The following is a 57,671-nucleotide window of genomic DNA, read 5'->3' as shown; positions in this document are numbered from 1 at the left end:
TAATAAGAAAAGCTTGATCCTTCTATGTTTGCTGTCATCCTCTGTGATGGAACTACTTGAAAGATGTCACCCTCTAAAATATACTCTTTTGCTTTCTTCACTCTCTGTTCAAATTCTTCTTTTGAGATATTTGGTGTAAATGCTGAGATTGAAACTTCTGGTAGCTCTTCACGAACGGGAGCACTTATTTCAAGTTTCCTTATTTGTAAACGATGCTTTAGTTGCTCTATTGTTGTAGTTTCTAATAACGGATAAGCTACCAAATAGACTTTTAATTCCAAATGATCAAAAACTACTAAATCTTCAAAAAACATAAGATGCACATCTGGTACACCAATCTCATCCTTTGACTCTGGACCAATATTCTCGTATGCTCGGATATTATCGTATCCAACATATCCAAAAGCTCCTGCATGGATAGGAAGATCAAATGGAAGTGATAAGGTCTTCTGTGGCATTAACTCTTTTATTAAATCTAAGGCTCTTGTACTTCTTAGTTCCTTTTCCTCTCCTCGAACAATGGAAGAGTTCATCCCATTACCAATCAGTTCATAAGATGGATCGCATCCAATGATAGAAAATCTTCCTGCATCCTCATGCTTCATGGAGCTCTCTAATAAGAATTTCTTCTTTCCTGTTAATCGCTGATAGATACTGATTGGTGTTAAAGTATCTCCTTCCATTTCTTCTAGTAAAAATGGCAAATTAGTTGATTTCGTCATTTTATTTATCCTCCTTGTCATACAGTGCTTGTTTGAAAAAAAAAAAAATCGTCCTCTATTTGTATATTTCTATACAAATAGAGGACGATTATAAAACCGCGGTACCACCTCAGGCTTAGAGTGTATAACACTCTCTCTTTTTAGAGTACTTAAAAGTACTCTGTCCCGTTAACGGAGGATACCGTTAAGCCCTACTACGATGTTCAGGCTTTCACTCTGAAGTCCATTCCGTGAATAGCTGTATCGGTTTGCACCAACCACCGACTCTCTATAACAGCGTACACTCACTTACTACTCTTCATCTATGCTTTAAGTTATAATATTTAAAAAAAGAATACAAAAAGGGCTCTCTCCTATAAAAAGGACGAGAAACCCGTGGTGCCACCTTCATTAGCTTTTGTAAAAAAAGCTCACTTTAAGAAATCTGTATAGTCATACAAATTTCTGTCTCTTATAACGATGAGACGTTCGCTAAAGCCTACTACATAACGGTTCGGTTTAGTGGCTCAGAAGTCCATTCCCTTTATTCTTTACACTGGTTTACACCAACCACCAGCTCTCTTTGGTATCAACTAAAGGTACTACTCTTCATCACTGCCAATTAATATGTTAATTACATAATATTTGTATCTGAAGAAAAAGTCAATGCTTTTTACTCAGAAATTTTTTCTAGCTTGCTCATTGCTTTTTGGTATCTATTTCTCCAATCCTCTGCTAACGATGGAATCAATAAAAGCTTCTCCATTGCAGCATAGTTCTTTTTATCAAGTAGCATTATCTTTGTTGCTTCCAAAACGTTGTATTCTTCTTGCATTCGTTCAATTAACTGAAGTTCTGAATCTTCCCGAACGATTCCTTCTTCTAGAACTCGAAGGAAATAACCAGTTAAACATGTTTCCACTATTTTTGGTAAGAAAGTATTAATGCCGTTAAATTGAGAAATAGTAGAGCACGGAATTCTTCCTTGTGTTATTTGTACAACAGCAGTTCCTAAAGAAAATATATCTCCAATATATGTATCCTTCTCTATAAAACCCGTCCCACATACATTTTCACCAAAAACAGGTGGTTTTAACTTCGTATTAAATTCTTTTTCCCATTTTGCATAGTGTTCGAAGGGATAATAACAAACGGCACGATCAGGTCCACCATGAAAAGAAGGATTTGCTACACCATCCCCAACAAAACCATCTACTGTTAGCTTCACTTCTTTCACCTGAGTTTTTCCAATAGCTGACACAATTGCTTTTTCTCTCCATAAAAATTCCTTTTCCTTACCAACACTTAATGCCACTATATTAGTCAAATATTGTCACCGCCACTCTCTTTTATTTCAATATCATAACATAAAATGTGATAGCAAAGAATGAAAATCCCCTACATTGTCCATTTTTTGGATATTGTAAAAAGAAGTAAATTATCTCTGAATGGAACATATTAAATATAGTTATTACTTCAAAGGCAGGGAGAAATTCATGGACTATGTGAATGAGGATAAAAAACTTAAAGATATCTCGCAGAAAGTACAAAAAACAGCTAAGAAAAAGAATGTTAAAGTTTCAAAAATGGCTGTATTTTCCCTTTCATCCATACCATTAGTTATGACACTTGGTAATAGTATGTTAATACCTGTGCTACCTTCTATGGAGAAACAACTAAATGTATCTTCCTTTCAAGTAAGCATGATTATTACGGTATATTCTTTTTTAGCTATTCTACTGATACCAGTAGCAGGATATTTATCAGATCATATAGGTAGAAAAAAAGTAATCATACCTAGTTTAATCATAGCTGGTATAGGTGGGGCTATTGCAGGTATTGCCGCATGGATGTTAGATAACAGTTATTGGGTTATAATAATCGGACGAGCTCTACAAGGAATAGGAGCTGCTGGTGCATTTCCAATAGTACTCCCACTAGTAGGAGATTTGTTTAAGAATGAAGAAGAAGTAAGTAGCACTCTAGGCATTATTGAAACGGCCAATACATTTGGAAAAGTATTAAGCCCCATATTAGGAGCTGTACTAGCAGGATTTATCTGGTATATTCCTTTCTTGTCTATTCCAGTGTTTTGTTTGCTATCCATCATTCTCATTCTTATTTTTGTTAAATCTCCTAAAAATAAAGATAAACCATTGCCTTTTAAAGAATTTATTAAACATACAAAAGAAGTAATCCAACAAGATAAAAAATGGCTGTATGCCATTTTCTTAATTGGAGCCATTGTCATGTTTGTTTTATTTGCAGAAATGTTTTACTTATCAAATATTCTAGAGAAAACATACCATATTAAAAATATTAAAAAAGGCTTATACTTAGCTATCCCATTAGGCGCATTGTGCATCACTTCCTTTATTACAGGAAAAAAGATAAAGAAAGATAAAAATCTAATGAGATGGATAACCGTAATAGGGTTAATATTGATTATAATTGGAACGATTGCTTTAAATTTTTCTGATAATATGTGGTTCATCATTATTTTCTTAACTATAGCTGGAATCGGAATTGGTGGAAGCTTACCTCCACTGGATGCTCTGATAACAGAAGGAATTGAGAAAGAAGAAAGAGGAACGTTAACAAGCTTATATAGCTCGATGCGTTTTATTGGAGTAGCTGCAGGTCCTCCTTTAATGGCCCTATTTATGAAGCATATCAGTCATATACAGTTTTATATATTATGTGGAGTAACTTTGCTTGCAGCACTCGCGGCGTTCTTTCGGTTAAAAGATATTGATGATGGCAGTGAGACAGAGTAAGTAATAAATAAGAAAATTATTATGAGGTAGAGCAGTAGGAATGATTTGAATTCCTTCTGCTCTTTATTCTTTATTTTGCAAAATTAGATTGACTTTCTATATAAATTCCGGGGTCATTCGTACATGTGGTTTATTTATGTTACTTAAAATAGGATTTACTTGTATACAAATAAACACGGTTAAAAGAAATAACCGTGTTAAAAAAATTAACAATCACTATGTTTATTTATGTGCAGTGGTGGTGGGATAAGCCATCCTTTTTCTTTATTCAATCGGAGTACTTTTGCACCAAGAGAAGCCTTTTCGTTATGAAATTGACCGTACATCATCGCAACGTCTTCTCTAATAGATTTACCCATTACTTGACTGCAAGTAACTAATCCTGCAGCTATATCAGCAGAAAGTGTTGCAGCAATTGCTGGATCTGGTAATCTCGCACCTACTGGGATATCTTCTAAACAAGCTTCCGGAGGCTCTGGAGCAGCAGGTGGTAATCCAATGCCATTTTCTTTTAATAGCTCTTCGATCTGCTTTTTTTCTTGCTGGCAAGTTTCAATTGCTTCTAATAATAATTTCTTTAAATCCTCATCTCCTGCATGGTTCAGCATTGTTTGGTAACCTGCAATCATGCTATTTCCAACTTGTTGAGATGCCCAAATATCAAATACTTCTCCATAATGTAAAGGTTCTTTTTTTGGATTTCCAGATAAAATTCCCATCATTATCCTCCTAGATGAATCTAAAAGATTCACTGCTATTTAAGTGCCAATAGCCTTTAAGCACTTTTATAGCTTGTCTGCATTCGAAAGAATTATGTAATTTCCATATTAATATTTATGATTTTTTTGTAACTTATAGTTAAAATACCCCTTTATAATTGCTTGATGTAAAAAACTATCATTTCTTATCTCAGACGTATCAAGTTTCCTTGTTAATCTTACCTACAATAGCTAATAGTAGAAGAGATAAGCGAAAGACCCTTGATCCCTTTTAGAATCAAGGTTCCACATGTAAGTTTTTTCTTTATCAATGAAATTTCCAAAGTGTACCTCTTATTTAATAGGCTAAACTACCCTCTGGGAAATATCTAAATTCAAGTAGATTATTCGATGGATCCGTTAAGAAAAAATTGATATGCTCTCCTTGTTTACCTTGGTGATGTACCATAGCATCTTTAAAAAACAGTAAATTACGTTCTTCTGCATTTGCTAAAACTTGATTAAAATCTTCTCTGTCTAAAAATGTCAGTCCATAATGACGTGAATACATTTTGGGCTCAAAATCAATCTTATCTGGATTTAAGTGGCAAACCAATTGATCACCAAAAAAGTTGAAAGCTACCTTATCATGAGACTTCCTGACTAGCTTACACCCAAGCTTTTCGTAAAAATCTATTGTTGCTTCTAAGTCCTGGCAGGGAATTGCTAGATGAAAAATCTTATTTGTCTCCCACATTCACTTCCATCCTCTCGTTAGTTTAATACTTTTTTTCAATAAGAATGATACACTCATGCTACTTCAATCAGTATATAGAACAGATTGTTAAGAAGTGCCTATCCTCTTTTTTTTAGAACGTCCCTCCTATATTTGGACTTTATAAATAGCATAATTTATTACATTTTTTTGACATGTATTTAATTACTTTTTCATAAGATGTACAAGTTGTTACTAAGAAAAGTGGTGTTTGATTCTTGAATATTAGTATTTTAGTTGGTTACATATTCTTGGGGTTTACTTTAGCAGCACCAATTGGACCAGTAAATTCCGCGCGACTAGACAAAGGAATAAAAAATGGTTTTTGGCATGCTTGGATTGTTGGGGTAGGCTCTATGATTGCAGATGGAATTTTTATGATGATGGTTTATTTTGGGATGGTTCATTTTCTTGAAATTCATGTGGTGCAAATTTTCCTTTGGCTTTTTGGTGGATTCATTCTTATATACACAGGGATTGAAAGCATCAAAAATGCAAATCAAATTACATTGATTCATAGCAGAGAAAAGGAATCCTTGTTTAAATGTTTTCTTACAGGTTTTATTATGTCCATAACCAGTCCTCTTTCCATCCTGTTTTGGCTAGGAATATATGGTTCAGTGTTGGCAAAAACAGCTCAGATGAATGGAACGGATATACTTATTATTTATAGTAGTATGATTTTTCTTGGTCTCACTCTATGGGATGTTCTTATTGCTGCATTAACTTCAGGTTTTCGCAAATTACTGACTATTAAAAGCTTAATTCTTATTTCCATTATTTCTGGCATCTCATTAATTGGATTTGGTTTATATTTTGGATATCAAGGTATAATAGCTTTATAGCTCTTTCTTTTATATCAATACAATAGAAAACGAAGTAATTAAAGTTATTATTCAGAAAAAGATATTAATATACTAGGCTACGGAGACTCTATTTTTGCATAAAAAAGGACCGCTCTTTTTGAATGAGCAGTCCCCAAAAGACTTATTTCTGTTCTACTGGTTTCTTTAATATTCCTAGTAATACTGCTGCAACAACTGCACCAATTACTACTGCCAGTAGATATAACCATGCACTACCGTCAACTAATCCGAATACGAAGATACCACCATGTGGAGCACGTAGTCCGATTTCGAAGAGCATTGTTAAACCACCAGTGATTGCTGCACCGATTGCAACTGAAGGGATAACACGTAATGGATCTGCTGCTGCAAATGGAATTGCTCCTTCTGTAATGAAAGATAATCCCATAATGAAGTTTGTTAAACCTGCATCTTTATCACGTTTTGAGAATTTGTTTTTGAATAATAATGTTGCTAATGCAATTGCTAATGGTGGAACCATACCTCCAGCCATAATAGCTGCCATAGGCTCATAAACGCCGTTAGCAATTAATCCTGTACCAAATACATAAGCTGCTTTATTGATTGGGCCACCCATATCAATTGCCATCATCGCACCAAGAACAATCCCTAATATAACAGCGTTTGCTGTTCCAAGACCTGTTAACCATTCTGTTAAGCCAGTATTAATAGCTGCAACAGGGTCCATAATCACATAATTCATAATCATTCCAGTTAAGAAAATACCTAATAATGGATATAATAGTATCGTTTTAATTCCTTCTAAAGATCTAGGTAACACTTCTAATAACTTTTTCAGACCTACAACTAAATAACCTGCTAAGAAACCACCAATTAATCCACCAAGGAAACCTGCTCCACCTTGTGCTGCCATAAAACCTGCAACCATACCAGGTGCAAAACCAGGACGATCAGCTATACTCATCGCAATAAATCCAGCTAATACTGGTACAAGTAAAGCAAATGCATTATCTCCACCGATGTACTTAATTACTGCTGCAAATGCATTGTAAGTAGGATCACTTTCAACAGAAGAGTTGTAACCAAACATGAACGAGATTGCAATTAAGATACCGCCACCTACAACAAATGGTAGCATATTAGATACACCGTTCATTAAATGTTTGTAGATTTGGCTTCCAATACCTTTTTTCTCCCCTGCATGATCAGAATTTGAGCTAGAAGATCCACCTTGGTATACTGGTGCTTGTTGCTTAAGAGCACGATCAATTAATTCTGCTGGCTTTCTAATACCATCTGCTACTGGCGTTTCAATTACATGCTTACCATTGAAACGATCCATTTGAACTTTTGTATCTGCTGCAACAATAACTGCAGTTGCATTTTTAATTTCTTCGTCTGTTAATACATTTTTCGCTCCGCCTGATCCATTTGTTTCAACTTTAATGTCTACTCCTAGTTCAGCAGCTTTTGCTTTTAATGAATCTGCAGCCATGTAAGTGTGAGCGATTCCTGTTGGACATGCTGTAACCGCTACAATAAAGTTCTTTTTATCTGCAATATTTTGTTCTTCTTCTTTTTCTTCTACATCGTAACTATCAATAACTGAAATAATTGCCTCTTTTGAAGTTGCTTCTAATAGCTTAGCTCTCACTTCTTCTTTTAAAAGTAATGTAGATAATCTAGATAATGCTTCTAGATGTGTATTATTAGCCCCATCTGGTGCAGCAATCATGAAGAATAAGTTAGCTGGTTGACCATCTAACGATTCATAATCAACACCACTTACGGAACGACCGAATGCGATAGCAGGTGTTTTTACTGCTTTTGTTTTAGCATGAGGTATTGCGATTCCTTCTCCAATTCCAGTTGTGCTTTGCTCTTCTCTTTTTAGTATAGCTGCTTTATATTCTTCTTTATCTGTTAATTTACCAGCTGTGTATAATGTATCAACTAATTGGTTGATCGCTTCTAGCTTTCCATTTCCTTCTATATTTAAAAGGATAGTATCTTGCGTTAATAGTTCTGTAATTCTCATAAAATAACGCTCCCTTAAATTAATCATTTACTCACTTTGTTCTATTTTTTTTACAAAGTGATTTCCGTTTATTGTATAACTACTTGTGGTAATAAAGCTTCGACTTTTTCTTTCGTGCATAATCCAATAGAAAATGCAGTTGCACTTCCAGATGCAATACTATATCTGAATGCTTCCTTCATATCTTGAGTTTCTTGATATTTAGCTAAAAAGCCTGCAACCATACTATCTCCCGCTCCAACAGAACTTTGTACTTGCCCTTTTGGTACGGTACTAATAAATACATCATGCTGGTTAATGAACATTGCTCCATTTCCAGCAAGAGAGACTATCACATTTTGAGCACCCATTTCCAGAAGTTTTTTCCCATAAGGTACAGCTTCATCTGGTGTGTTTATCGTTACTCCGAATAACTCTCCAAGTTCATGATGATTTGGTTTAATTAAGAATGGTTGATAAGGAAGAACAGCTTTCAATAATTCTCCTTCAGCATCTACTACAAAAGAAACATTATTACTCTGACATATTTTAACTAGTTCTTCATAAGTAGTTTTCGGCAGAGTTGATGGTACACTTCCTGCCAAAACTAGTAAGTCTTCAGAAGTAAGTGCTGATATCTTATTCTTCAATTCTTGAAACTTTTCTTCTGAAATAAAAGGACCACTAGCATTTAGTTCTGTTTCCGTATCTGTTTTCATCTTTACGTTAATTCTCGTATCTTCTTCTACGGCAACAAAATCTGTCTCGATACTTTCTTCTAACAATTGATTATTGATGTAGTTACCTGTAAAACCTCCTATGAAACCAAGAGCTTTACTAGTAACACCCATTCTTTTTAATACTCTTGAAACATTAATACCTTTACCACCAGCAAATTTGCTTGTTGTTTCAATACGATTTAGTGCTCCTAAATCTACTTCCTGTAGCTCTATAATATAATCTACAGAAGGATTTAGAGTTAGGGTATAGATCATTCCTTCACAACCTTTATAGTAGTTTTGCTTGAATAGATCTCGCTCACTTCTTCATCAAGGACGTTTGTAATAATAGAAGCTTCATGCAAATCAGCAATTTTGGCAAAAAAGACTTCTGAAAACTTGCTGTCATCTGTAATAAAAAACGCTTCTCTTGATAATTCTAAAGCTCTTCTTTTAACCATAGCTTCCTCTTGATCTGGTGTAGTATACCCAAACTCTGCATGTATACCATTAACCCCCAGAAAACATTTATCAAAACGATAATTATCTAAACTTAACATTGCGCCACGACCAACAAGTGCATTTGTTCTTTCTTTTACATATCCACCTAACAGGTATGTTCTCACACCATTTTCTAATAGATGGGACAAATGCATTAGTCCATTCGTTACAACCACTATATCTTTCTCTTTTAAATAAGGAATTAGTTCTGTTACTGTAGACCCAGCATCTAGGTATAAACAGTCCCCTTCATCTACCAAACCAGCAGCATATTCTGCTACTAATTTTTTCTCATGAAGGTTTTTGAATGCTTTCTCACTCATGCTCGGTTCACTAATTTTCCCTTGTAACCTAGCAGCTCCTCCATGAATTCTTTTTAGAAATCCTTCTTCTTCTAACTGAGTAAGATCTCTTCTAATGGTTGATTCAGATGTATTGGTTAAGTCAATTAGTTCTTGAATTTTTATAACGCTTTGTTCTTTTAAAAGCCTTAGTATAAGTTCATGCCTTTCAGGTGTTAACATTTTTTCACATCCTCCCTTTCTTTCTGAGTATGTGTTGTCTTTGTATCCTTAGAATACTGTAAACGATTTCAAATAGCAAGCATTTTCTTTCAAAAACAACCAAATAATATCATACTTTTAGTAGTTTGTGAATGTTTTTGATTATATCTAAATATTCAAACTAAAAAATCAAACTATTTTTCTTTTATTTTATCCGTAAAGCTTGAATTTATTTAACAAATTTACTACTTTATGTTATCCTTTTCACTATGACATATGATTGCTAAATTTGGGTATCTTCACTAGATTTGAATATATAACTCTAACCCTATTAAAAATAGAATAGGACATGATAGATATACCATGGCAGTTACCAATCAAAATCATTCAAACTTAAGAAAAGGAACTCAACAGCATGAAAAATATTTCTTCCTATTACCTTACATTTATTAAAATTCTAATTACAGTTGTCGTCTTGTTTGCTATTTTCGGAACTTTAAATGACGCCATTATTCAACTAATAACAGGATCCTCGTTTCCTGATGCCAGTTTCTTAAACAATCAAAAATATTTAACAGGATTATATATACTTCAACACATTGGTTTTGCATTTATCTACTTTGTACTATATAAGAATCATTTACAATTTCTTGGCTTTGGTAAGAATAAGAAAGCAAAAAAATTGTCGCCTCTATGGTCTAAATATTTATCTATATTTGGTATTGCTTTTATACTATTGTTTTATATGGCACTATTATTTTAATAAAGCTATAAAGTACATGGTATTAAAACACTTAGGGATCAGAATAATTATTCTGATCCCTGTTTTTGTGAATTTTTTGTTATGATATTCCATTATAAAAAAGGATTATCCAAATATTTCGTGTATAGTATATTAAGCGGTGATTAAATGAACTGGTTGATTGTCTTATTTTTACTTTTTGCACTAACTGGATTGGTATTGACTGTTTATGGATGGAATAAACCATCTGTTCTTGCCATGTTCTTTGGAATATCATTGTTAATGATACCTATTTTCTATGCTGTTAAGTGGTTAATATCTTTTATTCGAATGATTTTTATCTTTATACGACGTTGATTCAATAATTCAATTTATGCTATATTTTAAATTCGCATAAACAAATATTTAGACATAGTTTACATAATTATATTATTGATAATAATTAAAAGTTTAGTTTAATAGATAAGTATTGCATCTAATTCCAGTGATTTTGTCATTATAACCTAATAATTGCTGTATCATGTATTCGGATATTGAAGCATAACTCTCAAATCCCTTATAGATAAGTCTGTATATTCGAAACTTACTAATGTAAATTCATTTGACTACTTGTACGTAAATGTTATAGTTAATTTTAAATTTATGATATTACTTTCTCCGCTACCGATATTGTAGAGCTGGTAATATACGTCCAAGAATAGCTTTCCCCTGCTACCGTTTTGGCAGGGCTGAGCTATTTTTTATTATCATAGTATTTATACCAATCATATGTTTTATTCACTTCTACACTATACTACTTGACGATATGTAATTCTTTTGATTTCACACAAAAACTCACTATTAATTAGAATCATTTTCTTCTAAAAAGTGAGTTAGGTAATTGGTATTTAGTGCATATGAATAATAAGATTCTTTTGGACGTATATAAATAAAATCAAATTTTTCGTAAAATGAACATGCCTTTTCAGTTGATTCAACAGTTACTAATGCACAACCACTCATTTCAGATATCTTAGCACTATGATATAAGGCAGCTGTTAATATATAAACTCCATAGTATCTTTTTCTATATCTACTATCTACTCCTATATAATGTAATCTAATTGCCGGAGTCTCTTTGACTCTATCTGGTAACGCTATGTCCATTTGCTTATTCATTTTTATAGTATCATTAAACAATGAATAAAACCCGATTAGATTCTTATCCTGATCGAAGAATAACCGGGTTCTAACTAAATTTCTTTCCATTATAAGCTTCTTCTTTGAGAAAATTCTCAACTTGAATTTCATCTTTACATTGAAAATCCTGCAAGTTCTCAACGTTGTTAATATTTAGATATTCCTCAGATATATTATCGAACATAAATACCTATTATTTATCTTTTTTTTCTTTATAATGTTTAAACATATTCTCAACGAATTTACTAGGTTTTGCAGGGTTAATTATCATGTCTGTAAATTTCGCATATTCTTTTTCTGATACAATTGTTGATTCAATTGGTTTTGTCATCATATCTTCTTCCTCCTCACAACACACAATCATCACTCCTTAAATAGTTCATCTTTATCTAACATATTAAACGGAGTTAATATTTGTACCTCTATAAAAATTATAGACATTTTCTCAATGTAATGGAATGTTTCGTCTAAAAATAACATATAATTTATATCTCACTTATAATTTCGACAATTACTTCCTAAGCTTCTTATAAACTTGCAATAGTTTTAAAAATAACCCCGATATACTTTCTTTATTTCCCTTTAAACGATCACCACGAAACTATAAATATATATACATCTTCATCTACTGCTAAATCCCAATATGTAACTCCTCCATTTTCAATTCTACTCATTTTTCTTTCGTCATATTGGCCATATCATGATTTTATTCTATTGTGACATTACTCACTACACTCTGCTTTTATTAGATTCCATACAGTTAAAATGAAAGACTTCCAATATTTAAATGGTACTGTAGACTTTGGTCCAGGAAAAACAGGAAACCCTTGAGAATTGAACGGAATCGTGGTAACTGAGTGGACCTTACCAGCTAAAGCTCCATTTTTAACTGCTAAGTATACCTTAGCGTTATTTGGTTTAAAGACCTGAACCTCAATTCTTCCTGTTTTAACATTTTTTCTTGTTGTAGGTCTCTGCAAATAGCTCCTCCATATGGGGGGTTATTATTTTTAGTTGCATATTGAATTTCGTCTTTTGAAGCAGGTATATCAATAATTTCTTCATGTGGTTCATTAATACTGTCTATATCGCTATCTTCTAACAACTCAGGCGGTATAGTTTCTAATTCATCTATATTAATTTCTTCGTAACTTTTTGTGTCAGAAGGTTCCTGAAGTATATATTCCGATTCAGTTATATCAGGATTTTGTAGATGGATTTGTGGTTCACTTGAGCTAGCTGCATTAGTGTAATTCACATTTAAAAAACTTAAAATTAATAAAAACGGTAATGAAAACGCTGTAATTTTTGTTAAGAATTTTTTCACAGACTCTTCCCTTTAATAGAAATTGATATATTATTGTAATAAGTAAGTATATTACATTTAAATACATAATATAACATTTTTAGTAAAAATAAATACTTTTTTGGATAAAGGAGATATAACTTTATGAATATTTGGAAAGAAAAAGAAAGTAGCTATACTTTAAATAAGCTAACTAGTAAAGAAATTGATCTTGCAGAAAATCATTTTAAAGTAAAACTTCCCAAAGCATATATTGATTTATTAAAGAAAAAGAATGGAGGATACTTACTTTATAACACTCTACCTATTTCTCTTAATCGCTGGGAAGATGATAATTTTATTTTAATAGATCACTTATTAGGGATTAATAAGAATGAAGGAATCATGGAAACAGATTATTTCGTTAAGGAATGGGAAATCAAAAGGAAAAATATAATTTTATTAAGTGGAGATGGACATGAATGGCTAGCTCTTGATTATAATAGTTCAGAAGAGCCTAAGATTATATTTATACGAACAGATGAAGATCTGGTAATACCACTTTATGATTCCTTTGAAAAAATGTTAGAAAACTTATATATTCAAGAAGTGGAAGAAGATGACGAAGAAGATGGTTTTATTACAATTACCTTGGAAGAAGCTAGAGATTTAATTGGAAGTGGAAATACTGACAATATTATAACTGGGTTAGCAGCATATCATGATAAGATTTTTGAGGAAGAAGTTTTGTTTGAGTACCTTAATAATATTAACAGCTTACTTGAACATAATGATTCTATAGTAGTTGAATATGCGGGAGAAAAAATTTATAGTGTAATAACTGATGGATATAACGTTCCTAAAGAATTTATAGATAAAATCCAGGTAATATTTGAAGAAAGTGACAAGCAAAGCTTTAAAACATATTTGATGTTAATTAACAATTATCTAAATGAGTAATTATAAATTTTTGTACCTTACCCTACAAATAGGGCAGTTTATGTTTGTACTTCCTCTAATTCTTCCTATTTATAAATAGTATTTCTAGAAACTCCTTCTTTTCTTTGAATATCTTGAACACTCTCTTTTACTTGTGTAAACGTACTATTTAAGCTTCTTTGTTGTTCCCAACTAGATTTTTCACTATTTCAATTGCATTTGTTATATTACTTATATCTTGTTGATTTATTTGTATTCGGTTTTCAGCTACCTCATCTGTGGGTTCAAGGCTTTGTTCATTACCCTCAGCTCTTCTAAATATAAGAGCTAATAATTGTCCTTTTAGTTTCAAGCGGTCACACTAATATTTTATTTATTAAAAACATAATTTTAGTTAATGTTTGATTTTATCAACTATTAATTAATAATCGTTTTTAGATTATCTGCAGAGAGAGTAACCTCTTCAAACGCTTCCCCTATATCGTTTACTTCCTTTACAATCTTAACAATCTTATTTTGAATCTTATTGTTTTGCAACATTGTTTCGCTCATTGCATGTAATATTTGATTGAAAAGGTTTTCTGTCGTTTGCATATTAATATTGCCATTCTCTACTTCCTTACCAATTTTTGAGATAATATTTGTGAACTTTTCTACATGGGAATTAATATTTGAAATTAAGGAAGAAACATCTGATACTGAATCCTTGGTTTCCTTTGACAACTTACGTATGCGTCCGCTACAACTGTGAAGCCCCTTCCATATTCCCCTGCCTTCGCAGCTTCTATTCCTGCATTAAGAGAGAGTAAATTTGTTTCGTCAGAAATACTAGTATTCATCACAACCACATAACTAATTTGGACAGAAGAAAGGTGAGCCAACATTTCCTGTAAGTCCACCCTGTCAACTTCCAATGCTTCTTCATTTAGTTTGGCACCGCTAATTCCTTCATCTCTAAAAATATGTATCAAGCTCATGCCTTGTTCTTACAATATGCTTTGATTTCATCTTCTTGATATTTCAAACTATATCCATCTCTCGCTTGCCCTTGAGTGGAGACTCGTATATACCCAACAACATTCATCTTTTCACCCTCCCGTTACATAAACTTTAATTTTCGTAACGCTTTTTAACGAATAGCGAGTATTATACGACCGTCTCTTGTAAAAATACAACCCAAAATTTATATGCCAAAGGCAGTAAAAGAACGTCCTTTAACGTTACCTGTTGTTTATCGCCACGAGCTTTGTCAATCTCGTTAGTTTGTTAGACAATCCATGTCATAGGCTACACCTGCCATGTAAAATGTCATCTCTCCTAATTTTCGCACTTTTTTTACTATCCAAGTATTAAACCGATACTCCATGATGGTACAACCATCATGAGCTTTCGATTCTCAAACAAATTATTTTCTTATTTTCTCACTCATATATCAGCTAATTTAATATGAATTAAAATAAAAAACCTTGAAAGACATTTAGCCATTCAAGGTGATTGAATTCGTTTAAACTATTTATATTTTAACTGTGCTCTTTATCAAGACCTCTGTAATAAAAAATCCAATTAGCTGTTACTATCTCTTGCTTCTATGAATTCTAAAAACGAATCTTGCAGTTCTCCGTCCGTATCAATAGAATCGAGCAGTAATTTAGGTTCTAACGAACAATCTTTTAAAGTCGAACTTCCATCAATTACACCTAGCATGTTTGAAATTGTATCAATCATGGTTTGTTCAATTATTCTCATTAAAGTATCTTTATTTTCGTCAGTTAAACTATTGTAAAAACCAATAGCTTTTTTCCAATAATCATCTGTTTTAGAAGTAACATTCGTTGTTTCATACAAGTTCTTGTATAGTTGAAGGTTCTCTTTAACGATAGTCTCATAAAGTGATTTAACAAAAATATCATTCATTTTACTTCCTCATTTCTGGATACATTTTTTTGTTTAATTCTATAAGTTCTTTTAAAGTAGAATTCGGTATGTCATCATAGACTCTTCTAAGTTCCCTAATATCTCTTGCCAATAACTGTCTAGGATCATCTATTCCTTTTGTACTTCTAGAAACTATTCCATTAGGTCCTTTAATGGTGTGACCCACCTTTGGAACATTAATTGCAGGTGCCGTATTTAAGTCATAATTATCTACTAATTTTTTCATTGCTGCCTTCTGTCCTGCATGATGGGCATCAAGTCCTTCTACTCCTTTAATATCTATATATGCTCCAACTTGATATTTACCCGTACCCTATGTTGTAATCTTAAAAGCTGCTAATAAAAAAGCAACCTATCTAAAACTTTATAAAACTATTTCTTTCTCTTTTATTATCGGTAATTCATAGGCTGTTTTATGCTTCATCATGCCATATAATAATATTCACAAGCCTTCTCATAATGCACACCAATGCTTGCCCCTTTGTTTTTCCTTCTTTTAGTTTCTTTTGGTAGTAAGCATAAAACACTGCGTTACGTGGCAGTTTACTTCCTTTTGCTACTTGCACTTGTTGGACTGCGAGGTTGTAAAATATAGCGTGATGCCTGGCATGGAGTCTAGCTGAAAGTCTAGTAAACTCATTAACTCTTTTAATTCTCTTTCCACCTTGCCTATTTCCTGCTTTCCAAATAAAATATGGCGCACAGTACTTTCTACCAAAAAGTTTCTTGTCTTCTGATGTTCTTTTGTTGTATTCCCATCCTCTTTCATTAGCTTCAGTATTTCATTGGCTTTTTTCACCGAACACGTATTATTGCTCACTTCTAATAAGAAGGTGGTTAATTGTTTTATACTCACACCTTCTAAACAAGACGGTGAAGGATAACGTTCCCAAAAAGCCAATGCTGTTTTTCCATCCACTTCTGAAAAAAACTTTTTATAGCTAGGATAATGGTGGTTCAATTGAATATGTAGTTGGTTCTTTAAAGCACCTTGTGCTTTCACCAATGCATTTCTTCTAGTGACCAATTGTTGTATTGACCAAAATAAATCATTCGGTTTCGCGTCAGGTAAATGGTTCAGTTGGTTCAACAAAATGCGTGCCACACATTCTGCATCCCAGCTATCACTTTTTTGTGTGGTCATATGGCTTTTTCGTTCAGCGTATGAAAGAGCTGGGTTTACTTCTTTAACAACCTGTCCTTGATCGGTTAAAAATTGTGCTAACGATCGTCCATAGCCACCTACATCTTCTAAACCAAATACAGGTGTCATTCCTTCTTCTATTAGTTTATCAATATCCAATAAAAAAGTTGGGAAGGCAGACGGTTTATTTTCAAATTTTATTTCCTTTAGCTTCTCTTGCCAACAATTAATGACCACTGCCACATGGTGTTGCTTATGCAAGTCTACACCCACATAAATGTGTTTCTGTTTTTCATGCATGGTTCATCCTCCTATTCAGTTGTCAATTATTGAATGAAAATGCCGGCAACCTTAGTTCGAACGTTCACTATCCGGTACGCATTGGTACGAAAGCCTATCCATTTTCATCTTTACATAGGAATATATAAGAAAATGAGTCCCTTTTTTAAGTAACTTCTAAATTATTGCTTCATGTTTTCCATTTGCTTGTATTTGCCCGTATGTATATATCCCTTGATAAAAACTTTCTCGGTCTAATATTCGCTTCACTTGTACTTTCGTAAATGCTTTCCCTTGGGTTGTTTGATACCCTTCTTCATTCAATGCTTCTGCCAACCTAGACAGTGACCAATTCTTATATTTTTGTTTAAGTTGAAATAATCTTTTTACTACTTCTGCATGCCCGTTATGTATTTTTAGTTCTTTATCACCCTTTTGTTTGATATAGCCAAATGTCGCTCTTCCTCCTGCATATCCACCTTCCTTCGCTTTCTTGTTTCTGCCTTTCGTTAGTTTTAGGGCAATTTCAAGCCGTTGGTATTGGTCTAATAACTCCATTAATCCGTTGACCAAAAAGTCGTTCGGGTCTTTCTTATGGATACTGTAAAATGGTTGTTCAATACTCTTAATATCACAACCAAATTTCTTCAACTCTCCTTGTATCAACACTTTTACAATATCTGACCGCCATAATCGGCTTGTGTTCAGCACCACCACATAATCAATTTGGACAGACGAAAGGTGAGTCAACATCTCCTGTAAGCCCACCCTGTCTATTTCGAATGCTTCTTCATTTAGTTTTGCGCCACTAATTCCTTCATCTCTAAAAATATGTATCAAGTTTAAGCCTTGTTCCTTACAATATGCTTTAATTTCCTCTTCTTGATATTTCAAGCTATATCCATCTCTTGCCTGCCCTTGAGTTGAGACTCGTATATACCCAACAACGTTCAACTTTTCACCCTCCCGTTACATAAATTGTAATTTTCGTAACGCTTTTTAACGAATAGCGAGTATTATACGACCTTCTCTTGTAAAAATACAACCCAAAACTTTAAGCCAAGGTAGCACAAGCAAACACTTTCACGTTATCCATTGTTTATCGCCACGAGCTTTGTCAATCTCGTTAGTTTTTTACCCACTCCATATAATAACTACCCCTGCCTTGTAAAATGTCATCTCGCCTATTTATCGTACTTGTCACTTTATCCGAGTATTAAAACCAAACTCCATGATGGTACTACCATCATGAGCTCTCGATTCTCAAGCAAAACATTTTCTTATTGTCTCACTCAATTATCAACTGTTTTAATATAAATTAAAGTAAAAAACCTTGAGAGGCATTTAGCCAATCAAGGTCCTTATATTGTGCTATATCTCTTAAATACCTATATCTAATAAAAAATTTATAAAATCATAAGCAGGCAATTAAGATTCAATAGTTGTTCGATCAACAAAATTTTGATTTTCTTTAATAATCATTCTTGAAAGTCGTCTTCCTGCTCTCTTAAAGAAAAATTCATCAGCGAACTCTTGTGAATCAATTTGCGATAGTTGGTTGATAACTCCATTTATTTTATCATATTCAATTCGTCCCATTAAATCTTCATTCGGCCCATATTGATAAACCACCCTCTCTTCATCCTCAAATTCCTTCAACATTAAAACATAAACTGCCATGAATCTTCACTCCTCATAGTTTTTCTCCCAATTCCATGGTCTTCCAGATTCTATAGTTTTGTCATGAGCTGTTCTATAATTAGTCTGGAATATACCCTCAAATTTTGACTCGAAAATTTCGTGATGTAATAATTGTATATCAGAATCTACTTGTTTCCCATCTATCAATCTTTGCCATGCTTGAGCTAGTTCGTAATCCGGATCAAATCTCCCAACTCCATAATCCTTTATATGAGAGTTATTAAAAACATGATCTTTAATCCTTTGTATTCTAGCAACAGAAAAGCCTGTATTTTTAGCAATTGCATTCACATCTTCTGTTCCTAGATTTCTAAATTTTTCATACATTTCTTCTGCAATAGCTTCTTCCTTAAAGAACTGCTCTGGGGATATATTTCTTCCACCAGTTTCAGCATATTGTATAGAATTACCCGTACCCTTAGTACCATCCCCGGTTCCTTTATTCTGATTCTTCCCATCAAACCGAAAAACAACCGAATCAATCCGATCCTCCACAGCCGACCGACTAAACACATTAATCGGCACTTGATTCGCCATACCCACTTGTAAGTTATGGTTAGGAATTAAGGTTCTACCAAGGAAGTGATTCACATCTTGAACCAACTTGTTTCCACTATATTTTACGTCTCTATACCATTGTACCGTTTCTCTCTTTATTCCTTCAAATACTTTGTTGTTTTGAACGAGTTCTTTTGTTTTTATCGCAATGGACGGGGATACTCCATTTGATTTGATAGGGGTCCCTTTATCCACTTTTAGTAGTTTAAGATATTTAGTCTGTCCTACATACGGAATAAGAGAAGTTGCTGCCCCTCCGGCTACGTACATAATCCCTTCTTTTTCTGTCGTGTCTGATATGGATTGAGCTACAGATTCTAGGACGATAATAGGATCATCTATAATTTGCTCCAGCGTTTCATTAAAGGTTTCTATTCTGGTAGTGGAAGCATTTTTAATAAATTCTGGTTCCACGGAGTCTGGAATAATACCTGATGTGGCAATGATTCCTGCATCTACCACTAGACTGATTAGCCCTTCTGCTATTTCGTAGATAGCTACACCTAGACCTTTTACGAAGTTCCAAGCTCCTTCAGCCGTTCCCGAAACAACATCCCCAACTCCTTCTAAGAAACTTGTATAAGTTTTCTTAACCGCATTGGCTTTGCTGGCATAATCATCATCTACATTCTCAAACTTCTTCACTTTCGAATCATAAAGATCCCATAATGATTCCATTTTCTGTTCCAGTATTCGTTTCGTAGAGTTCAGGTCACTTCGTATACCTTCTATCCGTTGCTTATTATAGCTGCTTCTCTCTTTTTCTTCTGGCGTCACATCGTCAAACATACTGAATAAAAAGCTCGGGGACTTATTTGTTTCTAGTTTTGCACGAAGGAGATGACTATTTAAACCCGATTCCATCTGTGATAGATTCCACCAGATATCATTGCAATCCACCCTCATCATACTGTTTCTCGAAAGCGGACTAATATAGGCAGTAGAATCACTCACATAGTTCTCAAATAAGGTTAGAAGGTCATCTATCTGATTTTCATAGCTTTTAATGTGCTTCTTCGACTTCTGCATCCGATCATCCCAAGCATCCAGACTTTTTCCTTCGTTATTCTCTACATACCCAGCAATAATCTTTAGAGAGTCATCCATCTGATGTATGGCATTCTTGTATGTATGCAGCTGTTCGATAATCTGATCTAGGACGACATAATTGATTTGTATATCTCTCTTCATGACTGACCAATCTGAATCATCTTGCCTACTTTTTCATCTGTAGCTAGTATCTTTTTTCCCAGTGCATGAATGTCTTCCAAACTCTTTGCCCTTAGGTATAATAAACTTCTTAAAAGGACGAATTCAGCCTTAAGATCTAAATCTGCAAATTCATCGATTGCCAGACGGTATCTAACTTTTAATCCATTTGATAAAAAGACTATTATCTGCGTTGCACTCTCCATAGCGAGTGTTATTAACTGCTTTCTATGTTTCAAATCTCTCACTTCCCTTCCTGGTCTTTCACATATATATAATTATAAATGAACAAAATGGAAATTGTATGGTAAAAAATAGCTAAATCCTTTAGGTACTGTCTTTATCATTAGATGAATCACCTGATATTGATGGTAATTTACTATCCTTAAATCTGTAATAAACTTTACTACTTCATAGCCTTATAAATAGGAAACTCTCTTTTAACGTTTTAATGGTACAACTCATTTTCACTGACTCAAATGAGTCTCCTTGCATTTTAGAGAAACCAGTTCGGAATTGATTTAATAAAGAGAAAATGAGTTCAATAGCTTCTGGATTGGAAGTACGCACAAACTCTGCTAGGATGTTTGTTTCTAGTAATGCACTTGGAATGATTAAGTAGTTTAATTCATTCCCTTCTTCTGGCTTGTTGTACTTCTCTACATCTTTCAAAATGGTAACAGGCATGCCAGCATGATCAATGGTATCCTTGATAAAATGGTTTTTTTCTAACCAGCACTTTCCACTATAAAGGGTACTATAGGAGATATTGAGTTTTTTAGACCAATAGGCTAAATTATATTCTCTTAAGATGCCACGGCTGTTGTTTTCTAACTCTAATTGTTTAAACATCGTTAAATAGACCACGTAACTGGATGCAGTTGGACGGGAGAAGGACTCATCTCTTATAAAACGAAACTCATTTAAGATAGCTTGGTGCATACGAAACCCATCAATAGCGATTTTATTTTTAGACATGCTTCTCCCCTCCTCATACTTTTGGTATTTTCTTAGTATAGCAAAGTCCTATGTCACTAAATTCCCCTCTTTAATTAGCGAATTTCCAAACGTGCACAAAACCTTGAAACCGTTGGGGGACAAGGGATGAAAAATTCCCAAAAAAATATTTGTGTGACAGGAAACGTCAATCACAACCTTCTTTATAAGGCAGCATATCGCCTATATATTAAGGTTTTTTGGTTAGTTAGAATGGAGATCTTAGAAAAAAGCCTAAAACATGCACAAATTTTTGTGCATGTTTAGGTGAGAGGAGACGTCATTATTAAATGATTTATTGTTTTTGTGCATGTTTCTCCTTTTATTAGTATCTAAGGTGATAAACCATTATAATAATTTTGTTAACTTAGTATTTATATAGAGGTAATTTATCTTGTTTTTCCTTAAAATAAGTCACCTAATATTATAATCTGTGCATACTGTGAAAGAAAACGTCATTTCTTTGTGCATGTTTTAAGACGGTTCATTAGAATGTATAATGGTGCATGATGTGAGAGGTAGCGTCATTTATTTCTGATAACAGTTAGAGAAATATTCTGCCAATCTTCCACCAATCGCTAGAAGAAATTCATAAAGTATACTCAAAAATCTATACGAATACTAGAATAAAAATATAAAAATAAAATAATTGAAAAATACAAAATAATATGATACTATCAAATCACAATATATAGTATTTCATTTCCATAAACACACTATATATGGGATAACGATTGATTGACCAAAAATCCTTGTTTCTTTTTTATCGCTTCTAGTAAGCGATTTTTTTTATGGATTAGTAGACTAATATGGAACTGTGCCAAAAAAATAAAAACCTAAGCAATTATGTTTGCTCAGGTAACTTTTATCCTTGTATACCACTTTTCCTTATAATCTTCCTTACTTATACTATAGTACAAACTTGTAACAAGTTTATTAGAAAAAATCTTAAATCGTTGTTGTCTTTTAAATTGAAAAGTAAATCCACATTTTTCAGTAACTCTGCGGGAATTTGAGTTGAAATCAAAATGTCCGCACCACACTAAATCTAAATGCATTTGTTCGAATCCATATTTAATGAACATGCATACAGCCTCTGGAACCAATTCCCTTCCCCAATAGCTAGGATTTAATGCAAAACCAATTTCTCTTTGAGATAGATGTGAAAGACTAGGATCAGGAGAACGTTGATGAAATCCTATGCTACCAATCACTTTATTTTCTTCTTTTAGAACAATTGCATAAGAATCGGCTTTTTTTAGAAAGTAATTAATAACGTCTTTACTTTGTGCTTCATTTACATGAGGAGCCCAACCAGCAAGTGGTCCTACTTCTTCTAACTTGGCATATTCATACAAATCTTTATAATCCGTTTCCTTCCAATGTCGTAAAAAAAGTCTTTCCGTATGAAATTCATGCTGCACATTTACACCACCTTTATTCTATCGCTTTGTTATTATACTCTAGATAATCTCTCGTATATATCCTGTAAGGTTCGGCATCCTAACTCTTGTGCTTTTTGTAAATATTGACACCATAGTATTGCAGTTAATTTCGCATCACCTAATGCATGATGCCGGTTTATAACTGGGATATCATTGTATAAACACCAATCTTCTAAAGTATGTTTCCTTTGTTTAGGATCCACTATCTTAAACAAAAAGGAAGTATCAACAATTCGGTGCTTAAAGGGCGTTTTAAATTGTTTCCAGCATGCTGTTTGCATAAAATTCTTCTCATGAGCAGAATGATGTGCAACTAATGTATCTTCTTTGATAAATTCGAAAAATCGAACAAGAACATCGGATAAAGGCGGCGCCTCATGGATGTCATCATTTGTAATACCAGTAAGTACACTTATCTCAGAAGGAATATCAACTCCAGCATTCACCACTGTATAAAATTGTTCATCGGTAATTTCACAACCATGCACTTTAACGGCACCTATTGAAATTATCTGATCCCCTTTTTCCGGTAAAAAACCCGTTGTCTCTATATCAAAAACAACAGCTTTTAAATCATTCAACGGTAATCTCGAGGCAACTTCTACTTTTATGTCCTTTTGTAATTGTCGCATAAAAGCAATTTGCTGCGAATTACTCCCGCTACTAGTGGCATGTAAAATACTAGAATTCACCTTCCCATATAAATCTCGCATATAATGAAGAAAAGATTCTACACCCATCTCAACACCCTTTTTCAATTATCCTTTTCACTCTTTGGTATAATTTAATTCCATTTCTCATTAGATTTTTTATTTCATGTCGCTCTTCTTTTGTTAGGGAACGAATATTTAGATAATGTACATCCTCATAAGTTGTTGCTTCTCGGAATAAGGTAATTCTATATTCTAAAATTTTTGTAAAATACTCTTCGTATGGTTGTAAAAATGCTTCATAGATAGGTATTTTCTTTAATTGTTTAATACGTTCTAATGTAGAAGTTGCTTGTATGCCTTCTTTAATTGCCAACAATCTAATTGAATTAACATAAGGCAAATACATCGTATGCTTTAAATGAACGGAACCTTTATAAGTACCTGTTCTTTCTACAAAAAACTGCCCAAAAATGCCAACTCCTTTTTTTATGCGCATTACATTTACCATAAAACGTTTAAGAAGGTTTGGATGGTCGTTTTTATAGTCATGAATTTTTTGTCTTAGCTCCAATACAAGATCAACATTTCCATACATTTTTCTACTATCATAAAAAATTTGCAAATACCTAATAGATTCCCAACTTTCCTTCAACATCCAACTCTCCAGCTGATTCTGCCACTCATGATAAGACTTACACCATAATGGATTATTGCTCATTACTTTTCCATCACAATAAGGATAGCCTACCTCATTTAAACCATCACTTAAAAACTGCCCTAAATTAAGAAAATAAGTTTGGTACTTTAAACTCTCTTCCGCATATATAAACCCATGATCTTGATCACTTAGAATTCCTTGTTCCTTTCTGCCAGCACTTCCAGTCACAAACCAAACAAAAGTACATGGCGGTTGTCCGAATTCGGTTGTATATTCTTGAAAAATTTGTTCAAATGTACGAAGCATCACTTCATCATGAATATCATTTAACTCTTCATTACTGAATACCCGCTTCCTAATAAGATTGTCTTTTTTACGCTTCCATTCTGTTAAGTTAGTAGCTTCTGAGCACATCCATGCACTTCCTTACAAAGTTAATTAATTATTTCTTAAAGTAATTGTTTTATAGTTTCTCCTAAAAGCACTTTTATCCTGCTTAAGTAAGATATAAAATAGATAGAAGCCTCACTTTTCAGTGAGACTCCCCTATCTATAGACATTCCAACTAAATATTATAAGCTTTTTGTATCTTCTTTTGTTAAGAACGCTTCTGGGTAACCATAAGAGCCATGCTCACTAATATCTAAGCCCATGATTTCTTCTTCTTCTGTTACTCTTAAGCCACTTACTTTCTTGATTACGAATAGGATACCGTAGCTCACTGCAAATGCAAACAATCCACAAGTTACAACACCTAATGCTTGAACACCTAACTGATGAAGTCCGCCACCATCGAATAAACCAGCAGCTCCTATACCAGTGTACTCTACTAACTCTTGAGTTGCGAATAATCCAGTAGATAATGTACCCCAAACACCTGCTGTACCATGTACAGATAAAGCAAAGATTGGATCATCAATTCTTCTACTTTCAAAGAAGCGAACACTATAGAATACTAATACACCAGCAACTAAACCAATTACTACTGCTGCCCATGGTTCAACAAATGCACAAGATGCTGTGATTGCTACAAGTCCTGCAAGTGCTCCATTTAGTGTTGTTGTAATATCGGATTTACCTAAAACGATCCAAGAAATTAATAGTGCGGATACTGCACCAGCTGCTGCAGCTAAATTCGTGTTTAATGCTACATAGCCAAAGAAACCGTCTGCAACAGATACTGTACTACCAGCATTGAATCCAAACCATCCTACCCAAAGAATTAATACACTAAGTGCTGTATATACTTGGTTATGACCAAAAATTGGATTAGCTGAACCATCTGCATTGTATTTACCAATACGTGGTTTTAATAATAAAGTTCCTGCTAAAGCTGCTGCCGCACCAGTTAAATGCACTACAGTAGATCCTGCAAAGTCTTGTTTCCCATGCTCCGCTAACCAACCGCCACCCCAAACCCAGTGAGCGATAATAGGATACACGATAACACCAAACAATATAGAGAAAATTAAGTAAACTGATAACTTAGCACGTTCTGCAAATCCACCAAGTGCAATTGTTAGAGAGATACCTGCGAACGCAAGTTGGAATACAAAGAATACAGTTGTTTGTAAGCCTGCATCTGCAATTTGTTCGCCTCCGTAGAAAAAGTCACTCATACCTACAAAGAAGTTTGCATTATCTCCGAATATAAAACCATAACCAACTGCCCAGAATACTAATGAGGCAATACCAAAAGTGAAAATTGTCTTACCTGCAATATGCCCAGCATTTTTCATTCTCGTGGAACCAGCTTCTAATAAAATAAATCCACCAATCATAAAAATAACTAAAATTGCTGCAATCATCGTCCACAAGCTGTTCATTAAAAACTCTAAATTACCATCCATTAAGTTTTCTCCCCCTTTATGTTTAAAAACATTACATTCGGTGTCATATAATCTAACACTTCGATAACTTTATTTTACCTATATTAAATTTTCTGTCAATAAGTTTTCAGAAAATTTTTTTGTTAAATTTCAAATTATTTAAAAAATACGCTTTTTCTCTAAACTTTCGTTTTTCTACGATAATTTACTTGTCAAATATGTACTCTATAAGTAAACGTTCTCATAACTTTTCATTAATATCACTAATATATGAAGCACATAAAGTTAACCTAGCTGCAACTTTGAACTAAATGTAAAAAAAGCTGACATAGCGTCAGCTTTTTTTAAAACTATATTAGCAAATGAATGTTGCACCAACAATAATTAACAAGATGAATAATACAACGATCAATGCGAATCCGCCGCCAGCTCCTACTCCAGCTCCAGCTCCATATCCGCATCCACCATATCCATAACCGTATCCACCGTAACCGTACATAAATACATCTCCCTTTCTCATTTTTGTAATATAATTAACCAATTAAATGCCCTGGTTAATGAGGTAAGAGCTTTTTTTCTTTTATCTAGCTCTCTCATACAATGTTATCGTATGCAGAAATGTATTTTTGGGTTGGGTATATGTCTATTTTTTTGAAAAAGCTATTATATTTAACTATTGACTTATTAATACTTCCGCTTTTTATTTATTAAACACAGCAGATGCTAACTTCATCGTCTGTTCAAATGGGATACTTGATTGACTAATTTCTGAGATGACAGCCACTCCGTCTGCTCCAGAATGAATGACTTGGCGTGCATTCAAATGAGTAATTCCGCCAATTCCTACAATAGGAATAGAGATGTTTAGGTTTCTTATTTCTTCAATTAGTTGAGTTCCCTGAACAGCTTTTGCGTCCTTTTTAGTTTCTGTAGGAAATATTGGTCCAATACCTAAATAATCAGCTCCATGTTCAATGGCTTCTTCCACTTCTTGAAGGTTATGAGTGGAAACTCCAAGTATTTTATTACCTATTAACTTTCTAACTTCTATACAACTTGCATCTTCTTGCCCAATATGTACACCGTCCGCTTCTAATTCAAGTGCAAGTTCAATATCATCATTAACGATAAACGGAACGTTATTCAATCTACATATATGTTGGAGCTTACTTGCAAGCTGCAGTTTTTCTCTCCCTTTTAAAGATCCCATGCCTTTTTCTCTAAATTGAAAAATCGAAACTCCTCCCCGAATTGCTTTATCTAAAACTATTTCTGGTTGTTGCAGCGTGTTATTACTGCCCATAATAAAGTAGATTTTTAATTGTTGTTTTAGTTCATCTATTGTATGAATCACCCTTTTCCTCCTTTAAACTAGATGCTTTCTAGTCAACTCCTTATATGCCCAATGATTTGTTGGACCATGGCCATTTCCAATATGCAGATCATTCTTTATTGCTGCATGAATAAACTCTTTTGCTTTCTGAAAAGATTGTAGCAAAGAGTCGCCTTTAGCTAAGGATGCAGTAATAGCTGCAGAAAATGTACAACCAGTTCCATGTGTATTCTTTGTTTGTATTCTACTCGTTAAAAGAGTGGAAAAATGACTTCCATCATATAATAAGTCAATTGCTTCTTCTTCTACTCCATGTCCTCCTTTTATAATACAATTAGAAACACCCATGTTAACTAGCTCTTTCGCTGCTTCTTTTCTATCATCTAAACTATTAATTTTCCTACCAGTTAGTTCCTCTGCTTCTGGTATATTCGGAGTTATGATAGTTGCTAGAGGTAGCAAATGTTTTTTCATTGCTTCGATGGCCTCTAGTTGCAATAAATTAGCCCCTCCTTTTGCAATCATGACAGGATCTATCACAAAATTTGTCCATTTGTACTCTTCCACTTTGTGTGCAACTAATTCAATAATTTCATTATTAAATAACATGCCCGTCTTTAATGCATCTGGTTGTATGTCTTCAGCAATACAATCTAATTGTTTCTCAATCGCTTCTAAACTCATTGGGTATACTCCGCTAACACCAAGTGTATTTTGCGCTGTAACGGCAGTAATGACACTCATTCCATACACTTTTAGTTCCTGAAAGGTTTTCAAATCCGCCTGTATACCTGCTCCACCGCTAGAATCAGAACCTGCAATTGTGAGGGCTTTTTTTACAATCATATAGATACACCCTCACTTCTATTAATATTCATTCTTTTTTGGATATCCAATTCTGAAATCCTAGCTAACTGATTTAATAGCTCCACTTGAAAACTACCTGGATTCTCACCCGTTTTCTCATAAGCAAGCTCTGCGGCAATGCCGTAGGTTGTTATGCCTGCTAATGACGCAACTAAAACATCCTCTTCTACTGCAATAAAAGCTCCTAATATACTTGTAAGGAGACAGCCTGCTCCTGTTACTTTTGTTAACATGTGGCTTCCATTACCCAAACTAAAAGCTACCTTTCCATCTGTAACTATATCTTCTTTCCCTGTTATAATGACGGGAATCTCCAATAATTTTGCGGCTTTATAAGCAACGGTTAGGTTATCTTGCTCCATAACAGAGTCAACGCCTCTCATTGTCGCTTGAATGCCTGCTACATTGGCAATTTCTGCGGCATTTCCTCTTATCAGACTTACATTCACTTCTTCTAATATACGATGCACCGATTGTGTGCGATAAGTAGTTGCCCCTGCACCAACTGGATCTAACACAACAGGAGTTCCTGCTATGTTTGCTGCTTTACCAGCAAGTATCATACTTTCCACATTTTCTCTAGTAAGTGTCCCTATATTGAGCACTAGAGCATCTGCTATTGTTGCCATCTCTTCTACTTCCTCTTGTGCATAGGCCATGACAGGTGATGCACCTAAGGCTAATAATCCATTGGCAGTAAAGTTCGTTACTACTACATTCGTAATATTATGAATAAGAGGAACCTTCTCTCTTATTCTTGTTAAAATACCTGTTATCGCTTCTATATTCACTTTAGTCATTTTGAACCATCCCTTCCGTTTTTTAGTTTAAATAAATAAAAAAGCCATAATTGTACATTCTTTCATAAACTACCTAAGTGGGAGGTTATAAAAAAAGTGAACAATTATGGCAAAATAAAAACACTACGCTAAAATCAAAGTGTTTATTTGACATACACCTCCCTACACTGGCATTACCCAACAGGTTCATACGGTCAATGGCAGTATAGCCATACTCTCAGCCTGATTCCACAAGCCCCCGAAATATAGAATTATATTTTTATCTTAACTAATTTGGAAAGAATATGCAAGAATACTAATATAGTGGATAGATATATTCTTCTTGTGGCTCCTTTGTATTACTCGCACTTTGTACATTTATTACTGGCATGACTTCTCCATCTATCTCCTGTTTTTCAATTGTTCCCACAATTTCATACCAATGCTCACTTGTTAGTGCACCAACATCTCCTTTTATCATATAACCATAAATAGATAAATCAGCTATACAGTGGGTCATAGCATTTCTTGCAATCACTGCTTCCTCACTTGAAAATGACTTCTCTCGATGGATAAAGCCCATCATACTAATTTCTTTTCCTTGCATGGAATCAAGATTTGTATTAAGCTGGTCCATCACCTGGAAAAAGTTCTCTTCCGTCACTTGAATACTATCTTCTTGATGAAAACTCTGTTCCTTTAAAACAATACTAGGTAATGTAGATATTCCTTTTTCATATTCAAGATTAGGCAATAAATCTTTATTAATAGAAAGATCGGGAAGAGTGAAAAATAAAAACAATGGACTAAAGAATAATAAATAAGATAATGCTAGTTTTAAGGGTGGAACATTTTCATCACATACGTCACAATCACAATCTGCACCCTTTAAATTACTATTAAGGAGCCTAAAGAAACCTAATAAAAACATAAAAGTCATGGAAACAAATAGGTATGGGACCATCTTAGGAGCAACAAGAGCAATCATTTCTCCCTTAACTAATAATTTAAAAATGAGAAGGCTAAAGCCAATTAGCACTATTCCCTGAAGCTCATTTGCTAGCTGCCAGGTAGGACTCCACTTTATTTTCATATAAATCTCCCCCCCTTTTCTATTAAATTATAAACACCCCTGCTAAAACCGATAGAATATAAACAACAATAGTAACAAGTGCAATAAAGCTTAGTACAAATCTCCATTTAAACGTTCCTAACATAACGAGCGTATTTTTAAAATCAAGGATAGGACCATAAACTAAAAATCCAATGATAGCCCCTGGTGTAAACATTTTAGAGAATGAAGCTGCAACAAAGGCATCTGCTTCCGAACATAATGAAAGTACATAAGCTAGTCCCATCATAATAGCAGTTCCTTGTAGAGTAGAGTCTCCCGCTTCTGCAAAGATACTATTTTTCAAATATACTTGTGCAATACTTGCAAAACATGCTCCGATAATGAAATATTTACCTATTGCAAAAAACTCATGACAAGTATGATGTAAGATTCCCTTCCACTTAGAATCTCCTTTATTCATATTGACAGCAGGAGCACTCATCAAATCTTCTTTTTGTGTTTTTAATACTTTTTGTTTAGAAAAATGAAAATATATGAAGATACTAACAATAATACTAGCTAGAATACAAATAATGAATCTAGCATATACAATAGAAAGATTTGTCTGGAAAGCATAGAGAGTACTTCCAAAAACGATAAAATTTAAAATAGGAGCACCCATTAATAACACTACACCAACATGAAGAGGTACCCCTTTTTGAATAAGCCTTCTTACAACAGGAATAATTGCACATTCACAAACAGGTGTAATAACAGCAGCAACAATCCCTACCCCAATCGCTAAGAAGGGATTTTTCGGAATAATTCTCGCAATCATTTCCTCCGATACATAAACATTAATAATAGAAGATGCAATCGCACCTAATAATAGAAAAGGTAGAGCTTCTAGTAAAATTCCTAAAAATAATATAAACATTGTTTTTATATTATCTGGTAAAACGTAATTCATTTTTTCCGCCACATATATGTCACCAAAAAAGAACAGATACATCATCAGTAAAAACAAACTAAATATAAATAAATCCTTTATACGAGTAGGGATAGACATGATATACTCCTCTTCTTTATTATTTATCAACTATGACTTTACTAGAAATATATGCTTGTCCTCTCTCTCTTATGTTAAAAAAAGTGCCTAAAAGAATAGAACACCTCCTCGTAGACACTTTCTCTTATATATGAACTTCTTCTTTTTTCAATTTTTCACCGATTAATATAATTTCGCCACTAACTCTGTTAGGCTGTATCTTTAATTTCTCCCATTCTAGTAAGCCGGAAGCATATTGAAAATGGTACCATTTTTGATCATACTTATTTTTTATCGTTCCTTTAGCTCTTAAAAGCTTTTCTTGATACTGTTTTAAGAATTCTCTTAACTCCATTTTTGTTAGTGCACCTGATTGCTCCATCTTTATTGCTTTTATATGATGGTGGTGATGATGGTGGTGGGAATGTATAGAAGAGTCATTAAACAAAATAGATTTAGTGTTATGATTTCTCTCTATATAGTCTGTTACTCCATCTCCATAATTACTTTCTATTAAGGGAGCGTTTTTATTATATTTTCTAATTTTCTTCTCGACTTTTTCTTTTGCTATTGAACTTACAAGCTGATCTACTTTATTTAATACTAGTAAACTCCCATTTGCAATTTGTTCTTGTTGAAGCTGTCTTACTTCTTTACTACTAGAAAATACACTTGTGTACTCTGTTAAATGCAATCCATCTATGACGCAAATACTTTCCGCAATATGATAGATTTCCGCATATACAGGTTCCTGGAAGGTTTCCATTATTTCAGACGGATTTGCCACACCAGTTCCTTCTAGTAATATTACTTCTATATTTTCTTTATGAACAAGTTCTGTTAGTTCATTCAATGTCCCTCTAAGATCTTCTTTTATTGAGCAGCAAATACAGCCGTTTAATAACTCATATAACGATTCATCTTCAAATAGATGCTTTTCCATATTTACATTTCCTAATTCATTTAATATAATTGCATATTTTTTTTGTTTGCTTTTAAAGTATGCCATCATTTTTAAGAGGAGAGTTGTTTTACCACTTCCTAAAAATCCATTTATTAAAAATACATCTACCTTTTTCATGAAAAAACCTCCTACATACACTCATTAAAGCTACTGTATGTAGAAGGCTTACTGTTTATGACAATTAATAGTTAAATTGTTGGATATTCGATTTTAATTGATCTGCCATAGCTTTTAAGTTTTTCGCCGACATTGTAATCTCTTCCATGGCTGCTAACTGTTCTTCTGTTAAAGAAACCACTTCTTCTGAGTTCCCACCGTTTTCGAAGGCAATCTTCGTTAAAGTAATAGCCGAATTACTAACGTCCTTAATAGTACTCGCCATTTCATTAGAAGTGGAAGTAACTTTTTCAACATGAGGAGTTATTTCATTCATGCTTTGAACAATTTCTTGGAATTTAGATGTTGCTTCATTAGTTACACTTAGTCCCTTTGTTACTGCGTCAGAAACTTCCTCTATTCTTTTAACCGTATTTTCTGTTGTATCCTTTACATTCTCTATTAAAAATGCAATTTCTTTTGCGGAAACTCTAGATTGTTCAGCTAGCTTGCGAACCTCATTAGCAACGACAGCAAAGCCTTTTCCTTTTTCTCCAGCCCTTGCTGCTTCAATACTTGCATTCAATGCAAGTAAATTTGTTTGTTCAGCCATCGCTGTTATGCTTTCGGTTATTTTCTCAATACTCTCTGAACGTATTACCAATTCTTGAATCATTTTATTTGTTTCCATCACTGTATCGTTTATATTTCTCATTGAAACAGAAGTAGCTTTAATTGCTCCCTCACCATCACTAGCTTTCCAAAGTGCTTTTTTTGAAAGAGTTTCCACAGCATTACTTTGTGTAACAATAATGTTCGTTCCTTCTAGAACAGATGCTAATTCTACAGAATTAGTTTCTAATCCTTTTAGTTGAATTTCTGCCCCACTTGCAACTTGTTGAATCGTATTCGTTACATGCTCTGACGCAATGCTTGCTTCATATGAACTGTTCGATAGCTGATTGGCTGAAACAGCTACATTATTGGCACTCTCTTCGATATTTTGGATAAGCAACTGAAGATTACTTTGCATTTGGTTAAATGCACCGCCAAGTTCTCCAAGCTCATCATTAGATTTTATACTAATTTGCTGTGTTAGATCTCCTTTACTTACCGTGACAGCTTGGTTTTTTAATTTCTTTATTGGGTTTATGATGGAAGCTGTTAGAAAGAAAAGAAAGATTCCCCCAAGCACAATAGATGCTATTATTATGATGATATTTGTATACATAAGTTCTTTAGAATTATTTACTAATTCTGATTGATCCATCGTTCCTGCCAGTTTCCACCCAGTCAATTCATTCGTTTGGTACACCATTTTCTTACTAACTCCCTCGAGAGAGTAATCCAGTTGTCCTGATTCTTTATTATATAGGGTTTCATAGAAGGAATTCTTAAAGATATCTCCTTCTTTTTCTGTTGGATGGACAATAAAGCGTTTCTTTTGATCAAGTAAAATCACATAACCATGTTTCCCAAATGTTACGTCATTGGATAGTTCTTTTAAATAATCGAGGTTCATTGTAATGGCCATAACACCAGTATGATCGGATATAGTCTTAGCTAAGGTGATTACCATTTTCCCTGAAACAGGTGATACATAAGGGTCCATAATCACCGCTTCTCCTTTTTGATTAACAGCAGCTTTATACCAATCTCTAAGTCTAGGATCCATTTTATCTTCTGTTTCTTCTATTGATTTCTGAATGAATCTACCTGCATCTGTTCCTAAATAAATACTGGAAACCTCAGGATGTGTCTTACTATATGAACTTAGATCTTGTTCGATTCGAACACTTTCACTTTCTAAGATATCTTTAGATATAGCTTCCGTTAATGCATTAAGATCGTATATCTTAGTTGAAAATAAGTTCGTTATAGATGTATCAAGCATCGAGAGATTTGTGGTGGCGCTTGATATAAAATCTTTCTCCATTTGCTTATTTGCAGATTGGAAAGAAAATGTACCTATTAACAGACTTGGTATTAGTAATATAGCTAAAAAAGATAATAATAGTTTTGTCTTTAATGGGATACTTTTATCTTTATTTCGAGTAAAAGTATGTCGTAATCTACTTTTCATTTTTTTAACGTTTAGGTTTTCTTTATATTTTTTCATTTTCATATGTATCCGCTTCCTTTTCGTTGTATGCGCATACAACCATTTTCATTTGCTAGCGCTATTTGTAAACTATAATCCTATTTTATATGAAACAGGAATTTCTTCCTATGCTTTTAGACATATTTTCCCTTGTTACACGTTAACAATTTTTATTGTACCTAAAACGATAATTCTATATATTAGGATTATAGGAAAATACTAGGATGGGTGGATAAAATGAAAGAAGACTCCATAAAATTAGTAATAGGTGCAGGTAAATATAGAAATAATCCTGGTTGGATACATACACAAGAAGAGGAATTAAACTTATTAAATGAGGACACGTGGAAGGCTTATCCCTATGGCTCTATCAGTGCTATTCTAGCTGAGCATGTTTGGGAACATTTAAGCTATGGTGAGGGAGTAAAAGCAGCTTCATTATGTTATTCCTATTTAAAACCAACAGGTTATATTCGATGTGCTGTCCCAGATGGATACTTTCCTGATGAAGGCTATCAAGACATTATAAAAGTTGGTGGACCTGGGCCAATTGATCATCCAGCTTATAGTCATAAAATTGTACATAACTATCATTCTTTAACAAAGTTGTTTGAAGAAGCTGGGTTCGAGATTAAACTTCTCGAATATTGCGACGAATTAGGAGTCTTTCATCATGTAGATTGGGATGGTAAAGATGGTGTTATATTTCGATCGAAGAAATTTGATCCTAGGAATCAGGGGGAGAAGTTAGTTTTTCCATCTTTAATTTTGGATGCAGTTAAGAAATAATATTTATATAATCTTTAAGAATAATCAAGAGGTGGGATTTAATACAATCCAACCTCTTGTTTATCGTCCTTTTCCATTTCATCCAAATATATTGCTTCTTAAAGATATTTTTCTATAAGTCACTAAATGTCACTTCTAGATGGAAACAATAATGAAGAGACAAACTGGACTTAAAAAACTCATTACAGAACATCTAGCAAAACCTTCTATTGAAACGAGATAAACACTTGATGCCTATAAATTTCCCCATGTTAGAAGAATATGACCTAGCCGTTAAACAGTAAGAAAAGGTAGAACAAGAAGTAAATGTAGTTCTTAATCAATTACCATTCGTGAATAAACTAATTATGATAAAGGGTTAAGTGAAATCTCGTTATCGATTTATCCAACGTAGCAATCTCTCCACATTTTTTTTACTCACTTTTCCGCCTGTAAAGCGGTCAATTTGCCTAAATGGCATATTAATAACAAAGTATACGTTATTTGCCGTTAATGGTTTTCCCATTTTTTTAAAGAAAAAATGGAAGAACATAATAAAATTATATAACAATTTTCCTAACCAGTTTTTATACTGTGCTTGATTAATTGTGTCATTCATTCCTAAATCTTTATGACTATCCCAATTTTTAGGTGGTAGGTTCCTCCCCAGTATCTTTTCAAATTCTGAATCAGGGATTTCCTTTACATTAGCAAATGCATAGTGTGGAAAATTACTTTTTAAAAATAAAGATGGAGAAACACCAGCCATTTCAATAGTTTCCTCTATATGAATCTCTTGAATGGAGCTGCCTACTTGAATCTTGTAATTCCCTGACTCAACTTCCCAATCTTTGATTTCGGGATTATAGTAAGAAAAATCTCGTTCTGTCAATGCTAAAGTCACTTGCTTCGTTTCACCTGGTTCCAAGTAAACTTTTTCAAAAGCTTTCAATTCTTTTTTAGACCGAAAAATGACCGAATCTACCTTTTCAATATACAGTTGAGCAATCTCTGCTCCAGCAATTTCACCTGTATTTGTCAAGTTGAATTTCACAAGCAAGTCATCTATCAAAATATCAGTATACTCAAATGTAGTATAAGATAGCCCATAACCAAACGGAAACCGTACAGGTACATCTGCTGTTTCAAAATATCTATAACCAATGAATAGCCCTTCTCTATGTTCACTAGTTGCTTGATTTCCAGGGTAGTAAGCAGAGGATGGAACATCAGTATACTGAATTGGGAATGTCTCACTTAATTTACCACTTGGATTAGATTTTCCAAGCAATATATCAACGACAGCCTCCCCCCCGCCTTGTCCAGAAAGATAAGTGTGTATCATTCCTTGAACCTTATCTGCAAATGGTAATTCTATTGCTCCACCACCAGATAATATAACAACCACCTTGTCATTTACCTTAGCTAAAGCTTCAACAAGTTCTAACTGATTTTCAGCTAGTTTTAAATCTTCTCTATCTACCCCTTCTGCTTCTTTGCTTTCATCAAGTCCAATAAATAAAAGCACTACCTCAGCAGATTCTGCGAGGCTTGTTGCCTCTTTCAATAATTGACTACTCTTTCCACCCATTCGCTTAAATCCTTGTGCATAGCCAGCTATATTTAAAGGAGAATGTTGTAAGCTATCAAGTGGATTACTTAATTTATAAGGATTAATTAATGAACTCCCTGCGCCTTGATATCTTGGATTCTTCGCAAAATCACCAATAACCGCTACTTTAGTTTCCGCTTTAAGTGGAAGAATACTATTATCATTCTTAAGTAGTACAATAGATTGACTGGCTGCTTCTATTGCATTGTTGTGATGATTTTCATAATCCACTTGCACTGATTCTTTATCATCTAAACGAACTTTATATATTAAACTTAGTAATTGATCTACTGCTTCATCTAATATTGATTCATCAAGTGTTCCTGCATTTATTGCATCAACAATCTCTTTATCTGTTATTCCGTTAGTAGATGGCATTTCTAACTGATTATGGGCCTTTAATCCTGCAACACGATCATTATTCCCTCCCCAGTCAGTAACAATAACACCGTCAAATCCCCATTCAGCATACAAAATATCAGCCAAATGTTGATTTTCATTTGCAAATTCACCATTTACCTTATTATAAGAAGACATCATCGTATATGGATTACTTTCTTTTACAACTTTCTCAAATCCTGTTAAATAAATTTCTCGGAGTGAACGTTCATCTACTATTTCATCAATAGTCATGCGCATATGTTCTTGACTGTTGACTGCATAATGCTTAGGGCAAGCTGAAATACCATTTGACTGAATTCCCTTTACCATTTCACTAGCTAGTTCACCAGTCAGGTACGGATCTTCAGAGAAATATTCAAAATTACGCCCGCATAGTGGGTTTCGTTTAATATTTAAACCTGGTCCAAGTAAAACACTTACTTTTTCACTGCGAGCTTCCTTCCCAATATCCTGTCCTACTTTATAGACAAGTGACTTATCCCAACTATTTGCTAGCGTTGCTGCTGTTGGGTAACAAGTTGCTGGAAGGCTTTTGTTTAATCCAAGATGATCAGCCTTCCCACCTTGTTTACGCAGTCCGTGTGGTCCATCTGTTAACATAATGGAAGGAATTCCAAGCCGTTCGATTGCTTTGGTATTCCAAAAGTTTTCTCCAGACATAAGGGAAGCTTTCTCTTCTAATGTCATTTGCTTAATTAAATCTTTATATCTCATACTACACCGCCAATCACTTATTTAAAATAAGAAGAAGGCTAATTTACAGCCTTCTCTCCATATATCAAAATAGGTTTAGTCAAAAAGGTATGTTTGAAGTGTTGCATATAGTGAGTTATGCATGCTATTGCGCAGTCCTGCTGTAACCGCTTCTGGATGCTCGTCATATGCTTCTTCTAATTGTTTTTTATTTTTTGGAACCGACATAATATCTAACATTAAATCATTGCCAGATGTAATGGCTTTCTGTGGTTCCATGAATCCAAATACAGCATCTGAAGATACTACACCTTCAAATCCCCATTCCTCTCTAAGCATACCATTTAATAATTCTGGATTTGCCCATTTTCCATCAATGTAAGAAAAACTAGACATTGCACCAGTTACACCAGCCTCTTTTACAGTCATTTCGAAAGGACGCAAGTGTATTTCTCGCATGGCTTGTTCATTAGACCAAACGAGCATCCCAGAGCGTGCATTTGTTTCTTGCTCATTCATTATAAAGTGCTTCATAAATACGGTAACACCTTGGTCCTGTGCACCTTTCGACAAATTAGCACCAATCTTACCATTTAGTACTGGATCTTCTGACATATACTCAAAGTTTCTTCCACCTTGTGCTGAACGGTGAACATTAAGAGAGGGAGCATACCATCCGTGTATTCCATATGCTTTTGCTTCTTTTCCAACTAGTTCACCCATCTCGTAGGCTAGATCTTTATTCCAAGTTGATGCAATGACGATTTCAGTTGGGTAAGCACCGGCTTCAAACTTCTTAAAGAAGAAATTAAATCCTGCAGGTCCATCCATTAAAACTGTTTTCGGAATTCCAAGATCTTCAATTGCTCCCGTGTGATAAGCGCCTTCTGACACATAATCGATCATTTGATCAACAGTGAGTTGGTCTAAGAATTCCTCCCACTTAGGATTATCATAATCTAGTCCTTTTAAGTCTTCTAATTTAAGTCCATTGTCAACATCCGTTGCAGGCATTTCCACCTCTTCCTTGAACTCATGTCCTTGAACTCTTTCCAATACTTTATCTGAAGCAATTTTTGAATCATCTTCATCTGATGGATATGTTCCTTCCCAATCATTACGGGAAAGTATAGTTAATTCATTTTCTGATTCAGTAAAGCGATTTTTGTATTCTGTTCCTGTATCGGCATCTGCTTGATACACAATATCTTCAGATAATTCAAAGTCTATTGTGCTATCAATTTCATGAACATTTTTACCGAGCTTAATTTGGTATGTTCCCTTTTCTAAAATATAGTTCTCATTATCCAGATCGTAAGAAGCCATATTCCTTGTATCATACTTAATTGTTAATACTTCAGACTCTCCTGGCTCCAGTGATTTCGTTTTTGAAAATGCTGCTAAGTTAATGGCAGACTTCTCCAATCCTCCTGGTGTGTAAGGAGCAGAGTAGTACACTTGAACTACATCTTTACCACCTACTTCACCAGTATTTTTCACTTCTACTTTTAATTCAATAGAATCATTGTTTAATTGTTGATCTACTAAATTCCAATCAAATGTTGTATAACTTAGGCCTGAACCGAAAGGATATTGAACAGTTTGTTTATATCCTTCTTCATTTCCTTGATAATAAGTTTCATAGAATCTGTAGCCTATATAAATACCTTCTTCATAATTAAGATAGGCTTTGTCTAAATTCTCATATTGATAATTCCCAAAATTCTCACTTGCTGGTGAAGATTCAACATCATAGGCATACGTATCAGTAATGCGTCCAGAAGGGTTTAATTCTCCTGATAGTACTTTGGCAAGGGAATTTGTTCCAAATGGTCCTGGTGTTCCAACCCAAATCACGGACTGAATACTTGGATTTTCATTAACAAATCCTAATTCTAAAGTATTTCCAGCATTTACGACAATGGTAACATTACTGAAGTTCTCAGCAACTTTTTCAATTAAATCCTGCATACCATCTGATATCTTTAATTGATCACTGCTTACATCTGATGCTTCTACAGCTTCATTTTGAATAATAATCATCGCATTTTCAGAGTACTCTTTCGCTTGAGCTAATGCAGAATCCGTTACATCTGGTTCGGTTGCCTCTTTACTGCCTAACATTCCTTTAATTACTTGAACTACACCAGTATCCGTTTCACCTGTTGCTCCTTCTAATTCTGGTAAGGCCGCATAGTAATCATATAATACTTGATTATATTCAATTCCTGCATTCTTAAGGGCATCAAATAAATTCACAGCTCGAGTTTGATCCGATGCACCAGAACCGCCCCCGCCATATTTAAAACTAAAGGCGGTAGAACCAAATATATTAATTTTCTTATTTCCTAATGGAAGGGAGTTATTTTCATTTTTTAATAATACCAACCCTTCATTAGCAATCTCTTCTGAAACTGCATCAGCAGCTTCTCTCGCTTTGACACTTTCTGCACTTGTTGTATCAATCGTAATATGCTTACCAGTCATGTTTTGAACCATGCTTAAAGCTGTAGGTCCTAAAGTTACACCTACCGTTAATAACAAGATAGCAACAACTGACCACCCAGCAATACGTCTTGGTCTGTTTTTGATTTTTTTGTACATTTTATTTTCTTTTTTCTTTACTATTCTTTCTTTACGGCTTAATGATTTTAATTCTTCTTTTCTTTGTTGTTTCTGTTGCTTTTGCAAAAGTTTATCCCTTTTAATCGCTTCTTTTCGTTCTGTGTCAGGCAATGCGGAAATCTCTAGCTTTCTTTTTTTACGGCTTGCATTAGCTTCCCTAACTTGTTGCACTATTTCTTGCTTCCAAGCTTTTCTCTTTTTAAAGTATTCTATCATGATGAACCCCCTCTACCTTTGTGCTCTTATCTTCATTTCAGACAAATTCCGTTGTAGAATTTTTATATAAGCCTACGGATACCTGCTTGGTCAAAAGAGATATTACACTCGTCTTTTAAAATGACACTGTTACCACAATCAATCTTTGAATCAACAAGTTAACGCTTTCATTTATACCTAAAAAAACTCTTATCTCTCACTTTCATAGCAAGTTCTTTCTCTTTTTTTTGCATTTATAAGCTTCTTTTTCTACTTAGAAAATTAATCCTTTCATTTCGTACGATCTTTAATTAGTCACCTTTTCCTTTGTCTACATTAATTGTCTATATTTGGTTTTAACCATTTTCAGTTAACTAATCTAGAAAACAGAAAGCGTTATCAAATGACTTGACCACCTATCTAAGCAGGTAAGTCAAGTATATACGGACCTAAGACATACTTCATTCCAATACTATAGAATTGGAACTCCAATAAATGACCTATTTTAATATCATTTGAAAAACTGAGCCTTTTATAAAGTGAACCTTATGAAAAGTTGTTACGATTTTTGACATAAAATGATTTGTAGGTGCATTCTATAAACCATTAGAACTTCAAGTATATAAAAAAGCCATTCGCTTTATGTTCACTAGCGAATGACTTTTAACACATTTTCAATACCGTTTTTTGAACTCTATCAATTGAATTTCATGGGGTTGCAATTCTGTTGTCAGTGAATATGCCTTATTTGTGACTATATCCTCTATCTTCATACCTGGTTCTGCCTTTCCTTTTAGGTAGCAAATTGTCTGATCGTCTATTTCTATGGGTGCTCCAATATTAACCCAAGAATCGTAGGATGAACCTTGCTCCCGATTTACAAATTGTTTTTTAATACGGTAGTTACCATAAATACCATGTAAAGAAACTTGATAAGCTTTGACTTGCTCATTATCAAAAACAGAATACCTACTAATCGGAGACAATTGGGAGTAATCAAAGGTTCGATATAAATAGTTGGGATGACTATAGTTATATAGTAGAATTTGATAATCTTCCCCTCTTTTAGTAATAATCATGTCTTCATTTTTGGCTACTAACTCATCTCCAAGTTTACTTAAAAAATAAAAAGCATGATATCCAGCCTTTTTTATACCGTTATAGGTCATAAGACCAAACCCTCCATGAAACAGATGCTGTTCCTGTTTAAATTCTTCAAATAAATCTGTAAATGTCCAGTAGCCCATCCCTTTTACTTTTTCAAAGTTTTCTATAACATTTTTGACAATAAAGGCAGCCATATAACATGTATCATGAAGTAAATCTTTGCTATCACTATTTCCATTCCATTCGGTAATCCAAACTTCTTTGGAATTTTCATGTAATTCCTTACTCGTCATCATAACCGAATCAATATTATTTGTAAGATTCTGCTCATCGCCAATCATAACACTTCTAAATTGTGTAACACTTTCTATAACTGATTCATTCGATTCCCTATGACCAACCAATTGGATATTAGGTTTTCTTGCAAGATTATAAACATGAAAAGTAAAAAAGTCTAAAGTAATACTTTCCTTTTTCGCGAAAGCCTTAAAATTAGCAATCCAAGATTGATAATTAGCAAAATTAATGTTACTAAATCCTCCTACCCTAATTTCTGAATCGATGGATTTAATAGATTTATATGTCTCAGTATAAAGAGTCAAAAACTCTTCACTTGTTCCGCTCCAGAAATATGGAACTTCTGGTTCATTCCAAAACTCAAAATACCATGTTCTAACTTCATTAAGCCCATAGCGATTAATCAAATGCCTAATAAATGATTCTATTAACTCTTTCCAATGCTTCATTTGTTTTGGAGGAGAGACATGTGCACCCCACAAGAATATCGTATCCTTAGTCTTTGCCAAGTCCTTTGGCATAAATCCAATTTCGATAAAAGGTTTCACATTTTCTTCACTTAGGTTGTCCAATATTACATCTATGTTATTAAAATTAAAGTAGTAGGATCCATCTGTTTTTTCATTGTAGACAAGTAACTGGTCAGCAAATACCCCATGAAAACGAACATATTTAAACCCAATGTCTTGTTGAATCTGATTTAGCTGTGCTTTAAAGTCGTTTCTCAAAGCTAGTGGAGCATAGCCAAAAGTCAGTAGATTAGTAAAAGTGTGATCTATCTGTTTTTGAATTTGAGTTAAATCAATAGGAACAAATTGAGTTTCACTCTTCAGAAATTCTTGATGATAACTCTCTCTTTTAAGATACTTAAATAAATTAGCGAGTGATTCACTACTATTAATACTAAGATAGTCCTTCGAGATTGCATCTTCCACTTCCAATGTATAGAGATTACGATATTCACTAGGAGTGATTCCTAGTACTTCTTTAAATACCCTATAATAGGCTTTACTATCAGGAAATCCATATTGCAATGCTATTTCTGTCACTGTTTCATCCGTTGTTCGCAAAGCTAGTAATGACTTATTTAAACGCATACTATCTAATTTTTTTTTCAAAGGCACTCCAACTTTTAACTTAAAATATCTTGATAGATATTGAGGATTCAAAGAAAACGCTTCCGCAATATCTTGTAATCCCAAACCTGATTTCACACAATGCTTATTCATATACTTCAATATGTCTAATAACCTCTGATCACTATCTATCTGCTTGAGGTCAGTTTTTGTTGGTACCTCAAAGTGTTCCAACAGGATCACAACAAGCTCTAGCAACCACTTTTTCATTTTTAAATGATAGAGACTTTTTCTATTGATAATTAAATCCATCATATTAGCAAGGATATATTTCAGTTCATCCATTATTAATCGGGAAGTATCATTTCCCTCTTTAGAGTTTAAGTAAAATCTCTTACTCTCCATATCTATTCCATGTTCCTGAAGATATCGGTTATCTATCTGAAGTGCCAATACCTGTGTTTTTCCAAAGCTAGTATGTGAATTAATAAAGTGAAGTTCATTTGCATTTACTAAAAAGATATCCCCAGTAGCCAGTTTGTAGCTTTCTCGGTCAATACGTATTTCTAATTCTCCTTCAAGTATAAGAAGAATTTCCGTATCTTCATGCCAATGATAAGGATAACGTTCCACAGTATGGGTGAATATTTTAACAGGCAAATCAGCTTGATAATGAATTTGTTCATATTGATATGACATTGTTTCTCTCCTTGCTAGTAACCATATAATCTTTATAAGAAAGATAAATAAAAATCGGTGTATAGACTTCATTCAAATCTCGTATAGTTTATTTAATAAAAAGACTTACTAGAAAACATCAATATAAAAATACAAATATTATATGTATCCAATTCACTTTTAAGGAAACTATCTCCTGTAATGAAGACAGCTTATTTATAGATATTTTAGTAATACCATATTAGATTTCGAATTTACCATTAATTAGGCATAGTACTTCTTACTAAGTATGTAAATGACAATGACATTATTTCCCCTCAATTCTCCATTCAGCTTAACATATTTTAAAATTTTTCTATAATTTTATTTGTTTTTATAAGTGAGTTATTAGAAGTAATCAGACAGCTTCATAGTGCTTCCTCTAATACCTCTTTGTACATTTTTCGTTGATTCCTGCTTGCAATTTATTATGAGTGAACCGAAGTTTTTCAGCTAATAAAAAACATTCCCTTAAATCCCAAACTGTCTACGAGGTTTTGTTTCGAATGTGCGTTTAACAATTATTTAAAAACCCCTCCAAAAGAGGGACATTTCATTAATATAATGGCTGCTGATTCTGACATGCTGGAAATCCATTAATGTCCTGATTCATATAAAAATCATATTGCTTTAAGGCAAATTGTGTTTGATACATATATTCGATTACAAGTAACTTTCCTCCGGATGTACCACACAAAACTACTGAAGTTCCTTGTCCATTTGCCAATGAAATACCAAAGGCTGACCAATCAATGATCTAATTTTTTGTTCCCATTGCATAGTTATCACCCCTTCTAGAACATCCTATTAATAACATAAAGAATGGGTGCATGTATCGATTGAAATGACGTCCGTGAAAATTATCGACTTTCGTATAAATGATATGGAAAAAGCATATTAGGGAAGAAGATTTGAGAATGAATACAAGTAAAATGTTCGAAAAAGAGATAAGGGGATATAGAAAATGACAGAAGAATCTTGATAAAGCTGAATTTAAATCTAATAAACGTTAATAACACGCAAAACATGTAAGCAGACATTATTACTAGAATATGGTAATTTACCCAATCTCTATACCAATTTATAATAGTGGTGTCTTTGTTACTAACCTCCTACCAACTTTTTCTTAGATTCAATTGCTCTTCTATCCGTTCTTGTAATTACATGAAGTAGTTTGTTTTTATTTAATGACCCTTCCTCAACTAATTCTCTCATTATTGTATGTATATTTTTTCACATTTAATCTAAATTAATCCATGCTAGTTTAGCTTATCGTTTCACGAAGTCCTTTTTTGTTGGGCACATGAAGCTAGACATATTTCACAGAATCCAAATGCAACACTATAGCTTAATTTAACTATAGTAATGAAAATAAGCCGATTTTATGCAACTCTGTATTAATAGCTGCATAGTATCGGCTCTAAGGATTTACTAGGTTAAGAAAGTTAGCTTTTTGTAGACTTTCTATTTAAAAATGATAGGAAAAGTAAAAATAACGAAAGCTGCCCAAAGTCCGTACACTGGCAAGTACTTAGTAACAGCATCTTGGATAGTTGCAGGCCCAGATTTATTTTGTAGAAAACGGATATAGGAGAGCATAATCCAAATTAGATTTGCCCAGATTAGTATGTTTACTCCTAAAACAGCAAGTCTATTTGGCGTAATTCCATAAGAAGAAAGTCTAAACACAATGGCCGACAAAGCCACACTATCAATGATAAGAGCAAGAACAATTAAGGCAAAATTTATATAATCTGAAAGGTTCTTTTTCTTGTCTGAGTCAATCTCAATAATGGAAAATATGGTAACGGCCAATACACCAAGGAGTATTCCGTTAAAGACTATCAGAAAATTGCGGTCCAAGAATGGATTTTTTCCGACCCATATAACCGTTATAAGATAGACCAACAATGTAATCAGGACAAGAGGACTAAAAATTTTAGCTATATATGGTGTAATATTCTTAGCAAGTTTAAGATTCATTGATACCAGGTATACAGCCACAATAGCGAGAGCAGCAGCACCAAATAAAACAACATTACTAAAATAGAAGTCTTCTATATTAAGGCCAACAAAGCTAAATAGCTGCATGGTTAATGCCGCTAGTATCATTCCGCTAACTGCCATGCTGGCGTAGAGAATACAATATTCTAAATTAAATTTAATATACGCTAATCGTGTACTACCCTTTGCATATTCATTTCCTGTATATGCAAGTCCTATCAATGCCCATAAGAATATGGGTAGGTGTAAATAAGCTAGGATAATACTGTCTTTATCCTTTAATGGCAGCATATTAAGATAAACCCCGGAAATTAGGAACAATGCTGCAAGGGAATAAATAATACTTTTTTTCGGAGTATTATTGTAAACAAAGTAGGCAGCAATAAAGGGAATTATACCAAAAGCCAGATTAATTGGAGCAATTGCTTCCTGTTCGACAAAATGGAAAATGATCCTGGTGCATATCCCGGCTAGAATGGCTAAAATGCCCATGAATAAGAAACCTTTTTGAAACAAAGAAGATTTTTCTGGATATTCCGTCTCCTTGAAATGCAATCTTTCATACCAAACACCAAGAACCTGAGAATCAGGATTTTGTTCCCATGCGTGTGTGAATGACTTTTTAAAAGTTTTCGGGTCTTTTCTAAACATTCTCTCCAGTTCATGAGGGTTAGCAATATTGTCAATAATTAAATGGTTAATGTCCATAGTTATACCTCCTCTAATAATTGTTAAATCAATTTTCCTCGAAATGGTTAACTGTCTTCGTCACTTTTATATTCTAAAATATCTCCAGGCTGACATTCTAAAGCCTTACAAATTGCCTCTAAAGTGGATAATCGAATCGCTTTTGCTTTTCCATTTTTCAATATAGAAAGGTTCGCCATTGTTATTCCAACCTTCTCCGAAAGTTCTGTAACGCTCATTTTCCTTTTTGCTAACATCACATCAATATTGATGATAATTGCCATTTTTATTCACCTCAGACCGTCAAATCATTTTCTGATTTGATATTAATTGCTTCTTGTAAAAGTTTCTGGAGAACAGCCGTAAAGACTGCGATAACCATCGATGCAAAAGGAACAACCAATCCGACAATGATAACTCCTGGTGCATCGTCTAATTCTGCAAAGATAAAGAAAAGTGGCCAAACTAACACATGCAAAATACTGATTGTGATGGCACAGTATTTGATTTTCTTTAAAGCTTTTACAGATAAACTGGAGAAAGCTATGTTTTTGTCAATATAACGTAAGAGTTTAAAAGCCAGATACAAAGCAAAGTAAAAAGGTATCACTGATGCATCAAGAACGGTGAAAACGAGATATTTTATAAAAGCAAACTCTGGAAGCATTTTTGCTGCAAGATTCGCCAGCTCAGGCACCAAAAAGATGCACAGAGCAAGAACTGGGAATCCTAAAAGAATAACAGCTATTTTTAAAAACAATGTTGTTACTTTTTCCATAAAAAGCACCTCTTTTATTTATTCTGTTTTTGATTTTAATCTATTTTTTATTGATTTACAATAAATTTTTATTAATTAATATAATATTTTTATTGCAGGTATTATTTTCAGAAAAAATAAAAAGCATTCCTCATTCGAAGAAAGCTCTATAACTATTATAATAAAGAGAATGTCTAATCCCTTTTGTTTTCAGGTTTTAACGTTCATCATTAAAATTATTATTATGTTTTTGTGAATGAAGTCTATATTATTGGATAAGCACATGTGGTAGCATAAAACAGGAATTTCTTCCTATGCTTTTAGACATATTCCCCTTTGTTACACGTTAACAACTTTTTATTGAACCCGAAAGCTTTTAAATTATAGATCCATTGTTTATCGCCACGACTTTTGTCAATCTCTTTAGTTTTTTAGCCATTCCATACAGTAAACTACCCCTACCATGTAAAATGTCATCTCGCTAATTCTTGTTATTGTTCAGTTCATCCAACTGTTAACACGATACTCCATGATGGTACAACCATGAGCTCTCGATTTTCAATTAAATCATTTTCTTTTTGTCTCATTCTAAAATCCTCACTTTCTTTTTATTCATTAGATTTATGTATCTGTGTCGTTACCATCTTTAACATTACGAGCTTTGTCATTGACTTTAGTTTGTGGGTTTTGCAGTATCATAAGTCTTCCTGCCACTTAAAATGTCATCTCGCCTATTTATCGTACTTTTCACAAAATCCAAATATAAAATCAATACTCCAAGTACATGAGCTCTGAATCTCATTTAAGCATTGTTTATGTTGCTCACACATCTTTCCTTTTTATTACTAACCATATATATTTGTATGTTGCCAACTTTAGCATTACTTGCTTTGTCATTCTCGTGTGCAAATCAAATATAGACCAAGTAATAAGGTGTGGTTGTATTTTTTAACTGTCACTGCAACCAATCTCGTAAGTTTGCTAACCATCATGAGTTTTTGATTCAAAAGTGATATTGTTTTAACCTTAAAATTCTTAAAGTCAAAAAACCTTGAAGGCATATTAAGCCAATCAAGGTTTTAAGTTTCTCTCTGAATTAACTTTTATTGGACCATAATTAACAATTAAAATATGCCTTCAAGAAATCAAAAAACGATGACCAACTTTCCTTTAACTCACCTTTAATAAGTAGTTCATCTCCAGCCTCAAAATTAACTATATAAACTTTATCTGTTACAGTATCCAGTACTAATACAGCATTTGCTGACATTTCACTTAAAACCAGATATTGCTTTGGAAAACCCTGTTCTTTTCTAGAAATGAGTGTGTATGATTCAATATTGTTTTCTTCATCTGCTATATCTAGTAATTCAAAGGGTACATGCTCTTCCCAAAAAGGGCCTGCATACTGGATATAAAATTCTTGGAAAGTATCCGATGCGTTTACACCTAGTCTTATTAAAGCATCCTGTACTAGATTGCTATCTTCACGTTTATATATTTCTTCTCCTAGAACTTCATTTAGCCTCTCAGGTAATATACTCATTAATCCAATTTAAAAGCAATAATTTTTCCCTCTGGATAATCACCACTCCAACCGCAAGGAAAAGCGCCAAGTTGATATATCTCAAACAATTCTTCAAAAAAAGAGCTATTCTTTCCGTTTATCGCTCTATTAATGGCACAATTAGTAAGGTCAGCTACAACATCGTTATAAAATATACTATATTCAAATGAGCTTTTTCTCACATTATCAGCAATAACTTCTAATAATTCTTCCAATCCTTTAGGCTTTTCGTTTTCTGACATTGTGTAATAAATACCCCAAACTTCACTCATTTCCAATTCTCTGATATCTTTCCAATTATACTCATCCTCGCCAAAAATCTCATCATAAGCTAAATGTTCGGCTTTTTTTATATCATTAATAATATTAATTTTATTGGAAATATTATTAGAATGTTGGCTCTGGAAATTTTTCGAGAACTGAATTACATCTTCAACTAAATTATTAAATACACCATAGTTCATTCCTTATTATACCACCTTTCCCAAAGGTCAACTGTTGCCCCTCCTCCTCTTTTCCATACAGGGGTCGTAACCTCTTTGTCCATTTTTTCTTTTTTGTATTGTTCCATTCCAATTTCCTTAATCCTTTTAAGTTCATTTTCAAGGTAATTATCCTGCATGTATAGTGGTAATCCCTTTTCTTGAAGTAGTATTAACTTTTGTCAAACTTCTTTACTTTCGAATCATAAAGATCCCACAAAGATTCCATTTTCTTTTCCAGTATTCGTTTCGTAGAGTTCAGGTCACCATGTATGCCTTCTATCCGTTGTTTATTATAGCTGCTCCTCTCTTTTTCTTCTGGTGTAACATCATCAAACATACTGAACAAAAAGCTCGGGGACTTATTTGTTTCCATTGTTGCACGATATAGATGTTTATTTACCCCTGATTCCATCTGGGTAAGATTCCACCAGATATCATTACGATCCACCCTCATCATACTGTTTCTCGCAAGAGGTTTAATATAAGCAGTAGAATCACTCACATAGTTCTCAAATAAGGTTAGAAGATCATCTATCTGATTTTCATAGCTTTTAATATGCTTCTTTGACTTCTGCATACGATCATCCCATGCATCCAAACTCTTTCCTTCATTATTCTCAACATACACAGCGATAGTCTTTAGGGAATCATCCATCTGGTGTAGAGCATCCTTGTATGTATGCAGCTGTTCGATAATCTGATCTAGGACGCCATAATTGATTTGTATATCTCTCTTCATGACTGACCAATCCGAATCATCTTGCCTACTTTTTCATCTGTAGCTAGTATCTTTTTTCCCAGTGCATGAATGTCTTCCAAACTCTTTGCCCTTAGGTATAATAAACTTCTTTAAAGGACGAGTTCAGCCTTAAGATCTAAATCTGCAAATTCATCGATTGCCAGACGGTATCTAACTTTTAATCCATTTGATAAAAAGACTATCATCTGCGTTGCACTCTCCATAGCGAGTGTTATTAACTGCTTTCTATGTTTCAAACCTCTCACTTCCCTCCCTGGTCTTTCACATATATATAATTATAAATGAACAAAATGGAAATTGTATGGTAAAAAATAGCTAAATCCTTTAGGCACTGTCTATATCATTAGATGAATCACCTGATATTGATGGTAATTTACTATCCTTAAATCTGTAATAAACTTTACTACTTCATAGCCTTATAGATGGGAACCTCTTTAACTTCTATCTGGTGTCCCACCAACAAAAGGGGCAAATCATACGCTAAGCAAATTCGGCTTATTATTTATTGAATAAGAGGGCGCAGCGAATGTAAACTTGCCACTTTCTTCATATCAAAGGTGTATTCTCCAAGAAAATTGATATGTTCCTATCCCAATAGAGAAATATGTTTTAGTAAGGTGTCCCGTAAATCCCCTTTTATGGTCATGCCTATTCCCCCAGTTTTATGCCATTTCTCATATATCTGAAAAAACTAACTCATCCTATTACAAGCTACCTTTATTCTATTGAATCAAGGGGAATGGAATATTTTATAACAAAAAGTTGAGTTTCTTCATTATATATTTTTTTCTGAACAAGAATTATTAATATGAGTAATTCCCTTAGTGGCTATTAATTTCTAATTAAATCATTTTGGTTGCGTAGAATTTTATGATTGAACTCACTAGTTGAGTAGAAGGGAAACCTCACAGAACCGTGCTTGCACTACTATGCACACGGCTGCTCCTATTCAACATCTACAAATATTCCAAGCTTCTAGTAATTCTAATAATAACTATTTCCAATTGTTTAAGTGATTGTATCGATTCCTTCAAACCACATGTTTTTTTCTATATAAAAAATACCTTATTACAATTTGAATGTAATAAGGTATGATTAACGAGCACTTTGAAAAAGAATTTAAAGTATTAAATCAACTTACTTTTTCCCTGCTTTCTTCCAATTCTTCTGGTGTTTTTAAGTAAGGTGTCAGAATCGCACTTAATACATAGAATCCTGCATAAATGAAAATGACTACACCAGCACCAAATGGTTGAAAGAAAAGGGTTACAATTGCAGGAGCAATAAATGTACTTAATCCCGCACCTAAATTAAGAATAGACATGGCAGCACCTTTATTGTCTGGCGCTAATAATGGAAATAATGCCGAAAGAGGAACATATCCAGCCATTGCGACTCCACACAAACTAAGAGTTGCAGTCATTAACCAATAATTATGTCCAATCATTTGTGGCATAAAGTAGACTAATATAAGTACAGCAGCATAAAAATATCCGCCAACCCATTTAATAGTAGTTCTCCATCCCCATTTATCCCCTAGATATCCAAACAATAAGTTAGCAAAAATTGCAACAGTGAACACGGTGGACCACATACGTAGCCATTCCGTTGTTGAATAACCAAATTCTAATAGATAAATTGGCAAGAATAGAAGTAATCCGTACTGAGCAAAGCCATTTATTGATTTTACTATTAAACCTAAAGAAATGACTGGTCTCTTTAATATTGTTATCGCTTTCGCAAACTCGGACAAAGAAATTTGTGTAATTTCAGAAGCCGGAACCTTGTCTTTGTTTATAACAATTGCTAAAAATGCGCCAATTACAGTAAAAAGGATCCCTGACCAAAGTACATTTATATGCCCCAATACTGGAATAAAGAGAGATGCATAAAATGGACCTGCTACACTAAGACCTAAAGAAAACATAAACCAAAACCATCCAGCAGCACTACTTCGTCTTTCTATTGGTGTACTGTAATTTATCCATACTAAGAAGGAATAAGCAAACATAGGATAACCAAACCCTCTAATAGCATAGAACGGAATCATTAATGAAAGATTTAATGAATACATACCTAATCCAATAAATCCAACACTACCTATCAAGAAAGCGATTACACCGAATAACATAGCTTTACGTGGCCCGAGAGTCTGAACAAAGACGCCGGAAAGCCATGCTGAAATTGTAACAGTAACACCGTAAACTGTGATTAACAAGGAGGCATGTGTGACAGACATGCCTTCTTCCACCAAATATGGAACAATCCATGCCTGCTCAATACCATCGCCAATCATAAACAACATTAAACCAATGTATCCCCACAACAAATTCTTAGGTAATCCAATTTTTTCTATCATTTTTTTCATCTCCTGTTTACAAAATTTTATGATAGGAAAGAGTCTAATAAAAATTGCTGTACTTTTACACCATTTTTTTCCTTAATTAGCTGCTCTATGTTTTCCATTCCTATTTTTGAAATTAAACTATCTAGCGCTTTGTAAATTTTTATATTTTGTTCACATTCAGCTACAGGATCTTCTCTAAGTGGGAATGTATCAAAATAAATAAGACCTGTATAACTATATTTTTTTGCATAATAGATAAATTCTAATGTTTGCATAAGATGAACACTGCCTAACATAATTCCATCATCTGCATCCTTGTATCCATCATTTAAGTGGAATCCCATTAGACGATTTTTTCGAGCAGCTAGTGCAACGGAATAAGCTGGATTCTCTTTCTTCATTAACATATGACAAAAATCTAAAGTAACACCTACATTAGGTAGTCCTACTTCTTCTACAAGTAATAAAGATAAACCAATGTCTCCAACAAGTGAAAAAGATCTAGGTTCATAAGGCTTGTATTCAAAACTTATATTCATTTCTGGATATTCAGAAGCTATCTCTTTTAATGCTGATACTGTTTGAATCCATGCCTCTTCATAATCCAACTGAAAGGAATAATCAAATCCGTCATTTGCAAGCCAAACAGTTGTAGTTGTTCCGCCAAGTTGTTGACAGACTTCAATTGCTTCTTTTGTAGTCTTGATTGCCTTCCCTCTAATTTCTTCATTAGTATTTGTGAATTCTCCATTCAAGTACGTATCATCAAATCGCAAAGCAATACCACTCACTTGAAGACTACATTCAGAAATAGCCTCTTTAATTTCATTTAAGGTATTAGATTTAAAATGTTCCGGATAATTAAGCTCTACATGTGTTAACCCATTTACAGTAGACATTCTATTAATGAGATCAACTGTGGTCAATTGTTTATCTTTTGGGAAAAATAATTCTTTTTGAGCTTTAAATGAATTTAATCGTGTAGAAAATATCATATAATCGTATCCCCTTTTTCTTTTTCATTACATATAAAATCGAATAAACAATTTCATATGATTGTACTTACAGTCTATAAATACTTTACTATTTTGTAAATGAAAATAAATTATATTACTAAAAATATTTTATTTACCGTAAAAACCACTTAATAATTTTACTTTTGTGTTTTTTAAAGTAAAATTTATATTTCCCTTTTTTGAAAAATGGTGATATTATTAACTCAAATAATTGATAGAAAGGAGATACCGAAGTTTGAGTCAAAAATCATTATCAGGAAAAGAATGTATATTACTTGCGCGTAGCATCTCTCCTTCTCTTGGCAATAAAGAACGAAGAGTAACTTCATTTATCAGCAATAACTACCAAGAGTTAGCGAAAAGTACCATTAGTGAAGTCGCTGTCCATCTTAATGTAAGCGAAGCCACTATAACGAAAGTATGCAAAAAACTAAAATGTAAAGGTTTTTATGAATTAAAAAAAGCCATTGAGTTATACGTCAATGGTCAAAAAGAAGAGGATCAGAATGATTTGGATTCAGAATTTACACGGAAAGATTCAAACAAAGTCATTCTCGAAAAGGTAATGTTAAATGCTATTCTTGCCATACAGGATACGCTAGACATTGTGGATTATGTAGCATTTGATAAGGCAGCAGAAATTTTACGTAATAAGTCTGAAGAAAAAAAAATATTTTTAGTTGGAAACGGTGGATCTGCCATACTTTGTGAAGATTTCCAACATAAACTTCTTAAAATTGGTATCTTTGCTCATGTTTATAAAGATACTCACATGCAATTTATGTTTACATCACTCGTAAATAAAGGAGATATAGTCTTGGGAATTTCCCACACAGGTGCTACAAAAAACATTGTTCAAATCTTAAAATTAGCTCAACTTAAAGAAGCTCATACCATTAGCCTCACTAATTACATGAATAGTCCTATTACAGAAGTATCAGACGTGAGTCTAGTTTCCACAGCGAAAAATCATCCCATCACTGGTGAGAATGCTTCTGCTAGAATTGTTCAGCTAAGTATTCTAGACGCTTTATATACTAGTTTAGCTTTAAAAGATTCAGGTGGATCAAATAAAAATTTACTGTTAACAAGTGATGCAGTTAAACAATACCGTCAATAGGAGGATAAATAATGAATAATCAACAGGTGGTCGTTATTGGTAGCCTTAACTACGATCTATTATTAAAACAAAAACGCTTACCTCAAAAAGGGGAAACATTTATGGCAGATAGTTTGATTCAAGGACCAGGAGGTAAAGGGGCAAACCAAGCAGTACAATGTGCTAAATTAGGATTATCGACTTCAATGATTGGAAAAGTTGGGGAAGATAGATTTGGCGAAGCATTAATCGGATCCTTACAAGCTTCAGGAACTAATGTTGATTTTATAAATAAAAAAGGAACAACAGGGATGGGGATTGTGAATGTTCTTCCTGATGGAGACTATCATAGTACATTATTAAGGGGAGCAAACTATCTCATTACAAAAGAAGATATTGACCGGAGCTTAGATGTTATCACAAGTTGCCAATATATATTGCTGCAACAAGAAATCCCAAGTGAAATTGTTGATTACATAATTGAGAAAACCAAGGATGTTGAATGCCAGATTGTATTGAATAATGCACCAGCACGTGAAATAAATGACACAAGTCTATCTGCTATTAATATTCTTGTGGTTAACGAAACGGAAGCTGAGTTTATGAGTGGCTCTCAAGTAGATTCCATTAAAACTGCTCATAAGGTCGCTGAATTACTAGTAAGTAAAGTGAAGGATATTGTTATTCTAACTTTAGGTTCACTAGGGGTTGTTATTGCAACAAAAAAGGAAACCTTTTATACACCAGCCAATAAAGTAGATGCAATAGATGCAACTGGAGCTGGAGACTCCTTTATTGGTGCGTTTGTCTTCTGTTTATTAGAAGGATATAGTTTGAAAAAAGCGGCAGAAGTAGCTACTTTAGTCAGCTCTATGACTGTTTCGAGGTCTGGAGGAAGTGAATCCTTTCCAACATTGGCTGAACTAAACGAACATGCTTTATTTCAAAAATCTTAAAAATTTCTCTATAGAAACTTCTATTAACAGTACTTACCCCCTTGCTTAATGGGGGTTCATCTTAGTTTCATAACAACTAACACAGTGAATATCAACTTTGATAAACAAATACTAATGCTAAACTACAATTTAGAGACATTAAAAGCCTTTATTTCTACAATAATAAGCGTATCCTTCCTAGGCTTAATTATGATATAAATAAAGTTTATTTAAAGAAAACACATAGAAAGCCCTCGGAGCAAATTCCAAAGGCTTTCAACCTGCCAAATTTCATTTCATAATCCTATGTTAATTTAAGTCTCACAAAATTCAGCTACGTTGAAAAGTACTTTTATCTTATTGAATTACCTTTGTGAATCTACTTTCTGTAGAATATCTATCTTTCCAAAACTCGTTTGAAAAAATAAAGATATGGGAACCATGATCTTTCAAACTGACCCCTTTCAATAAAACTCGATTAATAATATAGCATTGTATCTACATTTGCTAAAGTTTCCTTGTTTATACCTTTAATCCTATTTACCTGCTTCTTAGCAGAGTAACTTAAATAATTAGTATTCAGCTTTTTCACTTGTGTTTCATCCAAGGCTTTAATGTAATTATTGAATATCAAATAGTTATATCCTTTTTTGGGATTAGAAGAAAAACTATCATAAACAAAATACCTTGAGTATATTAAATCGCTCAACTCTTCAAATTTTTCACTATTCAATAATATTGCTGTAGAGCATATAAACAACTCTCAGATTAAGTATTTATACTGATCATATTGTATTTCATAATACTGTCCAGTTTCGCTAGATTTAATGTCTATAAATTCATTATACATACTTTCGAAAATTTTTTCCCATCAGGATTTTTTCTTTGGTGATTTATTATTCTATTTTGCTGCTAGTAGATAAATCCGAAAACCTGAATTAACTTTATATGTTTTGAATCCCACTTATCTCCTAACACTCATTTTTCTTAATATTCCTCTTTAACTTATTTAATCTAATAAATTTTGCTAGTAAGAAAAGTGTACAATCAAGCAGTTTACGGTAAAAATGAACACAAGAAACTAACCAGCATTCGGTAAATTTAAGAAAAGTTAGATGGTAAACACGTAATATAGAATTTTTACTATTCTAATTCTAACCCATTCGTAAGAATTACATCCTTATACCAGTCAAAAGACTTCTTCTTTTTTCTTTCTAATGTTCCGTTACCATAATCATCTTGATCAACATAGATAAATCCATAGCGTTTGGACATTTCTGACGTTGATGCACTGATCAAGTCAATAACACCCCCATGTAGTATATCCTAATACTTCTACGCCATCTTTGATTGCTTCATTCATTTGAATAATAGAGGTCTTTAAGTATTTAATACGATAATCATCTTGAATTGAACCGTCTTCTTCCACTTTATCGATTGCACCTGATCCATTTTCTACAACCAATAATGGAATCTGATAGCGATCATACATTTTCTTTAAGATGATTCGGAGTCCATTCGGATAGATGCTCCAACCCCAATCAGTCTCTAAATAGGGATTGGAGTGACCTTTGTATAAATTCACATTCCCTTGTAATTTATTGGCTGATTTACTCGGTACTACCCTAATGTAATAACTAAGAGATATAAAGTCGACAGGATATTGAACTAATATTTCTTTGTCACCTGGAGCCATTTCAATATTAATATTATTTTCAGCAAAATAACGATTCATATAACCAGGATAATAACCGCGTACTTGAACATCTGTAAAAAAAAGATTTTTTTGATTTTCCTCTAGAGCTGTAAGTATATCCTCTGGACTGCTTGTAGATGGATATGATTCAATTCGGGCAAGCATACATCCGATTAAAGCATTAGGGATTATTTCATGGCATATTTTAACTACTTTAGCACTAGCAACAAACTGATGATGAAGTGCTTGGTAGACCCCTTGTTCTACATTTTCAAGTCGATTAATTAGTATACCACTACCATTATATGGAGAAATTGTAGAAACATTGATTTCATTAAATGTTATCCAATATTTCACTTTACCTTTATATCTATTGAATACTACTTTAGCGTATTGAACAAAATAGTCAATTACTCGGCGATCTGTCCAACCGTTATACTTCTGAACCAAATGAAGGGGCATTTCGAAATGAGATAATGTTACAAGTGGCTCGATATCATTCTTCAATAGCTCG

53 protein-coding genes, 4 pseudogenes, 1 riboswitch and 2 other annotated features (2 of these 60 only partly in view) are annotated in these 57,671 nt (G+C 33.6%); of the genes and pseudogenes, 8 read left to right on the top strand and 49 right to left on the bottom strand.

The genetic code is table 11. The annotated features are described in order from the left end of the window. Positions 1-722, bottom strand: partial view of an anthranilate synthase component I gene (gene trpE / locus F9279_RS01700; RefSeq protein ID WP_152110888.1) — the 5' portion only. 685 nt of this gene lie to the left of the window's left edge; the window shows 722 of its 1,407 coding nt (coding positions 1-722); its start codon is at positions 720-722; its stop codon lies off the left edge, out of view. Positions 723-799: 77 nt separating this feature from the next. After that, positions 800-1,036 (bottom strand) — a binding site (T-box leader). A gap of 43 nt (positions 1,037-1,079) precedes the next feature. Further along, positions 1,080-1,326, bottom strand: a binding site (T-box leader). A gap of 48 nt (positions 1,327-1,374) precedes the next feature. Beyond that, positions 1,375-2,028: an MOSC domain-containing protein gene (locus F9279_RS01695; RefSeq protein WP_152110887.1), complete on the bottom strand. Its 654-nt coding sequence runs from the start codon at positions 2,026-2,028 to the stop codon at positions 1,375-1,377. A gap of 169 nt (positions 2,029-2,197) precedes the next feature. Between F9279_RS01695 and F9279_RS01690 the strand changes: the two genes are divergently transcribed. Beyond that, a complete protein-coding gene (locus F9279_RS01690; protein ID WP_152110886.1) occupies positions 2,198-3,478 on the top strand; it encodes an MFS transporter in 1,281 nt (426 codons plus the stop codon). Positions 3,479-3,684: 206 nt separating this feature from the next. Here F9279_RS01690 and F9279_RS01685 read toward each other — a convergent pair whose 3' ends face one another. Both F9279_RS01685 and F9279_RS01680 read right to left on the bottom strand, forming a co-directional pair. Then, positions 3,685-4,197 (bottom strand): DUF3231 family protein, encoded by a 513-nt coding sequence (locus F9279_RS01685; protein WP_152110974.1) that lies wholly within the window; start codon positions 4,195-4,197, stop codon positions 3,685-3,687. 337 nt (positions 4,198-4,534) lie between these two features. Further along, a complete protein-coding gene (locus F9279_RS01680) occupies positions 4,535-4,933 on the bottom strand; it encodes a VOC family protein (RefSeq protein ID WP_152110885.1) in 399 nt (132 codons plus the stop codon). Positions 4,934-5,169: 236 nt separating this feature from the next. Between F9279_RS01680 and F9279_RS01675 the strand changes: the two genes are divergently transcribed. After that, entirely contained in the window at positions 5,170-5,796 is a 627-nt protein-coding gene (locus F9279_RS01675) for a LysE family transporter (RefSeq protein WP_152110884.1), read from the top strand. Between the two features lie 142 nt (positions 5,797-5,938). On the opposite strand, the gene F9279_RS01670 is transcribed toward F9279_RS01675, so the two are convergent. From F9279_RS01670 to F9279_RS01660, 3 genes are all read right to left on the bottom strand, one after another. Further along, positions 5,939-7,816, bottom strand: a complete 1,878-nt coding sequence (locus F9279_RS01670) for a fructose-specific PTS transporter subunit EIIC (RefSeq protein WP_152110883.1) — start codon at positions 7,814-7,816, stop codon at positions 5,939-5,941. Positions 7,817-7,884: 68 nt separating this feature from the next. Further along, on the bottom strand, positions 7,885-8,790 hold the full coding sequence (gene pfkB / locus F9279_RS01665) for a 1-phosphofructokinase (protein ID WP_152110882.1): 906 nt from the start codon (positions 8,788-8,790) through the stop codon (positions 7,885-7,887). Next, positions 8,787-9,539 carry a DeoR/GlpR family DNA-binding transcription regulator gene (locus tag F9279_RS01660; protein ID WP_152110881.1) on the bottom strand — a complete coding sequence of 251 codons (753 nt, stop codon included), beginning with the start codon at positions 9,537-9,539 and terminating at the stop codon, positions 8,787-8,789. Before F9279_RS01660 ends, pfkB begins: the two co-directional genes overlap by 4 nt. A gap of 394 nt (positions 9,540-9,933) precedes the next feature. On the opposite strand from F9279_RS01660, the gene F9279_RS01655 reads away from it, so the two are divergent. Both F9279_RS01655 and F9279_RS01650 read left to right on the top strand, forming a co-directional pair. Next, a complete protein-coding gene (locus F9279_RS01655) occupies positions 9,934-10,281 on the top strand; it encodes a hypothetical protein (RefSeq protein WP_152110880.1) in 348 nt (115 codons plus the stop codon). Between the two features lie 147 nt (positions 10,282-10,428). Beyond that, positions 10,429-10,617 carry a hypothetical protein gene (locus tag F9279_RS01650; protein WP_152110879.1) on the top strand — a complete coding sequence of 63 codons (189 nt, stop codon included), beginning with the start codon at positions 10,429-10,431 and terminating at the stop codon, positions 10,615-10,617. Positions 10,618-11,100: 483 nt separating this feature from the next. On the opposite strand, the gene F9279_RS01645 is transcribed toward F9279_RS01650, so the two are convergent. From F9279_RS01645 to F9279_RS01640, 3 genes are all read right to left on the bottom strand, one after another. Continuing rightward, positions 11,101-11,508 (bottom strand): GNAT family N-acetyltransferase, encoded by a 408-nt coding sequence (locus F9279_RS01645; RefSeq protein WP_193224393.1) that lies wholly within the window; start codon positions 11,506-11,508, stop codon positions 11,101-11,103. 124 nt (positions 11,509-11,632) lie between these two features. Further along, positions 11,633-11,773 (bottom strand): hypothetical protein, encoded by a 141-nt coding sequence (locus F9279_RS24855; protein ID WP_193224392.1) that lies wholly within the window; start codon positions 11,771-11,773, stop codon positions 11,633-11,635. A gap of 558 nt (positions 11,774-12,331) precedes the next feature. Beyond that, the gene (locus F9279_RS01640) at positions 12,332-12,766 is read right to left on the bottom strand and encodes a hypothetical protein (RefSeq protein WP_152110877.1); all 435 of its coding nucleotides are present in this window, start codon (positions 12,764-12,766) and stop codon (positions 12,332-12,334) included. A gap of 123 nt (positions 12,767-12,889) precedes the next feature. On the opposite strand from F9279_RS01640, the gene F9279_RS01635 reads away from it, so the two are divergent. Then, positions 12,890-13,684: an SMI1/KNR4 family protein gene (locus F9279_RS01635; protein ID WP_152110876.1), complete on the top strand. Its 795-nt coding sequence runs from the start codon at positions 12,890-12,892 to the stop codon at positions 13,682-13,684. A 148-nt stretch (positions 13,685-13,832) separates the two neighbouring features. Here F9279_RS01635 and F9279_RS01630 read toward each other — a convergent pair whose 3' ends face one another. From F9279_RS01630 to F9279_RS26130, 24 genes and pseudogenes are all read right to left on the bottom strand, one after another. Beyond that, the gene (locus F9279_RS01630) at positions 13,833-14,015 is read right to left on the bottom strand and encodes a hypothetical protein (protein WP_152110875.1); all 183 of its coding nucleotides are present in this window, start codon (positions 14,013-14,015) and stop codon (positions 13,833-13,835) included. A gap of 65 nt (positions 14,016-14,080) precedes the next feature. Continuing rightward, positions 14,081-14,386, bottom strand: a complete 306-nt coding sequence (locus F9279_RS25515) for a hypothetical protein (RefSeq protein ID WP_152110874.1) — start codon at positions 14,384-14,386, stop codon at positions 14,081-14,083. Continuing rightward, positions 14,341-14,747: pseudogene (locus tag F9279_RS26045) on the bottom strand (methyl-accepting chemotaxis protein). Before F9279_RS26045 ends, F9279_RS25515 begins: the two are co-directional and overlap by 46 nt. A 479-nt stretch (positions 14,748-15,226) precedes the next feature. Beyond that, positions 15,227-15,577, bottom strand: a complete 351-nt coding sequence (locus F9279_RS01615) for a transposase (RefSeq protein ID WP_152110873.1) — start codon at positions 15,575-15,577, stop codon at positions 15,227-15,229. Between the two features lies 1 nt (position 15,578). Further along, a complete protein-coding gene (locus F9279_RS01610; protein ID WP_226793104.1) occupies positions 15,579-15,824 on the bottom strand; it encodes a hypothetical protein in 246 nt (81 codons plus the stop codon). A gap of 138 nt (positions 15,825-15,962) precedes the next feature. After that, positions 15,963-17,042 (bottom strand): annotated as a pseudogene (locus F9279_RS01605) (IS110 family transposase). Positions 17,043-17,198: 156 nt separating this feature from the next. Continuing rightward, positions 17,199-17,975 carry a recombinase family protein gene (locus F9279_RS01600; RefSeq protein ID WP_152110871.1) on the bottom strand — a complete coding sequence of 259 codons (777 nt, stop codon included), beginning with the start codon at positions 17,973-17,975 and terminating at the stop codon, positions 17,199-17,201. Positions 17,976-18,449: 474 nt separating this feature from the next. Beyond that, positions 18,450-18,701: a hypothetical protein gene (locus F9279_RS01595; protein WP_152110870.1), complete on the bottom strand. Its 252-nt coding sequence runs from the start codon at positions 18,699-18,701 to the stop codon at positions 18,450-18,452. Between the two features lie 6 nt (positions 18,702-18,707). Then, the gene (locus tag F9279_RS25505; protein ID WP_226793102.1) at positions 18,708-20,471 is read right to left on the bottom strand and encodes a hypothetical protein; all 1,764 of its coding nucleotides are present in this window, start codon (positions 20,469-20,471) and stop codon (positions 18,708-18,710) included. Continuing rightward, the gene (locus F9279_RS01585) at positions 20,468-20,695 is read right to left on the bottom strand and encodes a hypothetical protein (RefSeq protein ID WP_226793100.1); all 228 of its coding nucleotides are present in this window, start codon (positions 20,693-20,695) and stop codon (positions 20,468-20,470) included. The genes F9279_RS25505 and F9279_RS01585 overlap by 4 nt, the downstream gene beginning before the upstream one ends. A 205-nt stretch (positions 20,696-20,900) precedes the next feature. Beyond that, entirely contained in the window at positions 20,901-21,467 is a 567-nt protein-coding gene (locus F9279_RS01580) for a hypothetical protein (protein ID WP_152110868.1), read from the bottom strand. 872 nt (positions 21,468-22,339) lie between these two features. Then, positions 22,340-22,909, bottom strand: a complete 570-nt coding sequence (locus tag F9279_RS01575) for a GNAT family N-acetyltransferase (RefSeq protein ID WP_152110867.1) — start codon at positions 22,907-22,909, stop codon at positions 22,340-22,342. 32 nt (positions 22,910-22,941) lie between these two features. Continuing rightward, entirely contained in the window at positions 22,942-23,688 is a 747-nt protein-coding gene (locus F9279_RS01570; protein WP_226793098.1) for an exonuclease domain-containing protein, read from the bottom strand. Beyond that, complete coding sequence (locus tag F9279_RS01565) at positions 23,672-24,655, bottom strand: DUF294 nucleotidyltransferase-like domain-containing protein (RefSeq protein ID WP_152110865.1); 984 nt, start codon at positions 24,653-24,655, stop codon at positions 23,672-23,674. The genes F9279_RS01570 and F9279_RS01565 overlap by 17 nt, the downstream gene beginning before the upstream one ends. Positions 24,656-24,813: 158 nt before the next feature. Beyond that, positions 24,814-26,091 carry an ammonium transporter gene (locus F9279_RS01560; protein ID WP_152110864.1) on the bottom strand — a complete coding sequence of 426 codons (1,278 nt, stop codon included), beginning with the start codon at positions 26,089-26,091 and terminating at the stop codon, positions 24,814-24,816. Between the two features lie 334 nt (positions 26,092-26,425). Then, positions 26,426-26,569 carry a YjcZ family sporulation protein gene (locus F9279_RS01555; RefSeq protein WP_152110863.1) on the bottom strand — a complete coding sequence of 48 codons (144 nt, stop codon included), beginning with the start codon at positions 26,567-26,569 and terminating at the stop codon, positions 26,426-26,428. 201 nt (positions 26,570-26,770) lie between these two features. Next, entirely contained in the window at positions 26,771-27,421 is a 651-nt protein-coding gene (gene thiE, locus F9279_RS01550) for a thiamine phosphate synthase (protein ID WP_152110973.1), read from the bottom strand. A gap of 15 nt (positions 27,422-27,436) precedes the next feature. Beyond that, positions 27,437-28,249 (bottom strand): bifunctional hydroxymethylpyrimidine kinase/phosphomethylpyrimidine kinase, encoded by an 813-nt coding sequence (thiD, locus tag F9279_RS01545; protein WP_152110862.1) that lies wholly within the window; start codon positions 28,247-28,249, stop codon positions 27,437-27,439. Continuing rightward, positions 28,246-29,061 carry a hydroxyethylthiazole kinase gene (thiM, locus tag F9279_RS01540; protein WP_413463185.1) on the bottom strand — a complete coding sequence of 272 codons (816 nt, stop codon included), beginning with the start codon at positions 29,059-29,061 and terminating at the stop codon, positions 28,246-28,248. The genes thiD and thiM overlap by 4 nt, the downstream gene beginning before the upstream one ends. A 151-nt stretch (positions 29,062-29,212) precedes the next feature. Continuing rightward, a riboswitch (TPP riboswitch) is annotated at positions 29,213-29,322 on the bottom strand. Between the two features lie 43 nt (positions 29,323-29,365). Continuing rightward, positions 29,366-30,142 (bottom strand): TIGR03943 family putative permease subunit, encoded by a 777-nt coding sequence (locus F9279_RS01535; protein ID WP_152110860.1) that lies wholly within the window; start codon positions 30,140-30,142, stop codon positions 29,366-29,368. Positions 30,143-30,164: 22 nt separating this feature from the next. After that, positions 30,165-31,202, bottom strand: a complete 1,038-nt coding sequence (locus F9279_RS01530; protein ID WP_226793096.1) for a permease — start codon at positions 31,200-31,202, stop codon at positions 30,165-30,167. Between the two features lie 94 nt (positions 31,203-31,296). Then, complete coding sequence (locus F9279_RS01525) at positions 31,297-32,232, bottom strand: CobW family GTP-binding protein (protein ID WP_152110858.1); 936 nt, start codon at positions 32,230-32,232, stop codon at positions 31,297-31,299. 64 nt (positions 32,233-32,296) lie between these two features. After that, entirely contained in the window at positions 32,297-33,244 is a 948-nt protein-coding gene (locus tag F9279_RS26135) for a methyl-accepting chemotaxis protein (RefSeq protein ID WP_413463184.1), read from the bottom strand. Further along, positions 33,239-34,147 (bottom strand): annotated as a pseudogene (locus F9279_RS26130) (cache domain-containing protein); the annotation flags it as partial. The pseudogene F9279_RS26130 and the gene F9279_RS26135, both read right to left, overlap by 6 nt. A gap of 402 nt (positions 34,148-34,549) precedes the next feature. Here F9279_RS26130 and F9279_RS01515 point away from each other — a divergent pair. Then, a complete protein-coding gene (locus F9279_RS01515) occupies positions 34,550-35,101 on the top strand; it encodes a class I SAM-dependent methyltransferase (protein ID WP_152110856.1) in 552 nt (183 codons plus the stop codon). Between the two features lie 373 nt (positions 35,102-35,474). Here F9279_RS01515 and F9279_RS01510 read toward each other — a convergent pair whose 3' ends face one another. From F9279_RS01510 to F9279_RS01455, 13 genes are all read right to left on the bottom strand, one after another. Beyond that, positions 35,475-37,808, bottom strand: coding sequence for a glycoside hydrolase family 3 C-terminal domain-containing protein (locus F9279_RS01510; protein ID WP_152110855.1), 2,334 nt, complete (start codon positions 37,806-37,808; stop codon positions 35,475-35,477). 75 nt (positions 37,809-37,883) lie between these two features. Continuing rightward, positions 37,884-40,628, bottom strand: a complete 2,745-nt coding sequence (locus tag F9279_RS01505; protein ID WP_152110854.1) for a glycoside hydrolase family 3 protein — start codon at positions 40,626-40,628, stop codon at positions 37,884-37,886. A gap of 653 nt (positions 40,629-41,281) precedes the next feature. Next, positions 41,282-43,786, bottom strand: a complete 2,505-nt coding sequence (locus F9279_RS01500) for a GH39 family glycosyl hydrolase (RefSeq protein WP_193224389.1) — start codon at positions 43,784-43,786, stop codon at positions 41,282-41,284. 574 nt (positions 43,787-44,360) lie between these two features. After that, positions 44,361-44,531 carry a hypothetical protein gene (locus F9279_RS01495; protein WP_413463180.1) on the bottom strand — a complete coding sequence of 57 codons (171 nt, stop codon included), beginning with the start codon at positions 44,529-44,531 and terminating at the stop codon, positions 44,361-44,363. Between the two features lie 737 nt (positions 44,532-45,268). Then, positions 45,269-46,516: a DUF4153 domain-containing protein gene (locus F9279_RS01490; protein ID WP_152110852.1), complete on the bottom strand. Its 1,248-nt coding sequence runs from the start codon at positions 46,514-46,516 to the stop codon at positions 45,269-45,271. Positions 46,517-46,563: 47 nt separating this feature from the next. Next, positions 46,564-46,779 (bottom strand): helix-turn-helix domain-containing protein, encoded by a 216-nt coding sequence (locus F9279_RS01485; protein WP_017153334.1) that lies wholly within the window; start codon positions 46,777-46,779, stop codon positions 46,564-46,566. An 11-nt stretch (positions 46,780-46,790) separates the two neighbouring features. Further along, complete coding sequence (locus tag F9279_RS01480) at positions 46,791-47,273, bottom strand: DUF2975 domain-containing protein (protein WP_152110851.1); 483 nt, start codon at positions 47,271-47,273, stop codon at positions 46,791-46,793. Positions 47,274-48,369: 1,096 nt separating this feature from the next. Continuing rightward, positions 48,370-48,798 carry an SMI1/KNR4 family protein gene (locus F9279_RS01475; protein WP_152110850.1) on the bottom strand — a complete coding sequence of 143 codons (429 nt, stop codon included), beginning with the start codon at positions 48,796-48,798 and terminating at the stop codon, positions 48,370-48,372. Continuing rightward, positions 48,798-49,283 carry a hypothetical protein gene (locus F9279_RS01470; RefSeq protein WP_152110849.1) on the bottom strand — a complete coding sequence of 162 codons (486 nt, stop codon included), beginning with the start codon at positions 49,281-49,283 and terminating at the stop codon, positions 48,798-48,800. The genes F9279_RS01475 and F9279_RS01470 overlap by 1 nt, the downstream gene beginning before the upstream one ends. Next, the gene (locus F9279_RS01465) at positions 49,280-49,441 is read right to left on the bottom strand and encodes a hypothetical protein (protein ID WP_226793094.1); all 162 of its coding nucleotides are present in this window, start codon (positions 49,439-49,441) and stop codon (positions 49,280-49,282) included. The genes F9279_RS01470 and F9279_RS01465 overlap by 4 nt, the downstream gene beginning before the upstream one ends. A 32-nt stretch (positions 49,442-49,473) precedes the next feature. Continuing rightward, positions 49,474-50,043, bottom strand: coding sequence for a hypothetical protein (locus F9279_RS24840; RefSeq protein WP_193224404.1), 570 nt, complete (start codon positions 50,041-50,043; stop codon positions 49,474-49,476). A gap of 1,153 nt (positions 50,044-51,196) precedes the next feature. Beyond that, complete coding sequence (locus F9279_RS01460) at positions 51,197-52,432, bottom strand: MFS transporter (RefSeq protein ID WP_413463179.1); 1,236 nt, start codon at positions 52,430-52,432, stop codon at positions 51,197-51,199. A gap of 17 nt (positions 52,433-52,449) precedes the next feature. After that, the gene (locus tag F9279_RS01455) at positions 52,450-53,406 is read right to left on the bottom strand and encodes a sugar phosphate isomerase/epimerase family protein (RefSeq protein ID WP_152110847.1); all 957 of its coding nucleotides are present in this window, start codon (positions 53,404-53,406) and stop codon (positions 52,450-52,452) included. A gap of 256 nt (positions 53,407-53,662) precedes the next feature. Here F9279_RS01455 and F9279_RS01450 point away from each other — a divergent pair, with 256 nt between their 5' ends. Then, entirely contained in the window at positions 53,663-54,547 is an 885-nt protein-coding gene (locus F9279_RS01450; RefSeq protein WP_193224388.1) for an SIS domain-containing protein, read from the top strand. Between the two features lie 11 nt (positions 54,548-54,558). Continuing rightward, positions 54,559-55,482 carry a ribokinase gene (locus F9279_RS01445; RefSeq protein ID WP_152110845.1) on the top strand — a complete coding sequence of 308 codons (924 nt, stop codon included), beginning with the start codon at positions 54,559-54,561 and terminating at the stop codon, positions 55,480-55,482. 457 nt (positions 55,483-55,939) lie between these two features. On the opposite strand, the gene F9279_RS24835 is transcribed toward F9279_RS01445, so the two are convergent. After that, positions 55,940-56,194, bottom strand: coding sequence for a hypothetical protein (locus tag F9279_RS24835; protein WP_193224387.1), 255 nt, complete (start codon positions 56,192-56,194; stop codon positions 55,940-55,942). A 410-nt stretch (positions 56,195-56,604) separates the two neighbouring features. Beyond that, positions 56,605-57,671: pseudogene (locus F9279_RS01440) on the bottom strand (glycoside hydrolase family 1 protein); it runs 395 nt beyond the window's last position.

It is taken from the genome of Bacillus sp. B1-b2 (genome assembly GCF_009183415.1).
GTDB lineage: Bacteria > Bacillota > Bacilli > Bacillales > Cytobacillaceae > Niallia.
This window is presented reverse-complemented; position numbering and strand designations above follow the sequence as displayed.

Excerpts from the sequence above, each read along its gene's own strand:
- F9279_RS01655 (WP_152110880.1), top strand. The coding sequence starts at position 9,934 with ATGAAAAATATTTCTTCCTATTACCTTACATTTATTAAAATTCTAATT.
- F9279_RS01580 (WP_152110868.1), bottom strand. The coding sequence starts at position 21,467 with ATGTCTAAAAATAAAATCGCTATTGATGGGTTTCGTATGCACCAAGCT.
- F9279_RS01515 (WP_152110856.1), top strand. The coding sequence starts at position 34,550 with ATGAAAGAAGACTCCATAAAATTAGTAATAGGTGCAGGTAAATATAGA.
- F9279_RS01525 (WP_152110858.1), bottom strand. The coding sequence starts at position 32,232 with ATGAAAAAGGTAGATGTATTTTTAATAAATGGATTTTTAGGAAGTGGT.
- F9279_RS01505 (WP_152110854.1), bottom strand. The coding sequence starts at position 40,628 with ATGATAGAATACTTTAAAAAGAGAAAAGCTTGGAAGCAAGAAATAGTG.
- F9279_RS01535 (WP_152110860.1), bottom strand. The coding sequence starts at position 30,142 with ATGAAAATAAAGTGGAGTCCTACCTGGCAGCTAGCAAATGAGCTTCAG.
- F9279_RS01490 (WP_152110852.1), bottom strand. The coding sequence starts at position 46,516 with ATGGACATTAACCATTTAATTATTGACAATATTGCTAACCCTCATGAA.
- F9279_RS01565 (WP_152110865.1), bottom strand. The coding sequence starts at position 24,655 with ATGTGCTCAGAAGCTACTAACTTAACAGAATGGAAGCGTAAAAAAGAC.
- F9279_RS01465 (WP_226793094.1), bottom strand. The coding sequence starts at position 49,441 with ATGCAGGATAATTACCTTGAAAATGAACTTAAAAGGATTAAGGAAATT.
- F9279_RS24855 (WP_193224392.1), bottom strand. The coding sequence starts at position 11,773 with ATGATGACAAAACCAATTGAATCAACAATTGTATCAGAAAAAGAATAT.
- F9279_RS01445 (WP_152110845.1), top strand. The coding sequence starts at position 54,559 with ATGAATAATCAACAGGTGGTCGTTATTGGTAGCCTTAACTACGATCTA.
- F9279_RS01555 (WP_152110863.1), bottom strand. The coding sequence starts at position 26,569 with ATGTACGGTTACGGTGGATACGGTTATGGATATGGTGGATGCGGATAT.
- F9279_RS01485 (WP_017153334.1), bottom strand. The coding sequence starts at position 46,779 with ATGGCAATTATCATCAATATTGATGTGATGTTAGCAAAAAGGAAAATG.
- F9279_RS01610 (WP_226793104.1), bottom strand. The coding sequence starts at position 15,824 with ATGAAAAAATTAGTAGATAATTATGACTTAAATACGGCACCTGCAATT.
- F9279_RS24840 (WP_193224404.1), bottom strand. The coding sequence starts at position 50,043 with ATGAAGAGAGATATACAAATCAATTATGGCGTCCTAGATCAGATTATC.
- F9279_RS01480 (WP_152110851.1), bottom strand. The coding sequence starts at position 47,273 with ATGGAAAAAGTAACAACATTGTTTTTAAAAATAGCTGTTATTCTTTTA.
- F9279_RS01680 (WP_152110885.1), bottom strand. The coding sequence starts at position 4,933 with ATGTGGGAGACAAATAAGATTTTTCATCTAGCAATTCCCTGCCAGGAC.
- F9279_RS01660 (WP_152110881.1), bottom strand. The coding sequence starts at position 9,539 with ATGTTAACACCTGAAAGGCATGAACTTATACTAAGGCTTTTAAAAGAA.
- F9279_RS01585 (WP_226793100.1), bottom strand. The coding sequence starts at position 20,695 with ATGGAGAGTGCAACGCAGATAATAGTCTTTTTATCAAATGGATTAAAA.
- F9279_RS01650 (WP_152110879.1), top strand. The coding sequence starts at position 10,429 with ATGAACTGGTTGATTGTCTTATTTTTACTTTTTGCACTAACTGGATTG.
- F9279_RS01645 (WP_193224393.1), bottom strand. The coding sequence starts at position 11,508 with ATGGAAAGAAATTTAGTTAGAACCCGGTTATTCTTCGATCAGGATAAG.
- F9279_RS01595 (WP_152110870.1), bottom strand. The coding sequence starts at position 18,701 with ATGGCAGTTTATGTTTTAATGTTGAAGGAATTTGAGGATGAAGAGAGG.
- F9279_RS01460 (WP_413463179.1), bottom strand. The coding sequence starts at position 52,432 with ATGAAAAAAATGATAGAAAAAATTGGATTACCTAAGAATTTGTTGTGG.
- F9279_RS01455 (WP_152110847.1), bottom strand. The coding sequence starts at position 53,406 with ATGATATTTTCTACACGATTAAATTCATTTAAAGCTCAAAAAGAATTA.
- F9279_RS26135 (WP_413463184.1), bottom strand. The coding sequence starts at position 33,244 with ATGCAAAGTAATCTTCAGTTGCTTATCCAAAATATCGAAGAGAGTGCC.
- F9279_RS01470 (WP_152110849.1), bottom strand. The coding sequence starts at position 49,283 with ATGAACTATGGTGTATTTAATAATTTAGTTGAAGATGTAATTCAGTTC.
- F9279_RS01635 (WP_152110876.1), top strand. The coding sequence starts at position 12,890 with ATGAATATTTGGAAAGAAAAAGAAAGTAGCTATACTTTAAATAAGCTA.
- F9279_RS01685 (WP_152110974.1), bottom strand. The coding sequence starts at position 4,197 with ATGGGAATTTTATCTGGAAATCCAAAAAAAGAACCTTTACATTATGGA.
- F9279_RS01475 (WP_152110850.1), bottom strand. The coding sequence starts at position 48,798 with ATGAGTATATTACCTGAGAGGCTAAATGAAGTTCTAGGAGAAGAAATA.
- F9279_RS01510 (WP_152110855.1), bottom strand. The coding sequence starts at position 37,808 with ATGAGATATAAAGATTTAATTAAGCAAATGACATTAGAAGAGAAAGCT.
- F9279_RS01670 (WP_152110883.1), bottom strand. The coding sequence starts at position 7,816 with ATGAGAATTACAGAACTATTAACGCAAGATACTATCCTTTTAAATATA.
- pfkB (WP_152110882.1), bottom strand. The coding sequence starts at position 8,790 with ATGATCTATACCCTAACTCTAAATCCTTCTGTAGATTATATTATAGAG.
- F9279_RS25505 (WP_226793102.1), bottom strand. The coding sequence starts at position 20,471 with ATGAAGAGAGATATACAAATCAATTATGTCGTCCTAGATCAGATTATC.
- F9279_RS01560 (WP_152110864.1), bottom strand. The coding sequence starts at position 26,091 with ATGGATGGTAATTTAGAGTTTTTAATGAACAGCTTGTGGACGATGATT.
- F9279_RS01500 (WP_193224389.1), bottom strand. The coding sequence starts at position 43,786 with ATGTCATATCAATATGAACAAATTCATTATCAAGCTGATTTGCCTGTT.
- F9279_RS01690 (WP_152110886.1), top strand. The coding sequence starts at position 2,198 with ATGGACTATGTGAATGAGGATAAAAAACTTAAAGATATCTCGCAGAAA.
- thiD (WP_152110862.1), bottom strand. The coding sequence starts at position 28,249 with ATGATTGTAAAAAAAGCCCTCACAATTGCAGGTTCTGATTCTAGCGGT.
- F9279_RS01615 (WP_152110873.1), bottom strand. The coding sequence starts at position 15,577 with ATGAATGATATTTTTGTTAAATCACTTTATGAGACTATCGTTAAAGAG.